Raw genomic sequence first — 57,671 nt, 5'->3', positions numbered from 1 at the left:
CCGAAGTTGGTAATTTAGGAATCTACAGTGTCACTCGCGATCTATATATTCAACAAGATGTAAGAGGGTTTAATAAAAATACTTTCTATATTATTAAGCCAAATGAATATAAATGCTGGCATCCAGCAGTCGCACATCATGATTTATTGGAGTTTATTGATGCTCTTGCAAGAGCTGAAACAGCGAATATAAAAGAAGCTCAAGCATGATGAATGGACTAGAATTTATTGTTTCAACCGACGGAAGACAATATTATATTGAATCTTTTCTGAAATCAATTATATATGGATACCATCAACTTATTGATGGCAAGTCAAAGTATAGCCGTAGTGGTATTCATCAGAAAATAAAGATAATTCAAGATAGTCCTAAGGCACATAACGAAATTGAGGATTTCTTGTGTCGAGATCTGATTACAAAATATGTAAAACCTAATCTAGGATTATTTGGTCTTGAGAATTTTGTAGTTGATAACGGCGTTAATGAAACTAAGGAAAATGTAACTATTGGTCACCTAGATATAAAATTCCAAGTTCCCAGCCTTCAAAACAATCATTATTATGCTTTTGAAGCAAAAAGGGTTGATAAAAATGCTGCCAGTCAGAAATATTATATAGTAGGTGGTATAGAGCGCTTTACCAAAAGAGTTTATTATCCTGAAACTGATACAGTAATTGCGGGTATGGTTGCTTTTGTGGAGATAGATCAATCGAAATCTAGTAAAGGCCGAGTTGAAATTCCGGTCATCAAAGATTCTATTAACAGACGCATTGATTCGCACAAACCTATCACTACTGTACATAATCTTATAGATTTCAAATTAACAGACGATACACACAGGTTGATCGATGGGTTTAAATTTTCTTACTTTTCAAAGCATATAAGAGACGATGATAAGCAGGAACTCACAATTTATCATCTCTTTTTAGACTATTATGATTTATTATTGGATTGAGTTCAGATAGCTAATAGTACCAAAATAACATTTGTTACTTTGCATACAATTCCTTAAACATGATTATAGTTGAACCTATTACATTTACTGTTTTGGCATATACACTCAAAGTGTTAGGTCTAGGGAATTAGTATCGAAGAAATCTATAGTTCTAATTCTGATTAGAGCTACAAGAGAATGTGCAACTTTTTCAAATTTTATATGTTGGAATAAAAATGCGTTAGTGAGAATTGTTACATGAAAAAATCTATGTTCTTGATAACTATTTTCAGGAAATTAAAATTATACTAATAAAAACTTCACAACCTTGGTTTAGGTTGTGAAGTTTCTACTTTCAAACCCACCTCTTTTGCTGCTGAACAAAAATATATCTATGTCAGCAACTAGCACTCAAGGAAAAGGAATTAGAGCTTTAATTCCTACCACAGACCAACTTCTTACTCAAGGCGATTTATTAAACTTTAAAAATGAGATTCTTTTAGAATTTAAAAGAATTTTAAAAGAAAGTACTGGTGAGCCGGGGAAGCGATGGCTAAAGTCTACTGAAGTAAAAAAAATACTCGGAATTTCTCATGGCTTTCTACAGACTTTGAGGGATAACGGAACTTTGCCTTTTACCAAAATTGGTGGCTCTATTTATTATGATTACGAAGATATCTGTAAGATGATGTCGGTTCACAAGGTTAGAAATAATGATGGTTATAACATCTCTAATTGAATCCAATGAAAAACCCAAATATTGTTTTTCCCAATTTAAGAGAGATAGAAATTTATTTTATTCAAAAAGGTTTTGAAAAGGAAGATGCCAAATCTTTTTTTACTGAATTCGAGAAAAAGAATTGGCAGAATTCTAAAGGAAAACCTTTGCTTAATTGGCGAGCCAAAGCCAATGAGAGGATGTGGCAAAAACAAAGAAATAACTCCTATCTGAGAAGTAAAGCAAACCTTTTTTTTAAGTAAAAAGAATAAAGCGATTATTACTGGACCGCCTCGTTGAAGCAGTCAGCAAGATGTACGTTTGTTACACAAACGGAATCTTGCCCTACCTTCCGAAGTCAGTCCGGGTTATAGAAAAAATCCGCCGAAGTTGGATTTTTAAATTTATGAAAGACATGAGTAAAATAAATCATAATAGAAATAGATGGCTCAATGTAAGATTAACAGAAGACGAGTATTCAATCATTCAAAAGGGGTTTGAAAAATCAACTTGTTTAAAGCTAAGTGAGTACTCTAGACATCTTTTATTGAGGGAAACAATTAAAATTAATTATAGAAATCAGTCTCTAGATGAAATGATGGAGGAGTTTATTTTCCTAAGACAAGAGCTAAATTTTGTTGGGCATAATTTCAATCAAGTGGTTAGAAAGCTTAATACTTATGGTGACTTACCGGATGCTCAAATTTGGAAAAAACTGATTGCTGCCCTGAAGAATGACATTGAGCCATGCATCCTGAAAATTAAAGGAAGTATACAAAATTATGCAGAGTTATGGTCGCAAAAATCATCAGCGGAAAGAGCTTAAGAGGGGCCTTATTATACAATGAGAATAAGGTGATGAAAAATAAAGCAGAGCTAATCGGACAAAATGCGTTTCATATGGAAATAAATCATTTGACTATGAAAGATAAAATTTATCGTTTAGAAAATTTATCATTCAGAAATCAAAGAGTAAGAACCAATGCAGTGCATATTTCTTTAAACTTTGCTATAGGAGAAAAATTATCAAAGGATAAGTTGAATATCATTGCTACAGATTATATGCGAGGTATTGGATTTGAAAGACAACCGTATCTAATTTATCAACACAAAGATGCAGGTCACGAGCATATTCATATAGTTAGTACGAATATTAGAACGGATGGTACAAGAATTAGTCTACACAATTTGGGTAAAACAAAATCTGAAATTACAAGGAAACAAATAGAAAAAGACCATCAATTAATACCAGCACAACATAGGAAAGTAAATCAGGATATAAATATAACAAAGGTTATTTACGGTAAATGTGAGACCAAGAGAGCTATTAATAATGTTCTAAAGGAAGTTCTTAAAAGTTACAAATTCACCAGTATCCCCGAGTTAAATGCTATTTTAAGAAGATTTAATGTAGTTGCAGATTTAGGTTCTAAAGATTCGAGAATGTTCTTAAAAGAAGGTTTGATTTATTGGGCTTTAGATGATAAAGGACAAAAGGTAGGTGTACCTATAAAAGCAAGTAGTATGTATGAAAAACCTACTTTAAAGTGTTTAAAACCTTTATTTCAAAGTTATTCAGAACAGCGGAAACCTCATAAAGCTTCTTTACAAAACCTTATCTACCAAACAAGATTACTTAATTGCTCACAAAAAGGTTTTGCCTTGGCTATGGCCAGTAAGAATGTAGAAGTGATTTATAGAGCTAATAAGGAAGATAGGCTATATGGGATAACTTTTGTAGACCATAATTCTAAATGTGTTTTTAATGGTAGCGATTTAGGTAAATATTATTCTGCAAACGCATTTCAGGATTATTTCAAAAGTGTCTCTTCAAAGGAGGAACAGCAAGCTCTATTCGATAGGCTTCCACGCATAAATACTCTCAATCAAAATTCTTCTGATAGTCTGGTAGAGATACTTTTAGAACCTGATTTTCAAGATGGGACTACCTTTAAAAGTCTTAAACAGAGATTTTCAAAAAAGAAGAGAATCAAATCATAAATTAAAAAATAGAAATATGGCTACCGGAGAAAATGAACAAGGTCTAAGAAAGATTTTTGATTTTTTAAGATTACTATCCATCATAGTTCTGCTTTTGCACTTTTATCAATTATGGTTTAATATCCAAAACCTACCCATTGGAGATAATAGGATTTTAGTTAGAATTTTTACCGCTATTTATTCTATACCTGTTTTTCAAAATATATGGTATCCAAAGGTTCTGTCTTTAATTCTGTTAATGATTTGCGTAATAGCAGAGAAAAAGGCTAAAAATATTTTCCACAAAATGGAGACGCTTATGGTATTAATAGTTTTTAGCTTTATTTTATATTTCGGAGCTATATTAATCGTCCAACCATTTACTGTTGCGGTATTCTCATATATTTTAATCTCAGCAGTTGGTTATTTAGGTTTGCTTTATTCTGGCATTCAATTGATGAAAATAGCTAAAGACAAGTTTTTAAAAGATATTTTTAACAAAGAGAATGAGACGTTTCCCCAAGAAGAAAGAAAATTAGAGAATGAATACTCCATCAATCTGCCATCACAATATAGATATGCAAAAAGAAATCATCGTAGTTGGATAAATATTATTAATCCCTTTAGAGGGACTCTAATACTTGGTACTCCAGGAGCGGGTAAATCTTACTTCATCATCAGGCATATCATAACCCAACATATCGAAAAAGGGTTTAGTATGTTTCTCTATGATTTTAAGTATGATGACCTCAGTAAAATTGCCTTCAATAGCTTACTGAAATCAAAAAAAACTAATCGAAGTAAGTTTTACATCATAAACTTTGAGGATTTATCCAGAACGCATAGGTGTAATCCTCTTGATCCAAATAATCTAAATGAAATATCTGATTCTATAGAAGCCTCTAGAACTATTATGCTTGGACTTAACAGAGAATGGATTAAAAAACAAGGTGATTTTTTTGTTGAGTCTTCAATAAATTTCTTAACTGCAATAATATGGTATCTCAAAAAATATAATAACGGAATTTATTGTACGCTTCCTCATGCTATAGAGCTGATGCAGTTAGATTATAAAATTTTATTTCCTTTACTTATTAAACAGGAAGATATAGAGGTGTTAATAAGTCCATTTGTTTCAGCTTGGAAAAATGAAGCATACGATCAATTAGAAGGGCAAATAGCAAGTACTAAAATAAGTTTAGCTAGGTTAGCTTCGCCAAGTTTATACTATGTATTGACAGGTGATGATTTCACCTTAGACTTGAATAACAAGGAGGACCCTAAAATTATTTGTATGGGTAATAATCCACAGAAACAACAAGTGTATGGTGCTGTATTGAGTTTATATGTTTCTAGAATGTTGAAGTTAATTAATCAGAAAGGTAAGATAAAAAGCAGTTTAATATTTGATGAATTTCCAACTATTTATGTAAACAACATTGATACTTTATTAGCCACAGCAAGATCAAATAAGGTAGCTACAACAATGGCTATACAGGATTTTAGCCAGCTTAAAAAAGACTATGGAAAAGAACAAGCTGATGTTATCCTGAATATTGTAGGCAATGTCATATCTGGACAGGTAAGTGGAGATAGTGCTAAATTTCTAGCAGAGCGTTTTGGTAAAATTAATCAAATTAAGCAGAGCACAACGCTTAGTAAAAATGACAGAACAATAAGTGATTCTACAAATTTAGATTACGCCATCCCTGCTTCAAAAATTGCTTCACTTTCATCTGGTGAATTTGTTGGGATAGTTTCGGACGAACCTAATACCAAAATAGAACTTAAACTTTTTCATAATGAGATTTTAAATAACCATAAGAAGATAGCTGATGAAGAGTCTAGATATAAGCCTATTCCTATTATTAGAGAAGTAAACACTGAATTGATTAATCAGAATTTCTATCAAGTAAAACAAGACATTAAAGAAATTGTAGCATTAGAATTAAGTTCTTATAATTCAGAAAGTCACTTAAATTCTGATTTAGAAGAGTTGAAAATTTAGACTTATAATAATGGTAATATCTGAATAGGTATAGCGTTATAATTTTCTAACCTATTAAACATTATTTATCTATGACTAAGGCAAATTTTCAAGATAAACAACTCGTCATTGATATTCTTTCTAAATCTTTTGATAAGAATAAAAGTGTCAATTTTATTGTAAAACAAGATAAGAAGCGCTCTCAGAGATTAAAAGCGCTCATGTCTTATTCTTTTGATATGTGTTGTCATTATGGAGATGTTTACCTTTCTGATGATAGAAAAGGTTGCGCTTTAATTCTTTATCCTGATACTAAGCAAACCTCATTAAAATCAATTCTTTTAGATATCAAGCTTATTATCAATTGTATTGGAATAGAAAATATACCAAAGGCAATGAGAAGAGAAAGTGCTATTAAAAAAGTTCAACCAAGCTTACCAGTTTATTATTTATGGTTTGTTGGGGTAGAACCAAGTCATCAAGATAAAGGTATAGGATCTGCTTTAATGGCAGAATTATTAGAAGATAGTGATAATAAAAAGCTTCCTATATATTTAGAAACTTCAACTGTAAAAAATCTTCCTTGGTACAAGAAGTTTGGCTTTAATACATATCATGAGCTTGATTTAAGCTATAAATTATTTTTCTTGAAACGTGATGTTGGAGTAACTAATTAGTTATGAGAGCTTTTGGAACAGAAATGCACATGGTAACATTCGTTTTCATAGTTCTGGAAACGATTATGTTTTTACATCAATTACAATATTATTTATATAGGCCTCAGGATAAACAACGCTCTTGGTTTTTGATATTGTTATTCCTACTTATTGTATACAATATTACTGGCGGCTTTTTCCCCGATCCTAATATCCCAATACCTATAGTGTTACAGAATATATTAGCTTATGCGGGAGGATTTGCAGTAGCGTCTTATGTCCCTTACTACTTTTACAAAGGTTTTGAGCTTAATGAGATTCGCTTTCATGCTATTTATGGAGTTCCTTTATTTTTGTTATTACCCTTTTTTGTGTTTTTTGTTGTTTTTTATGCTATTAATCAGAACCTAAATCAAGCTATAGAATATGGCGTCGTTATTCCATTTTTTTATTCATTCGTCATACTATGGGCTATTTTTAAAGCTATCTGGAAAAAGTATCGTGATCGAAAATATCAAAGTAGTATAATTGAAATTATAGCGTTGTATTGCGCTATTCTTCCCTGGGTTTCAATGACTATTATTTCCTATTATAATGTTAATCAATTAACAGAGGTTATTATAACCAATGGAGGATTTATATTTATTTCCATTTTATTCTTTACACGTTATATTTCAAAGGCAAGAAAGGAATATGAGCTGATTTTATTAGCTCAAAATACTTCAAATACAAACTTTGATGATGTTTATAAAACTTATCAATTAACTGCTAGAGAAGCAGAAATTGTTTCATTGATAAGGGTGGGTTTTAAATACAAGGATATAGCACAGAAGCTCTTTATTTCTGAGCGTACTGTAACAACACATGTTCAGAATATCTATCTTAAAATTGGTGTATCTAGTAAAGTAGAACTCATTCGTAAATTAGAGCAACCAGCTGTAATTTTAGCTATTACAGGCTAAATACGTTGTTTTACGTAGATGTTTTAGTAGCTTTTGCGTATGGTATCTAACTCTTTTAATAGGGATTTTTGTGGCAGTAGGAAAGTTGTTTGATAGCAATCTTCATTAAACTGTTACTTATGAAAGTATTTACTAATCGCCTATATGAGGCACTGGAAAGACAAATACATCAAGTTAATTGCCAAGCAATAACAGAATGTGAAAAGCTGAAGTATCATATTATATCTTGTAAAAAAGCTCTCTGTATTTTGAAGCGTTTTATTACCGACTATTATTTTCATTCTATTGATGAGGAAGTAGAGTTTTTTAAAAAGGTTAAGCCTCAATTTTATAGTCAATTTATTTACCATATGTGTGTCTACAAGTTTTTCATAAAAAAGCCAATAGGGTGTGAAAAAGTGTTAGAGCAGTATATATCATTAGAATTAGATAAACTCAAGAATTTTTATGATCAAAACCAGAATTTTTGTTTTTATTACAGAACTGGCGATACTCATTTAGATCAACTGTATTTTACTCGATGTGGGTGTGATATTTATGCAGAGCTAGACGATTATCAGGTTGACGATTTATTTTCTACCTCTCATGATTATAGATTATCTAAACTGATAGCCTATGAGCAGTTTCAACAATTTCTTATTCATCAAAAAAATAATGTACATAAAGTGATTATTACGGATAATAAATCGCCTATTGTTTGGACAGGTAATCAATCTGAGTTAATAGAGCTTATTTATGCCTTAGCAGAAAGCGGAGTCCTAAATAATGGAAATATAGAAATTAAAGCTGCTGTAGAGTTTTTTCAGAATACCTTTCAAATTGACTTAAAGTACTATTACAACAAGTTTCGCGACATCACTAACCGTAAAAAGGAAAGAGCTGTATTCTTAGATAAACTTAAATTGAGTTTGGATAGAAGAATCGAAAGTAGATTTGAGTAAAACTCATTATGATTTTTGCTAAAAATATTAGTATTTTTGAAGTCCTAAAAATCTTCATTATGCCAGTGTTGGAAGGAAATCCATTTATCAATTGGAAGAAAGTACAAGTAAACTACAAAGGAAAGCTTTACGAATTCTATGTAAAAGCGTTTGAATGTAATATTGCTTTTAAGGGAATTGGTTATCATTTAAAATTTAAAGACTCTTACATCAGCATTGCTAATATTAACTCTAAATGGGTTAGGCTAGATGAAAATAATGATTTTGCAGCAACTGTTGGTCATGTAATTGACGAACGGATTAATGAAGTTTGGAGAAAGTTTTTGGGAAATAGCAAGCAAGAAAGAAGAGAGAATAAGAGTAAGTCAAGTATAGGGAACTGGGGGATTGGTTTAAAAGATAAATAGTTCATGCTGCTTACAATTAATAAATCTATCACAACTTAGGGTTAAGTTGTGAATTTGCCATTTTCTTTCCTTTCAAATTTGCCTTCATCACAGCAATGGAGCTGTGTTTTAAATGAAGGTTTATGTTTTCTTCTATTTCATGGTACGAGTACCTAGTTGTCATCTCAGGTATTTGTTTTATTTACTATCTGAGTATTCTACTCTGGATTTATCAAAATGACTTATTACATTTTCTTGGTTTACGTAAATATCAAGATGATGCTCCAGTAAGTAAAATGGACTCCCACCATTCTGTACTTGGTCAAGTTAAATTATCCTCAACTTCTTCGGTGAGTCCAGAAGAGTTACAATTTGTAAATGAGGAATCTCAGTCTATTAATCACCTTTCAAATTCTGCTGCTCATGAAGATTAAAATTATCAAGAAGAGATTAAACTTACTCCTCATCATTACGGCGTTGATACTAATTAGTAATACTGTAATTGCGCAAGATGGAAATGCAGGTATTAATGAAGCTACAAATAAAGTTAGAAGCTACTTTATTACAGGTACAAATCTTATGTATGCAATTGGTTCTATAGTAGGGCTAGTAGGTGCCATTAAGGTTTTTCAAAAATGGAATAATGGTGACGATGATACATCAAAAGTTGCTTCATCATGGTTTGCAAGTTGTGTTTTCCTTGTCATCGTAGCTACTGTTTTACAATCATTTTTTGGAGTTTAATTATGGCAACAGTTTATCATATAAATAAGGGTATTAATAAACCTATAGAATTTAAGGGGCTTAAAGCACAATACATAGTTTATTTGGGAATTGGGTTGGTCTTTCTTTTACTACTATTTGCAATATTATATATCCTCAAGGTGCATTTAGCCTTATGTATAGCTATTGTAGGACTTTTGTGCATGGCTTTGATTACGATGGTTTACAGGCTAAGCCGTGAGTTTGGGCAGTATGGCATATTAAAGTTTATTGCTAAGCGCAAGATCCCCCAATTTCTTTCATCAAGTTCCAGAAATGTTTTTCTGCAACTTAAAAGTAAAGGAGGGGAAAATGGCTAAAGAACAAAAATTAAGTTCATTATTCCCTATTTATAAGGTAGAAAATGAGATTATTATTTCCAAAAACGGTGATTTAACAATTGCCTTTGAAGTACAATTACCAGAAATCTTTAGTCTTTCTAATCATGAATTTGAAGTTTTTCATGAAAGTTGGGTTAAAGCCATTAAGGTTTTGCCTAAAAATAGTTGTTTCCATAAACAAGACTGGTTTACTAAAGGTCAATTCACATCTTCCATCAATAATCAATCATTTCTATCTGAGGCTAGTGACAAGTTCTTTAAAGGAAGAAATTATCTTAAACATACTTGTTTTGTGTTTTTAACCAAGAGAGCTTATAATACAAGAATATCAGATTCATCAAATTCAAGTCTATTTATTAAATCTCCAATAGCTCCTTCTTTATTAAAACCATCTTTTTTAACTAGTTTTTATGATAGTGCTAATCAATTCGAGCAAATCTTAATTGATGGTGGTCTTATAAACTTAAGAAGATTAACAACAGAGGAACTTATTGGTACTCAAAAAGAGGCAGGTCTTTTAGAACGGTTTTTATTCTTGAAAACAAAAAATGATAGAGTTGTAAAGGATATACATCTAAAAGACGAGATTAAAATAGGAGAGAATTATGGTCAACTATTTAGCTTATCTGATGCAGAAAATCTACCTGCTTTGTGTGCTTCACGCATTAATTTTGATAGTTATAGTACAGATAGGACTAAATTCAGTATTGGATTTTCGCTTCCTTTAGGTCTCTTATTACCCTGTAATCATATCTATAACCAATATGTCTTTATTGGAGATTCATCTAAAACTATAAAGCAGCTTGAGGCTAAAAGACTTCGATTACAATCTCTGTCTGCCTATTCAAGAGAAAATTTAATTAGCAGAAATGCAACTCAAGATTTTTTGAATGAAGCAATTGCAGAACAGCGTTTACCAGTAAAAGCTCATTTTAATGTTTTCGCATGGACAGATAATAAAGATGATATCCGTGGTTTGAGAACTAAAGTTTCTGCGGCACTTGCAAAAATGGATGCTACACCAAAATTAGAAACAGATGGTGCTCCTCAGATTTGGTGGGCAGGTTTACCTGGAAATGCCGCTAGTTTTCCTTTAAACGATACCTTCGATACGTTTACCGAGCAGGCAGTATGTTTTTTTAATGCCGAAACCAATTATAAATCTTCTGAAACTAGTATTGGAATAAGATTAGGTGATAGATTAACTGGTAAGCCTGTACTGGTAGATATTTCTGATGAGCCTATAAAAAATGGTATTTGCACAAATAGGAATAAGTTCATTTTGGGTCCATCAGGTTCGGGCAAATCTTTTTTTACCAATCACATGATAAGAAGCTACTATGATCAAGGAACGCATGTTTTATTGGTAGATGTTGGTCATAGTTATAAAGGTTTGTGTGAGCTGGTAGATGGATATTACTTTACATATGAAGAGACTAAACCTATTAGTTTTAATCCATTTTACATTAAAGAGAGTGAGCATTTAGATACAGAAAAGAAGGAAAGTCTAAAAAGTTTGATTCTTGCTTTATGGAAAAAGCAAGACGAAGTATTAGAGCGACCTGAATATGTAGCTATTTCAAATGCTTTACAAGGCTATTATGAAAAACTTCGTTCCAATAAAGAGATATTCCCTTGTTTCAATAGCTTCTATGATTATTTAAAAAGCGACTTTTCTTTAGAGCTTAAAAAGGAAAAACTCAAGGAGAAATATTTTGATTTAGATAATCTACTTTATGTCTTAAAACCTTTTTATAAAGATGGTGAGTTTGGTTTTTTACTAAATGCGAAGGATAATCTAGATTTATTAAATAAGCGGTTTATAGTATTTGAGTTGGATAATATAAAAGACCATCCAATTCTTTTTCCTGTTGTAACCCTCATTATCATGGAAACCTTTATCAGTAAAATGAGAAAGTTAAAAGGTATCCGTAAAATGATACTGATAGAAGAAGCCTGGAAAGCTATCGCTAAAGAAGGGATGGCTGAATACATCAAGTACCTATTCAAAACTGTAAGGAAATTTTATGGAGAGGCTATCGTAGTTACTCAAGAGGTGGAAGATATCATTAGCTCACCCATAGTCAAAGAAACGATTATTAATAATTCTGATTGTAAAATTCTCTTAGACCAATCTAAGTATCAGAATAAGTTTGATGATATACAAAATCTCCTTGGATTAACAGAGAAAGAAAAAGTCCAGATACTTTCAATAAATAAATCTAATGACCCCAAGCTCAAGTACAAGGAAGTCTTTATAAGTCTGGGGGGCCAGCTTAGCAAGGTTTACAGAACTGAAGTAAGTCCTGAAGAGTATTTCACTTATACAACAGAAGAAAAGGAAAAGATAAAAGTTCAGGAACTCAGTCTTATTCATGGTGGTATGCAACAAGGTATTACTGCATTACTTAAAGAAAACGATTAACAAGAAGCTTATGAAAAAATTTATGTTTTTAATGCCAGCTAGCATGATAGTGCTAATGGTTTCATTACCTACGCAAGAGGCTAATGCGCAAATAGCTGTTTTAGAGGTCATCAAAGCTGGGGTAAAGAAGGTGATTAAAGCTGTTGACCTTAAAATACAGCGGATGCAAAACGAAACACTTTGGTTGCAAAATGCTCAGAAGGTTATGGAGAACCAATTATCTAAACTAAAACTTACCGAAATAGCTAATTGGTCAGAAAAACAAAGGTCTCTTTACGAAAATTATTATACAGACTTATGGAAGGTAAAAGCAGCTATTTCTTACTATCAACAGATTAAGGATATCGTTAATAAGCAGGTTTTTTGAGTTGAAGAATATAAAAGAGCTTGGGCCTTAGCTCAAAAGGATACAAGCTTTAAACCTCATGAACTTCAATATATGTACAACGTTTATACTGGTATTTTAAAAGAGAGTGCTAAAAATATTGATCATTTACTGCTAATTATCAACTCCTTTAAAACTCAGATGACATATGCTGAAAGGTTAGAGTTAATTAATGAAGCTGCTAATAGAATCAATCAGAATTATAGCGATTTGAAGCGTTTTAATAATCAGAATATCTTAATGAGCCTACAAAGGGCAAAAAGACAACAAGATATTTTAAGAGTTCAGAATCTTTACGGCATAGACTTACCTAATTAATATGAAACATTTGATCATAGTTGTACTAGGAAGTTTACTCTTCTATCAACTAAAGGCCCAATCTTTTAATGAGTTTTTTAAACAAAAAGAAACTCAAAGAGAATATCTCTTACAGCAAATTATAGCCTTAAAAACATATGGTAATTATTTAAGAAGAGGATATGATATCGCCCATGACGGATTAGGTTTTATAAAACAATTTAAAAATGGCGAGTTCATTTTACATCAAGATTATTATGAGTCTTTACGAACTATAAATCCGGTATTGGCAAAAAATCATAAGGTAAAAGAAATTACAGATTCTCATCATAAAATTTCACTCCACTTTTCTAGAATTAACAACGATAGCCTAAGTGGTCAGGAGTGGCCATACATTAACAATGTAATGTCAATTGTACTAAAAGAGAGTACGCGTTCTTTAAGCGATTTAAAAATGATAGTCACCTCAGGTAATCTGCAAGCAAATGATAACCAAAGACTAAAAATGATTAATAAGCTTTATAAAGAAATGAATGAGCGACTAAATTTTTGTAAGTCATTTGTCTCGGATGTAAAAATTTTCCAGAATCTGCGAAAGCAAGAAGAAGTCACACTTAACAATTCTTTAAGATTATTTAACCTAACTAAATAAATCCCTATGAAGAAATTATTGATAGCTGCTTTCATCCTCGGAATAGGGATGGGTAGCAAAGCACAATCTCATGAAACAGAACAATTGCTTTTAAATTTTGAAAAGCTCAAGCAATTAAAAAACATGTTAGAGGATATGAAACAAGGATATCGTATTGTGAGTAAAGGCTATAACGCTATTAAAGGATTAAGTGAGGGCAACTTTAATTTACATGAAGCTTTCTTTAATAATTTATTAGCAGTAAATCCTCTAATCCGAAATTATTGGCGAGTAGGGGAAATTATAAATCATCAAAAAAGTTTAATCAAAGAGTACAAATTGGCTTTAAAAGCGTTTTCAAAAAGTGGAACATTTAATGTCAAGGAGCTGGATTATCATCGAAATGTGTATCAGAATTTACTTACAGGAAGTACAAAAAGTTTAGATGAGTTAATCACTGTTATTACAGCTAGTAAATTGAGTATGAATGATAGTGAACGTCTAGCTATTATTGATAGAATATATGCAGATTCAGTTGATAAACTTCAATTCTTAAGGTCTTTTAACAGAAATTCCTCTATGTTGATGATGCAGAGGATACAATCTCAGAACGACATAACCCACATTCAAAAGCTTCACTCAATAAAATAAATTTATATGCGAAATTTTAAATATTTAACCATCTTTTTGATGGTGTCAGGAATAATATTGCCTGAAATTTCTTTTGCACAAACCATTTCAGGAGGTAGCACAGGGCTTCAACAAGTACTTGATAGCGTTTATATTGAAATGTTACCCTTATGTAGCAAACTCATAGATGTAGCAAGAGGTATAGCAGGTTTTGCTGCATTATGGTACATAGGTTCCAGAGTTTGGAAGCATATAGCAGCGGCTGAGCCTATTGATTTTTATCCTCTCTTAAGACCCTTTGCTTTAGGTTTAGCAATCATGCTTTTTCCATCAGTTATTGACTTAATGAATGGGATATTAAATCCTATTGTTTCTACTACGAATAGCATGGTGACTGATTCAAATAAAGCTATAGCTGTACTATTACATAAGAAAGCAGAAGCCACTAAAAATTCAAGGTCTTGGCAAATGTACGTAGGGGAAGACGGTAGCGGAGATAGAGAGAAGTGGTATAAATATACCAATTCTGGCAATGGTAATTCAAAAGATGAGGGGCTTCTTGAAGGGTTAGGTAATGATATGAGGTTCTGGATGGATAAGCAATCCTATAATTTTAGAAACACAATTAAACAATGGATGAGCGAAGTACTACAACTTCTATATGAGGCAGCAGCCTTGTGTATCAACACTATCAGAACATTTTATCTTATTGTGTTGGCAATCTTGGGACCTTTAGTATTTGGATTTTCTGTATTTGATGGCTTTCAACATACTTTAACAGTATGGATAGCAAGATATGTTAATGTATTTCTTTGGCTTCCAGTAGCCAATATATTTAGCTCTATTCTAGGTAAAATACAGGAGAATATGTTACAGCTAGATATTTCTCAAGTACAAAGCAGTGGAGATACATTCTTTAGTCCAACAGATACAGCATACCTTATTTTTATGCTAATAGGTATAGTAGGGTACTTTACTGTTCCAGGAGTAGCAAACTATATCGTTCATGCTGGAGGAGGAAACTCTTTATTAAGCCGTGTAAACTCGATGATGAGCAAGTCTGGCGGTACAGTAGTTTCTACAACTAAATCAGGTATGGGAATGGCAGCTGATGCTTTAGGTAATCAGTGGCAGAAAGTTTCTAAAAGTCATTCAGCCTTCGGAGCAAACTCAAATTATTTTAACTCTGATAAGGATAATAACTCTCCGCGAAAAAATCGCTTATCAGGCAATTAACTCTAAAACCCCAAGTATTATGTTTCAACAACTCAAAAATATTGATACGGCTTTTAGGCACATAAAACTATTCAGTATCGTTTTAATGGCAATATGTTTAGTCATTACGATTTTTGCATTATTCAAAAGCTATCAAATGCTTTCTAATGCGAATGATAAGATTTACATCTTAAGTAATGGTAAAATATTAGAAGCTTTTTCAGCAAGTAGGAAAGAAAATATTCCTGTGGAGGCAAAAGACCATATAGCTACTTTTCATCATTATTTCTTTTCTCTTGACCCTGATGATGAAGTAATTCAAGCGAATATAAGTAAGGCACTCTATCTGGCAGACCAAACCGCAAAAGCTCAATATGATAATCTAAAAGAAGAAGGCTATTACAATAATTTGATTTCAGCCAATATAAGTCAGAGGATTTCTATAGATAGTATTCAGGTTGATATTAATCAAATTCCTTATTACTTCAGGTGTTTTGCTACACAGGAACTCATCAGATCTTCTTCAACAGCCAAGCGCAGTTTGGTTAGTGAAGGCTTCTTACGTGGAGTAAGTCGCTCTGATAATAATCCTCACGGTTTTTTAATCGAAAAATGGAAAATCATAACTAATCAAGATGTACAATAAAAAACTTAATAAGCACAAGCTCAAAAGCTGCCTTGAAATCAAACATAGACTGTTAGCACAATATATTAACCATAAATGCCATGCATTTACTGATAACCAAAAGAAAGTGTTTTTAATAGTCTTGTCTATCATTTCAACTGCTTTCAATATCTATCTCATTTTAAACACTATTATTTAAATCACAACAGTATGAAAACAAAAAGATTAGCAGGAACGCCCAAGCAGAGGCGATTATACCTAATAATGCCATTACTTATCTTACCATTTCTTACCATGGCCTTTTGGGCTTTAGGCGGAGGTAAAGTTAAACAAGCTCCAATAGAAGAGGAAATAAAAGGGCTTAAACTTGAATTACCAGCTGCAAAATTTGATGAGCATCAAAAGACAGATAAGTTTAGTGTTTATGAAGCTACAGCCTCTTCCTTAATGAGCGAAGAAAAGGATAATCCCTTTAACGAATTTGCTGGCGATAGCCCAGAGGAAGAAATAAGCAATAAGCTAAATAAATTAAACTCTTTACTTCAAGAGGAAGAAATGAGTCATGCTTATCAAAGTAGAATAGCTTCTCCAAGACCCACTAGCGAAGTAAATAAGGTAGAGCATATGATGAGTATGTTAAATCAAAAACAGGAAGACCCAGAGATAGAACAGCTTGATGGTATACTTGAAAAAATCATGGATATCCAACATCCCGGAAGAACTAAGGAAAAACTTGAAAACAAACAATTGTCAGGTAGTTATGCCGTAAGAACTAAACAAGATTTATCTGATGATAACAATCAAGCCAATGCTATTAAGGCAGTCATTCATCAGAATCAAGAAATTGTATCTGGGGCTGTAATTAAGTTGAGATTACTTGACACAGTCTACATTAATGGAATAGTTATTCCCCAAAACCATTTTATATATGGTTTAGCTCAAATTAATAGCGAGCGTATGTTGATTAATATCAAAAGCCTTCGTTACAAAAATTCTATTCTCCCAGTTTCACTGTCAGCTTTTGATTTAGATGGAATAGAAGGTTTGTTTGTTCCTGGTACAATATCTCGTGACGCCTCAAAGCAAGGAGTAGATGATGCCATACAAAGTATGCAAATCATGACTATGGATCCTTCGCTAAGCGCACAAGCTGCTGGAGCAGGAGTACAGGCTATAAAAGGGCTGTTCAGTAAAAAAGTTAAACAAATTCGTGTTCAAATAAAAGCAGGTTACCAACTGCTATTAAAAGATAACAACCAAAGAACTATCTAATATGAAAATTATCATCATAACCATTATGAGTTTGCTCTCACTGCTGAAAGTAAGCTTAGCTGTTCCAACAATTTACATCAGTCAAAGTAAATACACATGCTTAGAATTTGAACAAGAAATTAAAAGTATTCATCCAATTGGAGAGCTGGTTGAATTTGAAGTGATTAACAAAAAATTAATTAAAGTAAAAGCGGTCTCTACAAACTTTAAGCCTACTGTTTTAGAAGTATCCACAGTTGATGGATTAGTTTTTTCTTGGCGACTTGAATATTCTTTTGGAAGAGCGGGTAAGAAAATCAAAGTTTCATCTATTGAAGCAAGTAAGAAATTACTCATACAAAAAGATGTTAATGCCGCTAAAGTTTTAAAAGCCAAGATAAAACCATTAAAAAGTGTATCCATTGACAAAGTTAAGTCTACAGTTTCTAAAGTTTTAATTTCCGGAGACAGCTTATTTTTTAAGATAAACATCAATAATCAATCTAAAATAGATTATGAAATAGATTTTATCAGGTTTTATATCAAAGATTTAAAAGCCACAAGAAGAACTGTTACGCAAGAGCAAGATATTCATCCAGTTCAAGCAATGGGGTTGGAGAATAATAAAATAGTAAGTAAAAAGGATAAGCATCTAGTATTTGTCAATCTGAAATTCCCTATACAAAAAGGCAGAGCATTATTTATTGAGATATATGAAAAGAATGGTTCAAGACATATATATCATAAACTCTACAATCGAGACCTTAAAAAGGTAAAAACAATAAACTCAATTTTTAACTACTAATTTCTTTATGATGAACACACAAAATTTAGATTATCTGAAATCAAATCTAAAGTATTTTGGATTTGGAGAACGTTTAAACGAGTCTCTTGAGAGCGAAATAAAAGCTCAAAAAAATGAATTTAAGTTAACTTGTGAAATCCCTCATTTTAATAATAAAATGAATTTCACACTACACTTTAAAAAGTCAGGTTCTTCTGATATGTATTTCTTTAATAAGTACGATGCTGTTCTTACTAATGGAAAACCAGAGCTTGATAAGGAACAAGTGTTTTATATCAACAAAGGGATCGGAATTACAGCTAAAGAGGCTTTTAATTTACTTGAAGGCCGTTCTGTTAAAAAGGAATTGATAGGTAAAGATGGTGAAAAATATGAAGCTTGGATAAAAGTAGATTTCAATTCTCCTGATGAAAAAAGCGGCTTTAAACTACAGCAGTTTAGTGAAAAGTATGGTTATAATTTAGAAAAGGCAATTTCTAATTATCCGATAAAAGAATTAAGCGATCCTGAACAGAAGCGTAACTTATTAAGTTCTTTAGAGAAAGGGAATTTACAACAAGTCGTAATTGACAAGGACAATAAGGAAACTAAGTTTTACATAGAAGCTGTTCCACAGTATAAAAACATCAATATCTATGATAGTAAACAACGTAGCGTTAAAAGACAGAACGTTGAGAAAGATAACAATGATGTTGTTTTAAAGGAAGAAAAGGCTTTAAAGCAAGCTTCTAAAGATTTAGGAGAACCCAAACAAAGTAACTCAAGAAAAAAAAAGATGAGTCTATAATTTAAGAAAAGCCCTTAGGGGCTTTTTGCATTTAATTACATTAAAAGTCAATTTAGTTCGTTTTAGAATAACATCATCATTTTTAGCTATGAAAAAGCAATTCATTTTTTTACTCAGCATAATATTCTTGTTAGGTTGTGATTCAAATTCTATATCAAAAGAAGATGCATTGAAGTTATTATCCCAGCAGGAGAATTATCCAAAACAAATAGATTATGAAATCTACTTAGCAGACCCTATTGATGCTAACAAATTAATAGATGTAGGTTTGGAGAAAGATGGATATGTTAAAATCGATATGTCACAAAACATTTTAGAATTAGGTAGTCCATTAATCAGTTTTACAGAAAAAGCAAAACCCTATTTAATTAAACAAACTGAGAACGATTTAAAGCAAAAAGTTCAAAGAGTTAAAATTGGTAGAGAGGTGATTAATGAAATACATCATTACGAAAAAGTAAAAAGCGAAAAAAGTATAAAAGTAGATTATCAAATAACTTTTAGAGAGACTACACCTTTTACCCTTTTGTCAAAGAGAAAAAGCAAAATTATAAACAAGTCAACTATTATTTCTATTCCATAATCCCTTTTTGTAATCTTAAAAAGTTCCTGATGCTATGTTGCTCTTGTAAAATAAGCGAGAATCAAACACATTCATTCCGTTATACTACATTCAGAAGTGTTTAATATCATTGTATTTTAAGAGGTGATAGACTTTTTCAAATCATCACCATAAACCCTTTTCCTATCCTCAAAAAGTTTATGCCTTACGAGTGTCAACGAAGCTATTTTGCTGATAGATGAAATTTGCGTTCCGTTACAGATGCGAATAAACACATTCATTCCGTTGCTCTGCATTCATAAGTTTATAACCATTGAATGATAAAGACAATTTAAATAATAGAGAGCCACGTAAAGCCAAACCATAAACCCTTTTCGTAACCTCAAAAGCTTTATGCCCTTTGGGTGCTGCGTTCCGCTCTCTAGCGGAAAAAGGCAGTTTGTTTTTCGTTATAGAAAGTGAATAAACCTATTCATTTCGTTACCCTACATTCATCAGTTTATCTAGAATATCTAAATATAAAGATGTTTCTAAATCATCATGGATGAGTTCTTATTGGCTTTTTTGCTGAGGCAAATTTAAACCTCTTCGGCAGGCAAGGCCATGCCCTTCGGGTTTGGACAAAAAATCTCCACACCTACGCTTTGCTTCGGGTAGTATTTTTTGCCACAAAGTCTTGACCTACCAGCCCCACGCTCAATTGTATTGCCTCTATCAAAAAGCCAATGGAGGCGTAAGCCGAAATCGGTAATTAACAAATTTTTTAACTATTTAATATTTATCATCATGAATGCAGTAGAAAAAACAAACGGAGCTGTACAAAGTAGCACTCAAAAAAAGGAAGAGTCAAAAACATCAACCTTAAGACCTAACGAGCCAAGAACCCCACAGGAAGGCATTGTTAAGGTAGAGAAAGAAGTAAAACCAGAGAAATTCATGCCCAATTTAGAGCATACGCTAAAAGTGGTTGAAAGTCTACACAGAAGAAGTCTTCAAAGAAACAATTTATTAATCAGGATTCAGCAATTAGACGCGTTTGAGATTAACCTAATGGAAGAAGGTGATGAATTGGAAAATAATCATTTTCAAGGCTGCCAGTTAATTATTTGTGATGATAAGGGTAGGAAGTTCATAACCCAAACTTCAGGGCTTATCCATTTAGTAGCTGGTTTTATTCGTAGTGCTTGCATGGAAAAGCTAGCCGAAATTGAAGCCAATATTGTTTTTCCAAAATCTTAATGCATGCCACCCGGCTTTATAGCCGGGTGGTTTATTTCCTTAAAAATTAACATCATGACAGCATTATTTATAGAATTCACAAATCAAATTTTCTGGGAGGGCTATGCTGAACAATTAGCAGAAAATGACCCTAAAAGATATACCCTAGAACTAAACGATTTTTTAAACACCTACAATTATCATGAATAAAGAAATCTTGTATCTCGTAGTTAGAGCAGAAGTAAACTCTAATCTCGGGAATATTCCTGAAATCATACAGGAATTAGAAAAAGAAGCGGTAATAGTCTTATCTGATACGACTAATATCCAAGTATTAAACACACACATTTTATTTACCCGGTTTAACAGCCCAAAACATGACAACAATGGCACATCAAATTAATTATAATGAGCAGACACAAAAGCATAGCTTTTTTAGTGTAAGAGAAAAGGCTTGGCATGGCTTAGGTCAAATAGTAGAAGATTATCCAACAAGTGCAGAAGCTTTAAAATTTGCCGGGCTTGATTTTGAAGTATCTAAATTACCTAATTTACATAGGTTGCCTAATGGAGACGAGCTTTTATCTGATAATTCCTTTTTTACCTTTAGGACTGATAATAATCAGATTTTAGGGGATAAATTAGGTAGTGATTATCAGGTGGTCCAAAATGAAGATGCCTTTTTGTTTTTTGATGCTATTGTAAATCAACAAGAAGGTATTTTGTATGAAACAGCCGGAGCATTAGGCAAAGGAGAACGTATTTTTATCACTGCAAAATTACCCGATTTTATTAGGGTTGGTTATGATGATTTGATAGAGAAATACTTATTCCTTACAACTAGCCATGACGGAAGCGGGAGTATAACCGCAGCTTTTACACCTATACGGATAGTTTGTAACAATACCTTAAATGCAGCGCTTAGAAATCAAAGTAACTGCTTAAAAATAAAGCATACTAATAATGCTAAGGAGAGATTACAGCAAGCACATCAATTAATGGGAATTAGTAATCTTTATGCTAAAGAGTTAGAAGAGGCTTTTAATGTATGGACAAAAGTGCGAATCACAGATAAGGAAGTTTTGAAGTTGGTGCAGCAAGTAATGGCACCTACTAAAGAAGTCTTAGAAAATGTTCTACATAACCGGGAGGATGAGAACTCGACACACTTTAAAAATATTTGCAACAATATTTTAGAGTATGCATTTGGTAGCCATACACAGCAAACCAGTACCACAAAAGGTACTTTATTTGGTGCTTATAATGCTATTACCGGATACTACCAAAATGTTAAAAGCTATAAAAATGAAGAACAAAAACTTAAGTCTATACAGTTTGGTACAGGTTTGCAAAGAAGTCAAAAAGCTTTTGATTTATGCTTGAAAGTTGCCAAAAACAAACAGGAATTCATGTTTAACTAAGAAAAGGGCGAAAGCCCTTTTTTGCGTTTAAGCCTCCAAATTTTTCCTTCATTGATGAGGATATTGATAAAAGAGAAAAATTTGGAGGCTTTTATATAAGAGGATATTAATTATTAGGGATGTTATGAAATGTTAATTTCTTGGATAAATAAGAACTAGATTCTATTAATATCGAAACTAATATTCTATCCATTTTCGGTGATAAATTAGGAAGTTGAGACGAAAAGCTAAAAATACTTATTGTACCAGTTCTATCGGTTTTCCTTACAACATTTTCTTTGACGTATTTTAACAGTGTTTCGTATTGATTCATGGTAAATTAATATATCCTGTGAAAATAGGTAAGATAAAAGGCTTTTGCAATTTAATACTAAAAATTTAACCGCTCACAATATTTAACAGCTTCTGGACAATTAATAATCAAACCTGAATTTTGCTTCTTTGAAGTAAACCAAACTAACCGATATTCTTTTTGACTTTCATACTTTTTGTGTTTAAGAAAAAGTTCAAACTCTTGAGTTAGAGATTGAAGCTCCACATGAAATGCTGGATTAGCATAATATTCTGGTCGTTTAATTTGATGTGCTAATGTTTCATAATTTTTCAATTTAAAAACTCTATTTTCCTGATAATTACACCGGCCTTCTGAACCAGCTTCACAAAAAGGGAGTTTTTTTGCTATTTCCAAAGCAAAAGAAGTTGGGTTTACAATTTTAATCGCCCCGACAGCTTTAAAGTCTTTTTTATTTTGTTCGGTTAAACTTGTTGTAGTAGAAAGTATAAAACTATTTAGTCCAGCTTCATATTGTAATCCGTGTGTATTCCCTTTGTTATCTTCAAACCAGCATAAAGCTTTACCTTCGTTTTTATCGCCTTGGACTTCATTTTCATACTCTCTAAATTGAGAAAAACAACTAATAAAGATCTCTCCTTTATTAAAAAAATTATTTAGCCATTCTGTTTTATCTAAAAGTCTAAATATAGGGTCTCTTTTAATTTTCCAATCAATTGCTGGAACATAGCTATTTCTGGTAAAATAGAGCATAAATTATATTTTAGAGTATGGACCTCTTATAATAACTTCATTTTCGATATTATATTCCACTGAAAAATAAGATTCATTTTGAAGATGAAATTCAATAAGTTCATCTATTTTTATTTCAGCCTCTTTTAACTTTTCCAACAATTCAGCCTCTATTTCTTTTTTTTCATCAATTCGATTATCCACTGATGTCTTATTAGCATTAACTTCACTCTGTTTTTGAAGAATCCTAAGTTTCATATCTGATGATTTTTCTCTTTTTTTTAAATCTTCCAATTCCTTTTCAAGTTTATAAAATTCAATTTTTTGACTTTCAAGACTTTCTTTACTATGCAACAGAGCTTGTGCTAATGATTCAATTTCCATATATGCTTACTTAAGATTATTAACTTTTTAATAAATAACTACTTATAGATAATAGCTTTAATTAACCTGTAGTACCCCATTAACAACCAATTATAATTTCCCATTATACTCTGTAAGCTTCCCAGTTACACAAATACGTTTATGGTTGTATAAGGTTTCTGGTGCTTGAGGGAATTTAGCTTCATCACTTTTAAATACCACTAAGGTTAAGGGTGCATTGGGGAAATTACCGCCAAAGTTTAAGAAAGTTAATTTTTCTAGGGCTTTGGTACTGTAAACGGAGTCGCAAATGGTTACAAGTTTGTTTAGGTATTGTTGGGCTTCTTTTATAGAGATTTTAGTGGGCTGTTCTTTAGGTGTTTCTTGTGCGTTTATATTAAGAGTTAATGCACATAAATCAATAAATAATATAGTGTAGAAATATTTCATAGTGTAAATGTGAATTATGTTGTAATAATAAAGATATTTTTCTTAAATATGAAAGGAGTTGTTTTTGGATTTATCAATATTATTTATTAGTTGTTATAAATTACATGTACCATAAAAAACTTAAAAATGATTAAATACCTAATATAACTATTAGGCCTTATCTTTTTTTTACCTTAATGGAGTATATACCCTAAAAAGATGTATAATATAATTTTAATTTGCACTGCACATTTGGAAAACGGAAAATGTAATTCTGATGAATTATTTGACATCCTGAAAAATATAAGACCGGAAGTGATTTTCGATGAATTGACCAGCGAATATTCTGATATGTTTTACAGTGATTTATTTGACACCTATTTTATAAATAGCGTTTTGCGTAATCTTAAAGCCCCAACAGTGCCTCTTGAAGTAAAAAGTATTAAAAAATATAAGCAAAATTATGATGTTGAAATAATTCCAGTTGATATTGATACAAGACAAAAATTAGCTGAATATCAAAATGAGCTTAATTTTATCTTTCATAAATTATTTACCCATAAGGACTATATAACTTTTGATGAAGAGAGAGAAACATTAATAGCAAATGAAGGCTTTGAATATCTCAATAGCGATAAATTTCTTGATTTATCAGATAAAATGGACGCTTTAGAAAATACTATTGTAGCATCTGAAATTGAGAATGAAAGGCTTCTTAATATTTATAACTTATTTAGAATTGAGCAAAAAGAGAAACGAGAAAACGCAATGCTTCAAAATATTTATATATACAGTCAAAAAAATCAATATAATCAGGCCGTGTTTCTTGTTGGCGCCAATCATAAAAAGTCTATCATGCAGAAAATTATAGATTATGAAGAACTGTCAGAGATTAAATTGAACTGGAGAATGTACGGTAGTAAACAGAAATGAGATAAGCGATAAGTTTTGTATGGCTCCAGCCGGTTTAGCTTAAAAAAATAAGCTTTGGACTGAATTACATTCCATATTTTGAGGTTTCTATAATTATACTTACATTGACAGAACATTTACCAAACAAACGTTCTTCTTTTAACGTAATAAGAGTAATTTTGCGGGCGCAAATAAAAAAGCATTAATGGCAGCGGCAGAACAGATAAAGAGTTTAATTAAATCTTTTGGAGATGGTGATGAAGACCGTTTTTATGCCACAGCTATGCAAATTGCTGCCGCAGAGGCTCGTCGTGGACATGCCACACTTGCAGACGATTTAAAAAAAATGATAGATAAGGCGAAGCTTAGTAAGCATAAGCAGTCTACTATAATAAAACAATTACCTGTAAATGTAGCCCAAAAAGAGCTGAATGATTTATTGGAGCTGATACATCCTGATGTCAAATTGAAAGATATGGTATTATCGCCTATCGTTCAAAATGCTTTACAGAGGGTATTGGATGAGCAAGGTAAAATAGATTTATTGGAAAGCCATGGATTGAAAGCTCGTAAAAAATTGCTATTTACAGGGGCTCCTGGTTGTGGAAAGACAATGAGTGCCCATGTGCTTGCCGGAGAATTAGGTTTACCATTATTCGTTATCCGTTTAGATGGTTTAATTAGCAGATATATGGGTGATTCTATTGCTAAACTACGTCTGATATTTGATACGATGCATAATTTTAGGGCGGTATATCTTTTTGACGAATTCGACAGCATAGGTACTACACGTTCTGCCGGTAACGAAGTTGGTGAGATTAAACGCGTATTGAACAGTTTTTTACTACAGATAGAGAAAGACGACTCTCGTAGTTTAATTATTGCGGCTACCAATATGCCGGAAAGTTTAGATAGTGCTTTGTTCCGTAGGTTTGATGACATCATTAGCTATCCCTTACCTACAATGGAAGACATTTTGAGTCTGTTAAATTTAGAGTTAAGCAATTTTAATCTAAAACAACAAACCGACTTAACAGAGCTCGCCAAACGGGCGGTAGGTTTGAGCTTCGCAGATATACATAGGATATGCAGTGATATGATTAAAGATTTGCTGGTATATGGGGAAGACAAGATTTCTAAAGAGAAAATTTTTGGCTATATTGAAGCCAGAAAAACACCTTTTTAATTTAGTCATCTAAGCCTATGGCCAAACAATTACAAGAGCATCTCTTTTTAAGAGATAGATTTGCAACTACCCATCCTTATACTTCTCTTAATTCTGGCGGTCCTAAGGTAAAAGCTAGAAGTATCATTAATAAACAACAACATGGAGATTTTATAAGAGTCCGATTTGAGGAAGCAATTTCTGATTTTCATGAAGGCAGAGACGAGACAGATTTCGTTTATCTGGTTTTTAAATCTGCTATAAACTTTCAGCTAGATATCGATAAGTTTGATGACAAGGGTTCATTTAGGATTGCGTATGTTAAATATATTGAGAGTATTGATGAAGGAGGCTTACCAATAACTTATTATGAAACCGCTATATATTTAGACAAGAAGGCAATCTCTAAATTTTTAGAAAAGCTTAAAAATTTTCCTGAAAAGTCTACTTGGCAAAGTATAAGAAAAGGCATTCCTGTTCCTGAAAACAATTCACTAATCTCCAATATTGATGATATCAGAGCAGCTACTTTAGAAAGTTTTTGGCAAGAACCTGAAATTCCTTTTCCAAATGCTAACGAGAATATATGGTGGGAAGTTTGGCTGGACAGAAGTGCTACACAAGACCAAAATGAGGAAGAATTATTTGCAGCACTCTCTAAAAATAAAATTCTTATTGGGCAACAATGGCTCAACTTTCCTGAGCACAAAGTTGGTTTAATGAAAGCTACTGCCGAAGATTTAGGTAAAACTTTATTGTACAGCGATAGATTGGCAGAATTAAGAAAACCTAGAGAAACCGCTGAGTTTTTTACCTATCTGTCTAAACAAGATAAAGACGAATTTTTAAAAGATTTGAGTTTAAGAGTGGAAGACTTCACAGATTTTAGTGATATTTCTGTATGTCTTCTAGATACCGGACTAAATTTAGGTAACCCAGCTATCCGAAATTTAGTGCCGGAAAGAAATTTAGACACAGTGATTCCTGAAGCAGGCAAAGCAGACACTGCTCCTCGTTCGGGACACGGAACACCCATGGCGGGTTTAGTGTTATATGGAGATCTTTCGGATGCTTTAGCGCATAATGATAAAATTCAAATCTTTCATCACTTGGAAAGCATAAAATTAATCAGCAGCAACCATCCGCATGACCCACAAAATTATGGCTATGTCACAAAAGAAGCACTGGGAAGGGCGGTTTTAATTAACCCTACTCATAAAAGGATAGTTTGCCTTTCTATTACCGAAGAAAACGCCGATCACCATGGTACACCGACACTATGGTCTGCCGCAATAGATCAACTATCGTTTGCTGATGAAGAAGGGTTTAATGAAAATACCTTGTTTTTAATATCTTCCGGTAATTTGTTAGATGAAGAAAGAATTAATTATCCCTTAGCTAACGACGACTGCAGCATTAACTCTCCTGCTCAGGCTTTCAACGCGATAACGATAGGTGCCTATACATTAAAAGATCGAATTGATTTTGAATTACATCCAGAATCAGAGCTCCTGGCTAAACGAGGAAGCATGGCACCATGTAACACTACCTCTTTAAGCTGGAAAAAATCGTGGTGTCGTAAACCAGATTTGGTAATGGAAGGTGGCAACCAGGCTTTACAATTTGGAGGTGTTTTGACACCAGATTCCTTACAATTGCTGAGTACAGCTAAAGGAATAACTATGGATTGGCTGACAACTTTTGGAGATACCAGTGGGGCAACCGCACTGGCAAGCAGATTTGCCGCTATTCTTTATGTTCAATATCCTCAGCTTTGGCCAGAAACCATCAGGGCCTTAATGATACATTCTGCGGATTGGACTGAACAAATGTTAACTTCCTTTGGTAGCGAAAAAAAACATATTAACTTACTAAATAAGGAGGAAAAACATAAGCTTTTGCAAACAGTTGGATACGGTGTACCACAACTTGAAGGTGCCATTTACAGCGCAAACAACTCATTGACATTAATTGCAGAAAAAATAATAAAACCTCTTAAATGGGAAGGAAGAGTAAAAACTGATGAGTTTCATTTGTTTGAACTTCCATGGCCCAAAGAAGCTTTAGAGGGATTATTTAATACACCTGTTAAACTAAAGATTACACTTTCTTATTTTATTGAGCCAAATCCAGGTAACAAGAGATATACTCTTGCTGCTAATTATGTATCTCATGGGCTACGCTTTAAAATTATTGATAATAACGAATCACGAAAAGCTTTTATGGGAAGAATAAGTAAAGCTACGCAAGGAGAAGATTATGATAAGGAAGGTGGAGAGAAAAACTGGCTATTAGGTGATGAAACCAGAAACAAGGGATCTTTACATAAAGATATTTGGGAAGGTGCTGCCGTTGATTTGGCTTCACGAAATGTAATTGCTATTTACCCAGTAGGTGGTTGGTGGAAAAACAGAACGAAGTTGAAACGTTTTGAGAGTAGTGTTAGGTATAGTCTAATTGTATCTATCGAAACCCCTGCTATTGATGTTGATATTTATACACCTGTTTTAAATCAGATTAATATTGATGTCCCTATTGAACTAGAGTAAATTTCAATATTATGTATAGGAAAATACTGAATTACCCGTGGATTAAGAGAAATCAAAGTTTTATTCTTTTAGCTCCGACCATGGCTGGGGGGGTATGGCAAATACTAGAATTGGGATATATAGGTACACCTTATATCCGTTTTTTTTCTGTTTCACAACTTATATCTGATGGATTACTATTAAGTTTTTTACTTTTTTGGCCCTTAGTAATTTTTCATATGATGAGATTTGCTATTCTTCAAGAAGATGAAGCTAAAGAAGACACGAAAGGGATTTTAAGTAAGCTTAGAATTTGGGTATCTCTAATAATTGTGTTCATTTTTATAATTTTCTTTAGTAAGGCCTATTGGAATACATTCAAAGATTTGTCTTTAGAAACTATCACCCTGCTAGATATTATCGGAATCGAGGTGTATATTGTTGTAATGTTATCATTAATTCCAATGGTAATTAAAGCTGTTGTAAAATTAATTTGGCCTTCATTCAAGTTCGATATAAATAAGCTCATAAACTATTTACAGTTGCCAATAACTCTTATAGCTTTTGGTTTATTAGGTTCACTTATCTATATAATACCACTTTTTCACAGGTCATTTTTCAAGTCATCAGATTTTGGAAACATGAAATATTTAGACTGTGCTGTTAAAACAGAAAATAAAGATCTTAAGTCCTATCATCTTTTGTATTTTAATGATAAGTATATTTTTATTCAGATAACACTTAAATCAGGCGAAAAAATGACAGAAGTTAAAAAGTTCGAAACGTTCCTAACTAATCCTTGTGGACGATAATAGATAATATTTTTGAATAGCTTGTACTTGCACTAATCATTTAAATCTACTATATATATCTATAATTTATGCTATACCATTATACTTCTATAAATACATTAGCTCTAATTCTAAAAAATAAAAAAATCAGATTTAATAGACTGGATCTAGTTGATGATGTTTCAGAATTGGACGGTATACCATCTTACTTTTCGTCTTGTGTATTTGTTTCCTGTTGGACCGGGAATATAGAAGAAAGTATCCCGTTATGGCGAATGTATACCCCAAATATGAAAGGAGTAAGAATTTCTTTAAAAAAGGATATGTTCCAAAAAAAAGAAGTAAAAAAATTTATTGGTGAAAGTTTTGGATGGGAACACCACTATGGACCTCTTAGTGCAGAAGAAGCCTACACGAATGGTAAATATATGGTCGCAAATATATTTGAAAACCCCAAATCATTTTTTAAAAAGGTGATTTATGAAGATGAATTCGCTAAATTTAATCATGCATGCTTTAGTGAAGAACCAAAAGGAATAGAAATTTCCTTAGTTGATTTAGGAATGTATAAACACTCTAGATGGTCTTTTCAGGAAGAATCTAGATTTATACTTTACACAAATCCTCTTTTACCCTTATCACATCCACTTGTTATGGGTTCGAAATCTAAACAATTGGAATTAGCTTATTATTGCCTTCATAATAATATACCAAATACGTCAACCTTCATTGATGTTGATTTAGAAGATACCGTTTTGCAAAATATCTCTGTTACATTGGGACCACTTTGTGATGAATCCGATGAAATATTGGTCAACTGCCTATTAGCAAAATACGCTAAGAATGGAATTGTAAATAGAAGTGAATTAACGGGCGCAATTAGACTTAAACAATAAGATGGGTAAAAAGGAAGAATTTTATTATTTAGCAAACCCGTTTTCAATTGACTTAATAACATCTTTATCTAAAGCAATTAAAACATTTGATCAACGAGACGGATATCAATCGGGCAGAAATAACCATCACTTATTAAGTCCTAAAGAAAAGTATATATCATATGTTTCTAAGGTTCATTCAAACCTTATTGAAGTCAATAATCAAATATCTTATTTAAAAATCTTTATTCGACGCTATCCTTTTAAGCAATATTACACAAAAAACGGTATTACAGAGGTAGAATATATACAATATCATATGGAGGTGCTTTTTCATAAAATACATACAGTATTAGAAATAATGAAACTGTTACTCAACAAGGTTTATGACTTGAAGATTTCCGATAGAGATTGTAATTGGATTACCTTGTGTAAACATGTTGATAAAAAAGAGCTATCTATGAAACATCTAAATTCATTTTACAAAACTTTTGAATTAATTATCGAATCACGCCACCTTAGTTCTCATAGAGGTATATTTTTTGATGAGCAAAAAAATAAAATAGAAATAGATCTAGGATTTAGTCTTTATAAATTTGAACATAATGGATATAAAGTTGATGATGAGACAAAGAAAATATTTCCTCTTAGATTTATAGAATATGAGATAAAACAATACAAAAAATCGAAAGTAATTTTGGTAGAAAAGGTTGTTGAATATAAAGAAATGATTTTAAAAGAGTTTCTAAGGTCTTTATATCCAGAATTTATTAAGCAACAAAAGTTAAAAGGGTAACAGTAGAAGCTTATATTGTGAAAGTTTGTAAAGAAAGCTTGTATAGGGAATGTATGTATAACCTTAATTATTTCTGATTTTCAGTTTTACTAAAGCTTAAAAAAAAATGATTGTCCTGCAGATATTTTAATAACATATCTGGATTTTTCTGGACACTATCCATATCTAAAAAAGTAGTCAAATCTGTTAATTCAAATAAATCTGCACAGCCTGCTTCTGAGAAAAGTTTATATAGTTCTGAATGCTCTTTAATGGCTAATTTGCTTATGCCTTTTAAGGTGTCTAGGTCTAGAAATTTCTTATCGAGTTTCTTTAATTTGGTAATTGAAGCTAGTTTTTCGCCTTCTGGTGTGCCATCATTGGTAAGAAAAAGAAAGGTTTTGATAATGATTTTATGATCAATCAGATCTACAACAAGATAACCTAATTTTTTTTCGTTATAGTCAAACGTTATAAGATGACCAGACTTGGTATGTATAGCATTGGGTTTGCCGTTAAAAAATAATGATATTGTGAAAAGGATTAAACCGTTTTGCATACTTAGTCTCTCGGCCATCCTTAACAAGGCATGCTGTTGGATATAAACAGGTAAGGCATCTTGGCTATCTGTAATGCCGAGTTTAGCAGGAATGGCAAATGCATATTTCATTTGACCTGCTGCATTTTGCCAACCGACTTGAAAAATTGTTCTTTGATGATGATCTCCCTCTGAAGTTTTTGTATACAGTATTAATATTTTATAGGGGAGAATAAGGTTTAACTTTTTTTATTTGATATTATTTCTATATATAGGCGAACAGGCGGTAAATATTGCTTTTTATACTTATACTATCAACTTCGCTTTTATCAATAATTCTTTTTCCCATTTCTCGATTTTATCTTTTACATTTTGAAAGTTAAATGGTTTACTGATATAGTCATCCATACCAGCAAGAAGGGCTTTTTCTTGATCATCATGCATAGCGTTAGCGGTTGCAGCTATAATTATAGGTCTCTCAGCATCAGAATACTTTTCTAATATTTTTCTTGTAACCTCGTAACCATCCATTTCAGGCATCATCACATCCATAAAAATCAGATGGTATTTTTTTTGGTCTAAAGCTTTTAAGACCTGAGTGCCTTTCTCTGCAAGGTCTGCTCTATAACCAAGTTTTTCTAGGGTCTTTATTAATAATTTTTGATTGATAGGAGTATCTTCTGCAATTAATATATTTATGGGTAAAGCTGTTTTTATAAAATCAATATTTTTTAAAATGGGTAGTATAGGTTCAGCTTTTTTTATAAATGTATCTGATACTGCTTTCAGCATTTGATTGTGTTTGATTGGCTTATTTAATAAAGCCGAAAACAGGTATTTATGTTGAATTGCATAGTTATAATCAGGCCCTGAGGAACTGAAAAGAATAACTGGTAGGTTAGGGTACAAATTTTTAATAATTTTGGTTACTTCAATACCATCTTTACAGGGCATATTCATATCTATAATTACCAAATCATACTTTTCTGTTGCTAGAGATTGCAAAGCTTCTTCATAATTTTCAAAAGTTTTAGCACTTAACCCCCAATTTATACATTCGGATTTAAGTATTTTTAAATTGTTTTTATTGTCATCAAGTATCAGAATACGTTTGTTCTTTAATGGAGTTAAATCAATAAAGTTATGGGTATTAAATTGTTTTACTTCTCTGTTTACTTCTGCTTTAATAGTGAAAATAAATGAAGATCCTTTATCGACCTCACTTTCTATCCGCATGGTTCCACCCATTAAAACCGTTAAGCGTTGACAAATGGCTAGTCCGAGACCTGTACCTCCATATTTTCTGGTGGTTGAAGAATCTACTTGTGAAAAACTCTCAAAAAGTCGATGATATTTGTCCTCAGGTATTCCTATTCCGGTATCTTTAACAGCAAACTCTAAAGTGTATAATCCGTTTTCGTTTACTCCTAAGTTTCTTACATTTATTTGTATTTCGCCTTTTTCTGTAAACTTTATCCCGTTACTTACCAGATTAATCATAATTTGTCTGAGTCTGGTAATGTCGCCAATTATTTCTAAGGGTACGTCGGGTTCAATATAATAGAGGAGGTCAAGTCCTTTATCGTTAGCATTTACCGAGAGTAAATCGTAGGTTTCTTCAATAACATTATTGATGTAAAATGGCTTATGCTCTAGCTCGACTTTACCTGATTCAATTTTAGAAAAATCAAGAATGTCATTAATGATTGAAATAAGAGTTTCTCCACTCATGCGAATAGTCTCTACAAAATCTGTTTGCTCTCTACTTAAATTGGTGTTTTCTAGTAAACTAGCCATTCCTATAACACCATTCATAGGTGTTCTTATTTCATGACTCATACTTGAAAGGAAATCTGATTTAGCTTTATTTTGTTCATCGGCAATTCTTCTTTTTTCTGCTAATTCTTCAGAAAGGTCTTGTAATTGCTGTTTTGCTAAATACTGGAAGGTAAAATCAGTAAATACCCACATTCGCCCCTTTATGTTTTCTGAAATGGCAGGTACGCAAGATACACTAAGTACAGATGTTATGGGATCACCAAATATCCACTTCCAATCGTCTTTTTTTTGACCGGGCGAGCTAAACAATAGAAGACCTTCTTTATTGATTTCATCTTTGTTTATGGCAGTATTTTTTAGCTTTTGCATTGCTTCTGAGATTACTATTGGGCTATTTTTTTCTTTTGAGATACCCAAAATTTCTGATGCCATGCTATTCACCCAACCATTTTTGCCAACATCATCTACAAAAACGATACCCTGTGGAATTGTTTCGAGAATGGTATTAAAACGTGTGCTTAACTCTTCAATTAATAGATACTTTTGAATAATGAAAGCAGTTTCTTTGAGTCCGGTAAGTGCATAATTTAAAAAAATCTTAAACGCTTTATCTCTCTTGAACCTTTCATCAACCAGTAAAAGAACTCCTCCTATGAAGTCAGTTTCTTTTAGCGGTATGAAAACGACAACTTCTGATGTTTGTTTTTGTACTAAATTCTCAACGTCTAAAACAATTTTATTTTTTTTAATAAGTTTTACAACCGTCTTAACATCGGTTAAATTATTGATAAGATTTTCTGATGTGCTATATTCAATACGAGCAGTTATTTCATCTTCAATTCTAATAAATGATACAGCTTTAGCATGTGCATACTTTTTTAATAGATTTGTTGATTCATCTAAAATAACTCTAAAATCTTTTTTTTTCTTTATCGGATATAGGCCTGCTAAAAAATTAACTGCTTCAAAAGTCCAATCAATATGTTTCTGCTTATTCAAAATGGCTAAATAAATTGTTTTATTTCATTGATGATTTCTTGTGGTGCACTCATATGCGGAAAATGACCGAAAGCATTTACTACTTTAAGTTTACTATTTTTAATATTCTTATGAAGATATTCGGCTACACTTAAAGGTACGGCAATGTCTTCTTTTGCTTGTAGGAGTAGGGTTGGTTTATTTAGTTTTTGTAATTCCTTACGATAATCAGACTGAAAGATTACCCTAGCTACTGATTGTGCGATATCTGGTCTGATAGCTTTCAATGTGGCTGCGAAGCTTTCTGCCAATTGAGGATTTTCTGGATTAGCCATAGCAGCAACTGAAAATCCACTTACCCATGCGAAATAGTTATTTGTCATGGTTTCGTATATTTCATTTAAGCCTTGTTGTTCAAATCCTCCAACATAATCAGTATCGTTCAAGTATCTAGGAGAAGCCCCTATCATGATTAATTTAGAGAAAAATTCTGGTCTTTTTATAGCAGTAAGTAAACCAATCATCCCACTTACAGAATGGCCTACTAGTATAGCATCTTTTACATTATATGCTTCACAAATAGCTATAAGATCTTCTGCGTAGGCTTGGAGCGAAGTATATTTATTTGGGCTAAAAGATTCTAGATCGGCTTTTCCGCCTCCAACATTATCAAAAAGAATAATTCTGTAATTTGATATGAATGCTTTTATAACTTGATCCCATGCGCTTTGGTCTGTTCCAAATCCGTGAGCAAATATCATAGTGGCACCTTCTAAATTACCTAATTGTCTAACGTTATTTTTTTTTGCAGGTTTCATTATAAAGAATATTGATAGAAAAGTTAGAAAGAAGCTGAAAATTCTCTACTAGCTTAATCATATAGACTAGATACAATACAAATTAGTTTTTTAAGTACATATTACGTTTTTAACTAAACGAGAAATTCGTTTAATCGCGTATATATAAAAATAATTGATGATATTTTAATAATGGAGATGATTGAATTTTTTATTGAAAAGTGAGTAACTTTTATCATAATACAACACTAAATGAACAACAGTCATTAACTAATTTATAGAAAACTATATATCATAGCAAAAATAAAATGCTCGGAATACTTCACAATTTTTTTCAGAAGAAAAAAGTTAATATAGCGCATATTATGCTTAAACTATGTCGTGAGTATATTGGTGATATCAACTTTTGTGATACTCCTAAAATTTAAATGACATTATTTATAATTCAATTTAGATAAAAAAGCTGCTTCTAAGAAGCAGCTTTTACCAACAAATGAGATATTATAAATATGAGCATCGTAAATGTGAGAATATAAAAAGATTTATATTACACTATTTAGGCTTATTTTATAATTATCTTTACATGAATGTATTTAAAAAAAGAAGGCTGCCCGATTTGTTTTCAAGACAGCCTTAGCGTAAACCAATTTGATTAGAAAGATTTTCTAATTATGATGAGATAGTAAAAGTCGAAAATTAATTGATACTTGTTTTAAAGTATCTATACTATCTTTTCAACTAAATTGACTTTAAATGTTATATGCCAAACCATATAATTTTTGCATCTGTACTGTCAAAATTTAAGTTTATAATAGCTCTTCCTTTATTGTCTAACAGTACGGCGGTATTAGCTCCCAATCTTTAAGTTGGTAAAAAGGTTGTTTGATTATGATAATTTAACATGGAGAAAGATTTTTTAAAAAAAATAGTTTTGAAACGTAGTTTTTAAGTAGAGTTTCTAATAATTAAATTTGTCTTCAACATTGTAGTTACAGCCTTCCAATCCTCTACATTTCTATTAATTTGCTCTATAAGCATCTTGATTGCAACTTTACCAATCTCTGATACAGGTTGTGCCACAGTAGTAAGCGAAGGTTCTATTAAAGCCGAAGCATAATCACCACTAAATCCAACTATAGCTATATCTTCTGGTATTTTTAAGCCATGTGTTTTTATAATTTGTATTGCTTCAATGGCAGCTGGATCATTGATAGCAAATATTGCATCTGGCGGATTAGGTAAATTTAATAAATGGGTAACATATATTTTTACTTTATTAGGAGAGAGGTCATAACTTATTATTAAGTCTTCATCTATTGGGATGTTATTGTCTTTTAAAGCATCAATATAACCATTTAACCTTTTTTTGCTTATTGATAATGAGTTTGGGCCTGCTAAATGTGCAATTCTTTTTTTTCCAGTCTGAATTAAATGTTGCACAGCTTTATAAGCTCCGTCGTAATCATCAACTATCACTTTCGGAACAATCATTTCTTCACATACCCTATTAAAAAATACAATGGGTATTCCTTTTCTTTGAAAAACTTTGAGATGGTCATAATTTAAAGTTTCTTTTGTTATAGAAACAATAAGTCCATCTATTTGACTACTTAACATAACCTTTGCATTTAAAACTTCAGTTTCATATGATTCATTAGATTGACTTATAATCATGGTATATCCAGCCAGAGCAGCTTCCTTCTGTGCTGCAATAACTATGTTGGGAAAATAAGAGCTTAAAAATTCGGGTACCATGATTCCGATGATATTACTCTTATTTGTAATCAAACTTATGGCAGACATGTTTTTTTGATAATCCCATTTTTCTGCTAAGTCTAAAATTTGTTTTCTGGTTTTTTCATTAACATTAGGATGTCCCGTTAAGGCTCTTGAAACTGTTGATTTAGATATATTAAGCTCCTTAGCGATATCAAAAATCGTTATTTGATGTTTTTTCATATCTTAAATTAATTCAATTTGAATCAAAGGCTCAAAATAAATAATATTTACCATTTTTGGGAGGCCTCCCAAAAATTGGGAGGCCTCCCAAAAAAAAATATGAATTTTAAAAGTATTCAAAAAATATATGCAATATATATTAGCACTTCCAATTAATACCTAAAAGGTAATTTTTGATTTTTAAAGAGTATTTTTTTTCTATTGAATTTTATTAAAAATTAACCAATTGTTATAAATAATATGAAGTAAAAAATTACAAAACAAAATGTGAGGAGGGTTAATACCCTATGAACAGAAAATTTTAACCTAATAAACCCTATTAAATTATGAAAAAAAAGCAACTTGTTGCTACTATTAGACTCGTAAAACTGATTTCTTTTATCCCAATTGCAACTACAGTTTTATCGTCTAATACATTGTATGCAAATGCAACTTCTAAGGAAAGTAATTTTTATAAGACAAAAATTCAAAATTCAAAAAAATCGTCTTATTTACTTAATTCTAACAAAGTACAATTTACTGTAACAGGAACTGTTACAGATTCTGATGGTTTACCTTTAGCTGGTGCAGCAGTATCTATAAAAAAAGGTAATCTCACTACCTTAACTGATATCAATGGTAAATTTACTATTAAAGCACAACCTGATGATGTATTAGTTGTGAGTTATTTGGGCAGTATAACACAAGAAGTACCTATTAATAAGCGTACGAATATCAATATTATAATGGCTAATTCTGAAAAGTCATTAGATGAAGTTGTTGTGGTAGGTTATGGAACACAGCGTAAGAGAGATGTAACCGGAGCTATTTCTAGTATCTCAGAAGATAAAATAAAAGCTTTCCCTGTCATAAGTGCTGATCAAGCCTTACAAGGTAGAGCAGCAGGTGTACAAGTGGTGCAAACTAGTGGTGCACCAGGGGGGGCAGTTCAAGTTAGAATTAGAGGTACAAATTCAACAGCTGGAGGTGGTGCTAATCAACCTTTATATGTAGTTGATGGAGTACCCTTATTTTATGATGAACGTCAAAACGCACTTAATTTTGGTAACGAAGGTTCTACAGGCGGTCCAGCGTCAAATGCTGCAAGTCCATTAACAACAATTAGCCCTAATGATATTGAATCTATTGAAGTTTTAAAGGACGCTTCTGCAACAGCTATATATGGGTCTAGAGCAGCAAATGGTGTCGTTTTGATAACAACCAAAATGGGCAAATCAGGTAAATCTGTTGTTACTTTTAATGCTAATTACGGTGTACAGTCTTTAAGAGAAAAAATTCCAATGCTAAATGCACAAGAGAGAATTGCATTTGCTCAAGAACATCGTCGTAATGCTGGTACTAGGGGAAATGAGGTTATAGATGTTTTTACTGTTAATCCTTATACATTTGGAAGAGGAACAGATTGGCAAGATGAAGTATTTCGTAGTGCACAAATGTCTAACTATAATTTAGGATTTAGTGGAGGTAAAGATAATTTAACCTATAGTATATCTGGAGATTATTTTAATCAAGAAGGTATTATATTAAACACTTTCTCAAAAAGAGCAGGTACTCGTGTTAATTTGGATTTTAAAGTAAACGAAAAACTAAAATTTGGCACACGTTCTACTTTAAATTACCAATGGGAAAACGTTGCCAGAACTGATGAATATTTTCAGGGTATAGTGATGAATTTATTGGGTACTTCACCTGTTACCCCAGTTTTTGATGCTAATGGAAATTATGCAGGTAGACCAAATACTCTAATAAATTTTAACTTTTATAATTCCGGAAATAACAATACGGTAGCTAACTTGATGGAATCAACACGTAGAGTTGATAGATATAGAGCATTAAGTAATGTATTTGGAGAGTATGATATCACTTCTAAATTAAAATTTAAAAGTAGTTTTGGTATAGATTATTTATTTACCAACTTACGTACAGTTGATCCGGTCTTTTTTAGAGGTGTAGATACAAATACACCAATGAATGTATTCCAAGCCAGTCCTAAAACTTTTAATTGGATTACCGAACAAACATTAAGTTTTACAGAAAAAATTAAAAAACATTCTTTCAATGTTTTGGCAGGTTTTTCTGCACAAAATATTAGCAGGCAAACATTTTCTGCTAATGCTACAGGTTCTATAAATAATGCTTTAGATCAATTGGGTAACCAAACAAGTTCAGGTACAATTTCAGGAGGTGCAAATGAACAAGGTTTAGTATCTCAATTCTTAAGATTAAATTATGATTTTGGAGGAAAATATTTATTGACTGCAACAGCAAGAAGAGATGGATCTAGTAGATTTGGAGAAAAAAATAAATATGGACTTTTCCCTTCTGCATCTGTTGGTTGGCGTATTTCGGAAGAGAATTTCCTAAAAGACATTCAACAAATAAGTGATTTAAAATTAAGAGCTAGTTATGGAAGTGTTGGAAGCCAGGAAATAGGTAACTTCTTATTCGCTGCATTAGCTAGTCCAACACAAGCAGTATTTGGAAACGCATATCGTCCTGGTGTTGCTCCAAATCGTTTCCAAAATGAAGATATACGTTGGGAGGTTACCAATACCTTAGATTTAGGTTTAGATTTAGGTTTATTTAATGGACGTTTAAATTTCACAGTTGATTATTATTCAAAATTAACTAAAGGGTTATTAGGTCTTGCGCCACTTTCTGTAATTTCTGGAGTTGGTAATGGCTATACGTCTAATATTGGATCTATTAGTAACAAGGGGATAGAGTTTGCAGCTAATGTTCAAGTAATTAATAATAAAAATTTTAAATGGAACGTAGATTTTAATATTTCTACTAATGTGAATGAAGTTAAAAGCCTAGGAGATCAGCCTTTTATAAACGGTGCGCCTACTTCTAGAACTCCATTTATAAACCGTACTCAACCCGGTCAGCCTATAGGTGCATTTTATGTTTTACGTAATAATGGAATGTACACAACTTGGGCAGAGGCTAGTGCTGCACTTCCTTATACAATCACAGCTCAGCCTTATTTTACTCCAGGAGATTATAGAATTGTTGATACTAATGGCGATAATAGGATCACGGACGATGATCGACAATTTGTTGGTTCTCCATTTCCTGATTATTTTGGAGGATTTAATACCAGTTTGTCATATAAAAATTGGACATTTAGCGTATTTGCGCCATTTCAAGTAGGTAATTTAATCTGGAATCAACCATTTTTACATAATTCAACATTTGAAGTAAACGCTACACGTTTTATTTACAATAATCGATACATACCAAGTAATCCAACTCAACAAACACTTATTCCTGTACCAAGAGCAAACAACCCATTAACACCATCAGAATTATATCTTCAAGATGGTTCATTTTTAAGAATCCGATCTTTAACTCTTGCGTATGATTTCTCATCCAAAGAATTAAGTTTCCTTCCTAAACAGAGCAGACTTAGAGTTTTTGCGCAAGGAAATAATTTGTTTGTTTTTCATAACTATAAAGGTTGGGATCCTGAGGTTAGTAGTTTTGGTTCAAATGTTATCACCAATGGTATTGATGCAGGGGCATATCCACAGGCAAAATCCTTTAATTTTGGTTTAAATGTTAGTTTTTAATAAAAAGAGATATGAAAAATATATTCAAATATAGTTTAGCACTTTTATTTAGCACAAGTTTCTTCTTTCTAGGAACTGGATGTAAAAAAATTTTAAATCCAGAACCAATAGGTGAGCAGACATTAGATGTAAACTTTACAACATTTAACGGGTCTTTATCTGCTGTAAATGGAATTTATGCTCAGCTTACTAATGGCGAATTGTATAGGAATGGTAATGCTTTAATGAGCATTGATTACGCAAGTGATGATGTTCAAGATGCCCCAAAAACTGTATCATCAGCTTATAATTTAGTTGATTATTTTGAATTACCAGCTGATAATATTATTTCATTCCGTTTATGGGATAATTTCTATAGAGTTATTTATAGATCGAATGTTGTTATTGAAAGAATACCTGGAGTAAACTTTCCAACAGCTTTTATTAATAATGGAACAGGTAGACCTTTTAAAGATCAGTTTTTAGGAGAAGCACATTTTTTAAGAGCTTTTGCTTATTTTAACTTAGTTAGAATTTTTGGTGGTGTACCTTTACACACTAAAGAAATTAAAAGTGCTACTGAGGTAAATATACCTCGTTCAAGTGTCGAAGAAGTATATGCACAAATCGAAAAGGACCTTAATGAAGCCGTTGCTAAATTACCATTATCTTATAACAATACTGGTGATGGAAATGAAAGAGGTAGGGTAACAAGATGGTCAGCTTTAGCAATGCTTGCTGATGTATATCTAACTCAAAGAAAGTTTGAACTAGCTAAAACAACAGCTTTAGATGTAATCAATAATGGTGCAGCAAATGGTATTTCTCTTAATACAAATTATAGAGATAATTTCTTCGCATTAAATGGTGGCCAAGAGAATACCAGAGAGTCACTTTTTGAAATTCAGTTTAGCAATACAAATTTTGCTGCTAACCAAACTGCACCACAAGGTAATAATTTTGCTAATCTTATGGGACCGGTGAATGATATAGTTGGTGGTGTAGCATCTTTGGCTCGTTATCATCCTACAGATAATAATAGCTTAGTTCCTAATGAATCTGGCTTTTCTGGAGGGCTTATACAAGAATATCAGACTGGTGATTTAAGACTTAACGATAATTTTATTTTAGCTCAAGGCGGACAAGGTTCGAATATTTATTTAACAAAGAAATTCTATGAGCCTGGAAGAGGAACTTCTGGTGCTGGAAATTACCCAGTTTACCGTTTAGCAGAAGTTTATTTAATTTATGCTGAAGCCACGACTGAGTTAGGGGAACCTGATGCCTTATCTATAAACTTAGTAAATCAATTACGTCGTAGAGCCTTCGGATTACCACTTACTACGCCATCTGTAACAGTTGATGTGCCTTCAAATGTTTCTCAATCAGCTTTTAGGGATATCATAAGATCAGAATCTAGAAAAGAGTTTGCAATGGAGAATAAGCGTTGGTTTAACTTATTAAGATATGGATTTGATTACATGCAAGATGTCTTAGTAAATAAACAAAAGAAAACCTTGTTTAATAGAAATAAAATGTTATTTCCTATTGCTCAAATAGAATTAATAAACAATCCACTTTTAGTTCAAAACCCGCTTTAAGTGTAAGATATAACAGTAAAAATTAAATATTATGAAAAAATTCATAAAAGTTGCTTTTGCGATAGTATTATTTTCATTTACCCTTTATTCTTGTAAAAAAGCAGAAGAGGGTTATGTAGGAGATTATCCAGATAAAGCTAAACTTATTTTTGTTAACGCTGCAGCAAATGGTTCACCAATACCTCAACAGGCTCGTAGAGAAATTGCTATTGCTCCTATTTATAATGGTATTAACTTTAATCTTTTTCCAATAAAATACCCTTGGAGTAATGGTTATAAAGTTTTTGATCCAGGAACATTATCCCTAAGGTTAGATACTGCTTTTCAGCCAGGTAACGACCCCGCGGGACCATCTGCTCCTGTTGGAACTTACAACTTAAATTTAGAGGCGGATAGTTATTATTCAATTTACGCAGTGGGTACAACTCATAACGTTGATACGTTTTTTGTGAAAGATAATATTGACTTCCCAACTCCCGGAAAAACTAAAATTTTGTTTCTCAATTTATCACCAGACGCTGGTCCTATAGATATTGTTAATAATGCTACTGGGGCTATTATGGTTTCAAATATGACTTATAAGCAACGTAGAGCTTACATAGAGGTTGATCCAGGTACTTATAGTATGCGTATGAATGTGGCAGGTACAACAACCCAAATTAGAAACGTAAAAACAGGTATGATCATTTCACCAAATAGCGTGTACACCGTTTTTGTTACTGGTTTAAGAACTGCACCTTCACCTGGTAATACTCCTGCTAGTCAATTGATTCAAATCAATTATCACGCAAATAGATGGACACCTTAAAAAAATAATAGTTGGTTCATAATAGTTTAAGTGAAAATTAAGCTAAAAGCCTTCCTTCGGGAAGGCTTTATTTACTACAAATAGCTGTAAAAATTAGTTGTTTAATGGCTTTAAAAGCTAGAAAAGAAAAAAACATAAGGTTGCTGCATGTACTATAGATATTATTTAAGCCTATTCGTTTCCTGCCTTTTTTCTTTAAATGTTTTTGCACAAAACATCAAATTAGAAAACGATGCCTACAAAATTTACAGTAAGGATAAAACCATTATTATTACAAAAAAGGCCGGCAATATAAGCCGAGTATTAAATCCTCAAATTGATTTTTATTTTTCCGATTTAGCTGTAACGACGAATTACGAGAACGCTAAAGAAATACCTTATCCGGTATTGGGCTGGAAGAAAAATGAAAAGGATAGTGGTTTAACCAATCCAAAAGATATAGCCAGAAAGAGCCTTTTAGAAATTCAAGCTATTAAACTGCTTCCTTCTGCTATTGAAATTAAATATAAATCCAACGCTTTAGCAGTTGTTTCCTGCTTGGTTACTTTGCCAAACGGCAATGAATCACCAATTATCGAGTTAAACATTCAATCTAAAAGGAGGGGCTACTATGCTGCTACCTTTAAGGGTTTGCCTCAACATCACCCAGATTCGCTATCATTTTTATATCAACCCTTACTGTGGTCGTGGAAACGATTTCCTCAAGAGGTTTATTATACACCAGAGTCATACTGCACAACAGCAGCCAGCTTTGTTAATACAGGTTCGTTTACAGAGGGTATAGCGCCCGATGTTTCTGAAATACCTTACCGCTATGCCACACTAGGCAACTCTCGATTTGCCATAAATCTTAGAAACGATAATGGCAAAGCTCAGCCATCCATTATGTTTCCGGTTTTAGGTAGTGATAGTTCATTGTTAAAGAAGGGGCAAAAATTAAAATTCAAAATGAGGTATTTTATTTATGATGGCACTTGGCAACAAGCCTTGCCAGCATTATATAATGATGTACTTCACTATAAGTTAGAACGTCAAAATGCTTTGGTGAGTTTAAATCAAACTATCAATAATATGCTGGATTTTGCCATGAATGATTTATATGGCGGATGGATACCAGAATTAAAGGGATCTGATTATCAGTTTGATGTGCCAGGTTCTGTAAAGAACGTATCGGCTATGCATGCCTTAGCTTTGGCTATGCTTACAGGCGATAAACAAATTTATACCCGACGAGCATTACCCATGATGGAGTACATGATGTCGAGAGAAAAATATTTATTTTCTATAAAAGATGGCGTTCAGCCTCAAAATCCTTCCCATTTTTTAACTGGTCCTTGTGCCGAAATTGGAGAATTGTCAGGTTTACATATTTTAACTAACGGACAAACCAGTGCTTTTTATGAAGAATTGAAAAGGATTTTTGGCAAACCAAGAAAGCTCAACCTTAATACCGAGACCGGTGGAGGAAGTTGGCAAGATTACCTTGCAAAATATCGTGTAAGCAAAGATAAAAACGATTTGCTAAAAGCTGAAGCTGGTGCTAATGATTACTTAAAGCAGGTTTACGACCAATATTCATCTACTTTTAAAGATGATCCAGGTTTGAAAGATAAACAAGCAGCTTTTTCTACTGATTTTGGCTATCGTATTTATGATTTAACCGAACTTTTTGAACAAACTCAAAATAAAAGATTTTTAGATGCAGCAGTAACCGGAGCTAGGCAATTATTACTGTGGACAAGGAGTAACCCTATGGCTCCAGATTCCAATATTTTGGTGAATCAAGGAGGAAAGGTAAATAGCGTATTTCCGGGCAAACGTTTAGGGAATACCGACTATGGTTTTACTACCATGGATATGACTAGCTATATACAAGAGCAAAAAGTTCCTGCTTGGCATACCTCCTTAGCAGGCCTACTACCCGAGCAGCCTTCAACATATATGTATGGGCCCGTAATGCTATCACACCATGCTGCATGGTTATTAAGGTTAGGTTCTTTAGCAAAAGATTCTTTACTGATCAATGCTGGCAGAAATGCGATCCTAGGGCGTTATTCAAACTTTCCGGGTTATTATTTTACCTCACTTCATACCAACGTATATCAGCAATATGATTACCCTTTGCATCCCTATATTGATATAAAATATAATGCTACTTTTTACAATCATATTTGGCCACACCTAGCGTTGCTAACTGATTTTTTAGTTACCGATTTTCACACCCGATCATTAGGTAAAATAAATTTCTCTTCTGTTTACGCTCCTGGATATGCTTTTTTAACCAGTAAAGTTTATGGCCACAAACAAGGAGATTTCTTCTCTGATAAGGATGTAAATATTTGGATGCCTCGTAATGCCATACAATCTGCTAGTGTAGCATTTAACTATTTATGTGGTATCAAGGATAATGATTTTTGGATTGCCCTTGCCAATACTTCAAATCAAGGAATAAATGAAAAAATTAGATTAAATCCTTCCATTATTCCTTGGAATACCGATGAAGTTTATCAGGTGGAAATTCACCAAACCGATGGAAGTATTTCTAAAGCGGTATTTGTAAATGGCGAATTATCGATTAAACTAAAGCCTCAAGGCCTAACTGCTTTTAAAATTAAAGGCTTAAAGGTTGATGTGCCTTTTAAGAACTTAAATAATTTCAATAAATCAATTCCTGAAAATAGATTCTCCAGAGAGGTGGATTCATCCTCTGTTTGGGGCACTACAACAGCGATGATTATTCAGACATTTTCCGGCTTTGCAGATTTCTATCTTTTTTCTGATCGTACAGAAAAAAATTGGGCAAGTGCTACGCTTTATTATAAAAAAGGTAATAGCCAGTGGAATACAATATCTGATATCTCCTATCCTTTTGAATTTGATGTTAACCTTACGGATCCCGCTCAGGAAATATACTATAAGCTAAAAATCAAAGATATCAATGGAGTTGAACATGAATCAGTGGTGAAACGAATTAATTATTAAAAATGAACTCAATTATTGACACGGTTGTCATAGTCGTTTTTTCGGCCTTTGTGCTAGGTATAGGGATGATGTTTGCTCGTACGGGAACAAACTTAAAGTCTTTTTTTGCGGGTGGAGAAGCTGTACCTTGGCCAATAGGCGGTCTTTCCCTTTTTATGTCATTTTTCTCCGCCGGTACTTTTGTTGCATGGGGATCTATTGCTTATCAGTATGGTTTTGTATCCATTACCATTCAATGGACCATGGCCGTGGGCGCCATGGTTACTGCATTTTTCCTGGCTCCCAAATGGAAAAAAACAGGGAATTTAACAGCCGCCGAATTTATTAAGCAACGTTTGGGAATAACCGCTCAAAAAACTTATGTAAATATCTTCTTGGCCGTATCCATATTTAGTAAAGGTGTGGTTTTATATCCGGTAGCTAAGCTGGTTTGTGCCTCTTTGGGCTTTCCCTTAATGCCTACAACGGTGGTTTTAGGTTTCCTAATGATATCCTACACAGCGGTTGGGGGTTTGTGGGCAGTGATGGTTACCGACATTTTGCAATTTGTTGTGCTTTTAGCAGCAGTACTTATTGTTTTGCCTTTAACCAATGAGGCAGCAGGTGGCTGGAGTTCCTTTGTACAAAATGCTCCCGAAAATTTCTTTAACGTATTTAATGGCGAGTTTAATGCTTGGTTTATAGTGGCCTTTAGTATTTACCATATATTTTTTATTGGTGGAAACTGGACTTTTGTGCAACGTTATACCAGTGTAGATACACCAGTTTCAGCAAAAAAAGTAGCCTTATTATTTGGAGCACTATATATCATAAGTCCGGTTATTTGGATGCTCCCACCTATGATGTTTAAAGTGATTGACCCTTCCATCATGGACGCCGAAAATGCTTACCTATATGTGTGTAAAATGGTGCTTCCGCCGGGTTTAATGGGCTTAATGCTTACAGGAATGTATTTTTCCACATCTGCAACCGCAAATACCACACTCAATGTAGCATCCGCAGTGTTTACCAATGATATTTATAAAAGCTTAATTAATCCCGCTGCTACGGATAAACAATTGATGAGGGTAGCAAGATTATCATCTTGGGCATTTGGCATAGGGATGATTTTAATCGCCTTAATTATTCCTGCCATCGGCGGTATGGTTGAGGTGGTGTTAAGCATTGCTTCCATTACTGCCGGGCCATTACTGGCACCTCCAATTTGGGCTTTGTTTTCTAAAAAATTGAGTGGAAAAGTTACGCTACAAATCACCATTTCAACACTGCTTCTCAATTTATTCTTAAAGTTAATTTTCCCTATGATAGCTGGATTTAGCTTTAATAGGGCTGAGCAAATGATTATGGGAATAGGAATTCCTTTTCTGTTATTGTTGATTAACGAGTTGTTAATCAAAAAACCATCATCAGATTATTTAAGCTATTTAGAGACAAAGACCGCACAAAATAACGAATCTGAGCCTACACAAGAAGAAGTTAAAGAAGTGAAAGTGCAAAACCGATTTGGGCTTCGGGTTATAGCTGGATCATTAGCATTTACAGCTTTATTAGTATTTATTTTATCCTTTATTACTACTGCCGGCAAAGCCCTTACTGCGGGTGTCGCAGTATTTATTCTACTAGCTGCTATTATTCCTTTGCGGGCATCAAAAAAAATTAAAATCAATGATTAAAGATTATATACCTGAGAAAAGAGTACTTAAAAATGTTGAATTACAAGCCGATTTGGTTGTAATAGGAGGAGGTTTGGCGGGCGTTTGTTGCGCAGTTACTGCGGCTCGTTTAGGCGTTAAAGTTATATTAGTACAAGACCGTCCGATTTTAGGTGGAAACTGCTCTTCTGAAGTTAGGTTATGGGTATTGGGGGCTACCTCTCATATGGGTAATAATAACCGTTGGGCAAGAGAGGGTGGTTTGCTAGATGAAATCATGTTAGAAAATGCTTATCGGAATCCAGAGGGTAATCCATTAATTTTTGATACTATTCTTTTAGAGAAAGTAGTAATAGAAAATAATATAACTCTTTTATTAAATACTGCTGTTTATGATTTAGAAAAATCAGATATAGATACTATTGAGAGTGTTACGGCCTTTTGTAGTCAAAATTCAACTACTTATAAATTATATGCACCCCTTTTTACAGATGCATCAGGCGATGGTATTGCAGGGTTTTTAGCTGGTGCAGCTTTTAGAATTGGAGCTGAAAGTAAAGAAGAGTTTGGAGAAAAATTTGCTCCAGATAAAAGTTATGGTGAGCTATTAGGACATTCAATATACTTTTACTCTAAGGATGTTGGTAGGAAAGTGAAATTTGTACCTCCTTCTTATGCTTTAACAGATATAAAGCAAATACCAAGATATAAGAAAATTAATACTAAGGATTATGGCTGTAGATTATGGTGGATAGAGTACGGTGGTAGGTTGGATACAATACATGAAACTGAAAAAATAAAATGGGAACTGTGGAAGGTAGTTTATGGGGTATGGGATTATATTAAAAACTCAGGAGAGTTCCCAGAGGCAGAAACTATGACCCTAGAGTGGGTTGGTACCATACCAGGAAAAAGAGAAAGCAGGCGTTTTGAAGGAGATTATATCTTAAAACAACAAGATATTATAGAACAAAGTATTTTTGAAGATACTGTAGCATTTGGGGGATGGTCTATTGATTTACATCCAGCAGATGGTGTTTATAGCGAAAAACCAGGATGTAACCAGTGGCATAGTAAAGGGATATTTGGGATACCCTACAGATGTTATTTTTCAAGGAATATTAATAACCTATTTTTAGCAGGCCGCATTATATCTGCTTCACATGTTGCATTTGGTTCTACAAGGGTAATGGCTACAAATGCACACGGAGCACAGGCTGTAGCTGTAGCTGCATACATAGCTAAGAAGTATCAGGTTAACCCTAGAGAGGTCGGACAAAAATATCTTTTTGAATTACAAGAAGAGTTGTTAAAAATAGGACAGCATTTACCTCATCAAAAACTAAAGGATAAAAATAATCTTGTTCATCAGGCACTTGTTATTTCTGCTTCCTCAACTTTAAGTTTATCGGAAATACCAGCTTCAGGAGTGTTTACTGATCTAAAGAACGGTGTTGCGCAAATGTTACCCTTTCATAAGGGGCAATTGCCTACTATTGAGATAGAAGTTAATGCACTTGAAGATACCTCGCTGATTATAGAATTAAGAAAAAGTTCAAAGATTTATAACCATACACCTGATGTTTCTATTAGTAGTATCACCTATCAATTAGTAGCAGGTAAGCAAAACATTTCCATTGTTTTTGATAAAGAGTGGGAAGAGGATGCCTATGGCTTTATTTTGTTTCATCAAAATCCTTTGGTTCATTTACCATTAAGTAATCAACGCATCACAGGAATATTATCTGTTTTTAATAAGATAAATCCAGCAGTTTCTAATTATGGTAAACAAACACCCACAGAAGATATAGGTGTTGATACATTTGAATTTTGGTGTCCAGAGAGAAGACCTGCAGGGAAAAATTTAGCTATGAAGTTTGGAAAACCAATTCAAATGTTTAAGATTAACAATCTTTTGAATGGCATTCAACGACCTGTTTCTACTCCAAATGCTTGGGTTGCCGCTTTTTCAGATAAAAAGCCTTCTTTAAAATTAGAATGGAAATCTCCTATAATGATAAAAGAGATTCAGCTTTCATTTGATACCGATTTTGATCATCCTTTAGAAAATGTTTTGATGCATAACCCAGAGGAAGTGATGCCTTTTTGTATCAAAAATTATAAAGTATTTGATGATGAAGATAAGCTCATCTATCAAAAAAAAGGTAACTATTTAACCCTTAACACTATCAAATTAGATCAGCCTTTAAATACCAAAAGCATCCGTTTTGAGTTAGAACATCCTTCGGATGATGTGCCGGCAGCCTTATTTGAAATTAGATGTTACACAGCTAATACATGATATTATGATTTTGACGAATAAAGTAGTAAGTTTATTTAGTTTACTTTTAATGATAGCTTCTTTAAGTTATGCAGGCGAAGTAAAAGACGGTATATACAGTATCCGTTTTAGAGCTTATGATTACGAGCGTCATAATATTTGTATAAAAGATCAGGCCTATTCAATAAAATTAGGCCTTGATACGATTATTAACTGGGCTGATACTAAATGGCAGATAAGTTTTTCAAAAGAACTTAATAAGAGTAAATCAGACTCAGAAAATTTTAAGCTTAAAGTAACTTGTTTAAGCGATAACGTAAACCAAGTTTCTGTTAGTTTAGAATGGCAACAATATAATTGGGATGCTAAAAATTTTGTTTTAATGCCAGGGGCAGTTTACAACGGTAATAAATTTTTAGCCAGAAAAATACCTTACTCACCCAGAATATTATTACCACAAGATGCAGGTCTGGATGCCCCTATAGTAATTTCTGATGTTCCAAGATTAAATCTAGAAGAAGGATTTTCAAGAATTCAAGAGCGAAGCGGAGGAATGAGTTTTCCTTGTATTGCCTTCTTAGATACTCTTAATAATAGAAGTCGATTTTTAATTGCGGAACAAGGAAATGAACTAGGTGATTATGGTTTTGAAATAGAAGAGAATAGATCTAGAGCAGTAGCTTATTTAAGAGTTAGTTCACCATTAGTAAGAGAATTACATAGGTATAGCATTGGTAATACCCATACACCTTCTTATGATAAAGGTCATGTTTTTAAAAAGGGAGAAAGTATACAAATAAAAGCACAATTATATACATTACCAGCTTCCAATATAAAGAGCTTTTATCAGAATTATTTCAATATTCATCAACAAGTTTTAAAAACTGCCCAGCCAGTTCGTTTAGATCTGCCATTATCAAAAGCTTACAGTTTGATTGAGAAAAAGTATAACCAATTCAATTGGAATGCAAATCAGCAGTTTTATGGTATTGATTCCCATACGGGAAATAAAAAATGGAAACCAGGATGGGTAGGTGGGCAAATTACAGCTTATGCTTTAACTTTTGGCGCAGATACTACAAGAAATAGGATAATCAAAGAAAATAATTGGTTTTTTCCAGCAGGTATAAGCCCTTCAGGTTTTTTTTATGAGCGATGTGAAGATGGTATAAAATGGATTAGTGGAGATCCAAGTAAATTTCATACTAAAAATTGGCATCTTATAAGAAGTAGTTCGGATGCTCTATATTATACTTTTAAGCAACTTGAATTACTAAAGAAGGATAAAAGTATTCCGCAAAATGATTTCAATAAATGGGTTAAAGGAGCAAAAACTGTTTCAGACGCATTTGTAAGAAATTGGAAAAGATATGGTCAATGGGGACAGTTTGTAGATAGTGAAAATGGTGTTATCGTTGTTGGTGGTTCTGCAAGTGCAGCCATTACACCCGCAGCCTTAGTTTATGCTTCTTCGTGGTTTGCTGATACTGTTTATCTGAATGTAGCAAAACAATCTGCTCGATATTACTATCAAGAGTTTATAAAAAAAGGAATCACAACAGGTGGTCCTGGAGATGCACTTCAAAGTCCTGATAGCGAAAGTTGTTTTGGTTTGATAGAATCTTTTATGACACTTTATGATTGCACAAAAGAGAAGGAATGGATTACCTATGCAGAGGAAACTGTAAACCAATTTAGTACTTGGGTAATGCCTTACTCATTTCAATTTCCAAAAGGAACTTTAATGCATCAATTGGGAGTATCTACGGTGGGTACAGTTTGGGCTAACGTACAAAATAAACATGCGGCACCGGGTATCTGTACTGCTTCTGGATTAGCACTTTTGAAATTATATCAGGTTACTAAGAAAGAAGAGTATTTATTGCTACTCAAGTTAATCACGCAATCAGCACTACAATATGTTTCTCATCCTGATAAACCTATTGCTAAGCAACCTTTTGGTTTTGTAGATGAACGAATAAGTACTACAGATTGGTACGAAGGAATTGGAGAAATAGAAGGTCTTTCAACATGGGCTGAAGTGGCTATTCTACTCATGGGGGCAGAATTACCTAGTGTTTTTATAGATCAAAATCGATTATATGTATTCGACCATGTAGAAGCTGAGCTCCAAACCACAGCAGGTAAAGGGGTACTAGAAATACGCAATCCAACAAATTATGAAGCTAAGGTAAAGATTTCCATAGGACAACTAAAATCTAATGAAATATTACCCTATCAAACAATAGAGTTAAAGCCTAAAGAAAAAATTAGATATCAACTCCACAAAAAGGGTTGGCTTATCAAAATGAATTAACTAATACTAATCAAATTATACTCATTTTATGAAATCTTTTTTTACTCAAATGAAACGAGTAGACCATTTAAAATGGCTTATACTCTGTTGGTGTCTTTTGACAACCATGAAAGTAAACGCAGCTACCTTTACAGTAAGTAATACTGATGATACAGGTGCGGGTTCTTTAAGGCAAGCCATTACAGATGCTAACGCAACTGTTGGGCCACACACTATTAATTTCAGTATACCATCAGGTAGTATCATTAATTTAACTAGTGGAGTTCTACCAACCATCAATGTAAATATCGTTTTTGAAGCTCCTGCTGGACGTATCACTGTAACTAGAAACAGCGTAACTAATTTCAGAATTTTCGCAATTTCTGCTTCTAGAACAGTTGTTATAAAGAATCTGGTTATTAGCAATGGTTTCTCAACATCAGAAGGCGGCGCTATTGAAAACTTAGGTAATTTAAGCATATATAATAGTATTATAGAAAATAATACTACAAGTGGCTCTGGTGTACATGCTGGTGCTATAGCTAATAGAGATAACGCTGCTTTATACCTTTATAATTGTGTTTTAAGAAATAATACTAGTTTAGGAGGTATTGGTGGGGCTATAATTTCTAGAACAGGAGCTATCTTAAGGATATATAACTCATTATTAGAAAACAACAGTTGTGGTGGTGCTTCAGGGGGTACAACCTCAAGCACTGGAGGAGGCGCTATCGACCATAGGCCAGGCAGCTTAATAACAGGCAACTTGATAGTAGGTACAATCGTCAGAAATAATACTTCTACTAATCAAGGCGGGGCTATTAATCATGTTTCAGGAACTTTAACCATATTGAACTCAACCATAAGTGGTAATAGAACAGTAAGTTCAGGAGGAAGAGGTGGAGGTATTTGTAACCAAACCGGTTCTTCTTTGATTGTTAGAAATTCTACGATTAGTGGTAATACTGCTACCGATAGTGGTGGTGGAGTTTTCTCTCAGGCTACAGTTAATAACTTAGAATTTAGTAATGTTACGATTTCAGGTAATACTTCTGCTACAAATGGCGGCGGTATTGGTGGTACTGTTACTAATGCCATTTTAAATAATTGTACTATTACTGGTAACTCTGTAACTTCTACCACTGGCGCAGGTGGTGGTGTACGTGTTAATGGGGGTAATATGGAGATTAATTATACCATTATAAAGGGTAATACTTCTAATCATGCTACTGCTGGGGCAAATGAGGCTGATCTGAATGGTAACCGTTTTTCTAGATTTGGCAGAAACATTATTGCTTCTGCAACAAACCCACCAATTGGAAGCTGGATAACAATACCTGGAACATCTACACCTTCTGTTACTACAGGTAATATTGTTACAGATGCGAATATTAGTACTATATTAAATCCTGTTTTAGCCACTAACGATGCTAGCACATTAACCCATGCTTTGTTAGTAAACAGTATTGCCATAGACCCTGCAACGGCTTCAGGATATACTTCTATTTATGATCAAAGAGGCTTTGTTAGAAATGGAGCTATTGATATTGGAGCTTTTGAATATAATGCACCAATTGCAAGTTTAACTACAAATGCTGTAACAGACATTAGAACTGCTACAGCACTGTTTAATGCTTCTTTAAATACAGGAAATTTAAGTTCAAAGGTCAGTTTTGACTACGGTCTATCAACAGATTATGGATTAGAAACCATAACTTTTACAAGTACAGGTGGAAGTGTAAGTATTTCAGCAAATACAGCGTCTTTAACGCCTAATACATTATATAATGTGAGAGCAAAAGCAGTATATGGTCTTAATGATGAGTTTATATTATATGGAGCTAACCAGACTTTTACTACACCGTCTATAAATTTAGCCCCTGTATTGACTATAGCTGATGCAGATTTGTTAATATATACCAGTTTAGCCTCTGATATTTTAATTGATAATAGTTTAACTATTACTGATGCAGACAATACTACTTTAGTAGGAGCTACAGTACAAATAACAGAAAACAGTAAAAGTGACGAAGATGAGTTCTCTTTTACGCCTGTAGCAGGTATTACCACATCTTTTAATGCAAATGCATCTGGAGGTGCTTTGTTGACACTTAGCGGAGTTGCTTCTCTTGCTGATTATCAAACCCTTTTAAGAAGCCTCAAGTATGTGAATTCTAAAGGAACTAATGCAACTTATTCGGCAAGAAGAATATTAATTAAGGTAGATGATGGTTTAAACTTTAGTTCAGATAGTAGAAGAATCGACTTGAGTTTTTCAGAAAATAGTCCGTTATTAAGAAATATAGAGAATACTCCTTTAGCATATTCTGAAGATGTAGGCCTCCAAAATATTACTGCTACTATGGCGCTTTCAGACCCAAATAGTACCGATATGACTGGTGGTACAATACAAATTGGTAATTTTATTTCAGGAGAAGATGCTTTAGCTTTTACTGACCAAAATGGTATTACAGGTTCTTTTAATACTAGTAATGGAGTACTAACGCTAACTGGTACATCTAGCATAACCAACTATGAAACTGCTTTAAGAAGTGTTAGATATGTCAATAACAGTGGAAATCCTAGTACAATTGTAAGAACTATTAGTTTTCAAGTTACAGATGGCACTTACAATAGTAATACAATAGTTAGAAATATTGCTATAACAACTATTAATGATGCACCTGTGCTAGCCGGCATTGAGAGTACAGGTTTAACTCATCAAGAGAAGAGTGTCGCTGTAAATATTTCATCAAATATTGTTTTAACAGATGTAGATAACACAACGATAACTAGTGCAACTATAACAGTATCTAATAATTATAAAAACGGACAAGATATTTTAAGTTTCGCTAACACTAATAGTATAAGTTCTAGTTGGATACCAGCAACGGGAACTTTAATTCTAACCGGTAATGCTTCATTAGCTGAATATCAAACTGCTTTAAGAAATGTGAAATATTATCAAGGGAGTAACTATGATTTTTCAGGATTGGAAAGAACAATAAGTTTTACGGTAAACGATGGGGCGCTTAATAGTAGTAGTATAAGTAGAACAATTACCCCTACTCAAAAAACTGTAATAAACTTTAATTATGCGGAGGCATTGCAAAAATCTTTATTCTTTTATGAGGTACAACGTAGTGGGGCTTTACCAAGTGTAAGAGGAAATTTACCTGGCCAAAATAGAGTTGAATGGCGTGGGGATGCTTTATTAAATGATGGCTCTGATGTAGGAAGAGATTTAACTGGTGGTTGGCATGATGCTGGCGATACATATAAGTGTGCCGCAACAATGGCTTACGCAGCTTCTTTTTTAGCATGGAGTGGGTTAGAATACAGTACTGTATATTCAACTACCAATCAAACAGGATATTTATTAGATAATTTAAAGTTTATAAATGATTACTTTATCAAATGTTTTACAAACGACCAGCCGGGAACATATGAGTTTTACTCACAGGTAACGGATGGAAACTTTGCGCATAATCACTTTGCGGCTCCAGAACTTTTAGACTTTATGTTTGCACCTGGGGCTAATAAATCTTATAAGATAGATGTTACTTGTAAAGGTTCTGATATTGCTGGACAAGTAGCAGCAACGCTAGCTTCATCTTCTATCGTATTTAGAAATGCGGGTGATACTAACTATGCAAATTTATTATTAGATAAAGCTCGTAAAATGTTTGATTTTGGAGATGCTTATCGTGGAGTTGATGGACATAGAAATGCAGTAGGAGTAGTAACTACCACAGAAAACTATTTTTATAGAAGCTCTCATTATTTTGATGAAATGATGTGGGGTGCTATTTGGTTACATAAAGCAGAGTTAGCAGCATCAACTAACGGTTACACTGATAATTATTTAAATAAAGCGAATGAATACTATAATCTTTCGCCTTCACCTGAAACGAATTACGCTCATTTTTCAGAATTATTTTTTGGTAATCTTGCCCCTGCTGCTTTCACACTTCTGGTGAAAGAAACCACAGGAACAACACAGACAACCTATAGAAGAAGGGTAGAAAGATGGTTAGACTGGTGGACAATAGGATATACTGATAAAGTAAAATATACTCCTGGTGGTTTAGCTACTAAAACAGAAGATGCAACTAGAACTGTTTTTGCTCCTTTAAGATATAGTACTAACCAAGCTTTCGTTGCAGGTATATATAGTGATTGGATGATAGATGGTACTGGCGTAGATGGAGCCACTGCTCCAAGCGCATCTCCAGCAATTAATACAACTATAAACCGTAAGAATATATATGATAGTTTTGCACAAAGTCAGATTAGATATGTTTTAGGAGATAATCCATATAACAGAAGTTATGTTATAGGAATGGGGCCAAATCCATGGAACGCTCCTCACCACAGAGCAGCTTTAGGTGGTTGGGCAGGTTTCGAACACCTAACAGTAGGTAAACCTCAATATAATGTTACCCAACCAAGGCATATTTTATATGGTGCATTAATGGGGGGGCCTGGGACAGCTGAAAATGGCAATCCATTAGATTTTTTTGATTTATCTGTAAACAATATTGCTACTTTTAGAACTAATGAGGTCGCATTAGATTTTAACGCAGGTTTACCGGGAGCATTTGCTCGGATGTACGTTAGAAATCCTGGTAATGGTTCGCAATTAGCTAATTTCCCAACACCAGAAGTCAGAGATGATGAAATTTTTACTGAGGCTCAAATCAACTCCCAATCTGCAACCTCTATTAGTATTAAAGCACAGGTAAACAATAGAACAGCTTGGCCTGCTAGAGTTACTGATAAACTTTCAACACGTTACTATTTCACATTAGACCCATCAATTAATGTTTCATCTTTAGTAGTAACACAAGGGACTGTAACTCCAAATACAAATACAGAAGGAGGAACTATATCACCAATTACTCATTTTTCTGGTGATATCTATTATGTAAAAGTTGATTTTACCGGAAGAAAAATATTTCCTGGAGGTGTAATAGGGGGTGTTTCTTTAAACAATGTATATTGGATGCGTGAAGCTAATTTTACAATTACAGGTCCTTCTGGATGGAATAACTCTAACGATTGGTCTTTCAATGGTTTGAGTCCATTGAGTACATCGGTACCTACAAAAACACAACAGATGCCGGTTTATGATAATGATGTGCTTATTTATGGTGTAGAACCAGCCTTGGTATTACCTGTTGCTTTAAAAAGTTATGAAGCAAAAGCAGAGGGTTCTCGTACTAAATTAGAATGGATAACTGTCTCAGAGACAGATAATGACTATTTTATAGTGGAACGTTCTACTGATGGTGTAAACTATACTTTATTAACAAGAGTAAAATCTGTTAATAACAATGGAAATAGCTATACGGTTTATGATAATAATCCTTTTTCAGGAAATAATTATTATAGATTAACTCAAGTAGATAAAGATGGTAAAATGGAAGAACTTGGTATTAGAACGGTTAATTTTAAGCTAGAAAGTACCATTAAACTTACAGTTTTTCCAAATCCTACTTCTGATGTAGTGAACTTTTCCATTCATAATTATGAAGGCAATGAGGTAGAACTATCTCTTTATGATATAACAGGTAGATTAATTCATTCAGAAAAAGTAAATCGTCAAAATGGATTAAAGCAGACTATGCAAATGAAAGAAAAGCCTGTTGCGGGACAATATATG

General features: G+C 33.0%; 48 protein-coding genes (2 of these 48 cut by a window edge). 41 read left to right on the top strand and 7 right to left on the bottom strand.

Annotated elements, in window-relative coordinates; all coding sequences use genetic code 11:
• The 27 genes from GJJ64_RS07215 to GJJ64_RS07095 form a co-directional block, all read left to right on the top strand.
• Window positions 1-209, top strand: partial view of an Eco57I restriction-modification methylase domain-containing protein gene (locus GJJ64_RS07215; RefSeq protein WP_154287047.1) — the 3' end only. Its footprint begins 3,187 nt before the window's first position; the window shows 209 of its 3,396 coding nt (coding positions 3,188-3,396); the start codon falls outside the window, past its left edge; it ends in the stop codon at window positions 207-209.
• Window positions 206-955: a hypothetical protein gene (locus GJJ64_RS07210; RefSeq protein WP_154287046.1), complete on the top strand. Its 750-nt coding sequence runs from the start codon at window positions 206-208 to the stop codon at window positions 953-955. The genes GJJ64_RS07215 and GJJ64_RS07210 overlap by 4 nt, the downstream gene beginning before the upstream one ends.
• A gap of 373 nt (window positions 956-1,328) precedes the next feature.
• Window positions 1,329-1,673 (top strand): helix-turn-helix domain-containing protein, encoded by a 345-nt coding sequence (locus GJJ64_RS07205; protein ID WP_154287045.1) that lies wholly within the window; start codon window positions 1,329-1,331, stop codon window positions 1,671-1,673.
• A gap of 394 nt (window positions 1,674-2,067) precedes the next feature.
• Window positions 2,068-2,478, top strand: a complete 411-nt coding sequence (locus GJJ64_RS07200; protein WP_154287887.1) for a plasmid mobilization protein — start codon at window positions 2,068-2,070, stop codon at window positions 2,476-2,478.
• On the top strand, window positions 2,445-3,653 hold the full coding sequence (locus GJJ64_RS07195) for a relaxase/mobilization nuclease domain-containing protein (protein ID WP_154287044.1): 1,209 nt from the start codon (window positions 2,445-2,447) through the stop codon (window positions 3,651-3,653). The genes GJJ64_RS07200 and GJJ64_RS07195 overlap by 34 nt, the downstream gene beginning before the upstream one ends.
• Window positions 3,592-5,640: a conjugal transfer protein MobC gene (gene mobC / locus GJJ64_RS07190; protein ID WP_229655492.1), complete on the top strand. Its 2,049-nt coding sequence runs from the start codon at window positions 3,592-3,594 to the stop codon at window positions 5,638-5,640. The genes GJJ64_RS07195 and mobC overlap by 62 nt, the downstream gene beginning before the upstream one ends.
• Window positions 5,641-5,711: 71 nt before the next feature.
• The gene (locus GJJ64_RS07185; RefSeq protein WP_154287043.1) at window positions 5,712-6,296 is read left to right on the top strand and encodes a GNAT family N-acetyltransferase; all 585 of its coding nucleotides are present in this window, start codon (window positions 5,712-5,714) and stop codon (window positions 6,294-6,296) included.
• 2 nt (window positions 6,297-6,298) lie between these two features.
• Window positions 6,299-7,237: a helix-turn-helix transcriptional regulator gene (locus GJJ64_RS07180; protein ID WP_154287042.1), complete on the top strand. Its 939-nt coding sequence runs from the start codon at window positions 6,299-6,301 to the stop codon at window positions 7,235-7,237.
• Between the two features lie 119 nt (window positions 7,238-7,356).
• Window positions 7,357-8,178, top strand: a complete 822-nt coding sequence (locus GJJ64_RS07175) for an RteC domain-containing protein (protein ID WP_154287041.1) — start codon at window positions 7,357-7,359, stop codon at window positions 8,176-8,178.
• An 8-nt stretch (window positions 8,179-8,186) separates the two neighbouring features.
• Window positions 8,187-8,585, top strand: a complete 399-nt coding sequence (locus GJJ64_RS07170; protein WP_154287040.1) for a hypothetical protein — start codon at window positions 8,187-8,189, stop codon at window positions 8,583-8,585.
• 402 nt (window positions 8,586-8,987) lie between these two features.
• On the top strand, window positions 8,988-9,308 hold the full coding sequence (locus GJJ64_RS07165; protein ID WP_154287885.1) for a DUF4134 domain-containing protein: 321 nt from the start codon (window positions 8,988-8,990) through the stop codon (window positions 9,306-9,308).
• Window positions 9,309-9,310: 2 nt separating this feature from the next.
• Window positions 9,311-9,646, top strand: coding sequence for a DUF4133 domain-containing protein (locus GJJ64_RS07160; protein WP_154287039.1), 336 nt, complete (start codon window positions 9,311-9,313; stop codon window positions 9,644-9,646).
• Window positions 9,639-12,092: a TraG family conjugative transposon ATPase gene (locus GJJ64_RS07155; RefSeq protein ID WP_154287038.1), complete on the top strand. Its 2,454-nt coding sequence runs from the start codon at window positions 9,639-9,641 to the stop codon at window positions 12,090-12,092. The genes GJJ64_RS07160 and GJJ64_RS07155 overlap by 8 nt, the downstream gene beginning before the upstream one ends.
• A 10-nt stretch (window positions 12,093-12,102) precedes the next feature.
• Window positions 12,103-12,459 (top strand): hypothetical protein, encoded by a 357-nt coding sequence (locus GJJ64_RS17025; protein ID WP_317162916.1) that lies wholly within the window; start codon window positions 12,103-12,105, stop codon window positions 12,457-12,459.
• A 72-nt stretch (window positions 12,460-12,531) separates the two neighbouring features.
• On the top strand, window positions 12,532-12,795 hold the full coding sequence (locus GJJ64_RS17020) for a hypothetical protein (protein ID WP_317162915.1): 264 nt from the start codon (window positions 12,532-12,534) through the stop codon (window positions 12,793-12,795).
• A gap of 1 nt (window position 12,796) precedes the next feature.
• A complete protein-coding gene (locus tag GJJ64_RS07145) occupies window positions 12,797-13,426 on the top strand; it encodes a hypothetical protein (RefSeq protein ID WP_154287037.1) in 630 nt (209 codons plus the stop codon).
• Window positions 13,427-13,432: 6 nt separating this feature from the next.
• Window positions 13,433-14,056 carry a TerB family tellurite resistance protein gene (locus tag GJJ64_RS07140; RefSeq protein ID WP_154287036.1) on the top strand — a complete coding sequence of 208 codons (624 nt, stop codon included), beginning with the start codon at window positions 13,433-13,435 and terminating at the stop codon, window positions 14,054-14,056.
• Window positions 14,057-14,062: 6 nt separating this feature from the next.
• Complete coding sequence (gene traJ, locus GJJ64_RS07135) at window positions 14,063-15,271, top strand: conjugative transposon protein TraJ (RefSeq protein ID WP_154287035.1); 1,209 nt, start codon at window positions 14,063-14,065, stop codon at window positions 15,269-15,271.
• A 19-nt stretch (window positions 15,272-15,290) separates the two neighbouring features.
• Window positions 15,291-15,896 (top strand): conjugative transposon protein TraK, encoded by a 606-nt coding sequence (gene traK, locus GJJ64_RS07130; protein ID WP_154287034.1) that lies wholly within the window; start codon window positions 15,291-15,293, stop codon window positions 15,894-15,896.
• Between the two features lie 189 nt (window positions 15,897-16,085).
• Window positions 16,086-17,147 (top strand): conjugative transposon protein TraM, encoded by a 1,062-nt coding sequence (gene traM, locus GJJ64_RS07125; protein ID WP_154287033.1) that lies wholly within the window; start codon window positions 16,086-16,088, stop codon window positions 17,145-17,147.
• 1 nt (window position 17,148) lies between these two features.
• Window positions 17,149-17,931, top strand: coding sequence for a DUF4138 domain-containing protein (locus GJJ64_RS07120; protein WP_154287032.1), 783 nt, complete (start codon window positions 17,149-17,151; stop codon window positions 17,929-17,931).
• Window positions 17,932-17,938: 7 nt separating this feature from the next.
• Window positions 17,939-18,718, top strand: coding sequence for a hypothetical protein (locus tag GJJ64_RS07115; RefSeq protein WP_154287031.1), 780 nt, complete (start codon window positions 17,939-17,941; stop codon window positions 18,716-18,718).
• Between the two features lie 88 nt (window positions 18,719-18,806).
• On the top strand, window positions 18,807-19,301 hold the full coding sequence (locus GJJ64_RS07110; protein ID WP_154287030.1) for a hypothetical protein: 495 nt from the start codon (window positions 18,807-18,809) through the stop codon (window positions 19,299-19,301).
• 765 nt (window positions 19,302-20,066) lie between these two features.
• Window positions 20,067-20,519 carry a hypothetical protein gene (locus GJJ64_RS07105; protein WP_154287029.1) on the top strand — a complete coding sequence of 151 codons (453 nt, stop codon included), beginning with the start codon at window positions 20,067-20,069 and terminating at the stop codon, window positions 20,517-20,519.
• Between the two features lie 54 nt (window positions 20,520-20,573).
• Window positions 20,574-20,708: a hypothetical protein gene (locus GJJ64_RS16985; RefSeq protein WP_262884803.1), complete on the top strand. Its 135-nt coding sequence runs from the start codon at window positions 20,574-20,576 to the stop codon at window positions 20,706-20,708.
• Window positions 20,701-20,901 (top strand): hypothetical protein, encoded by a 201-nt coding sequence (locus GJJ64_RS07100; RefSeq protein ID WP_154287028.1) that lies wholly within the window; start codon window positions 20,701-20,703, stop codon window positions 20,899-20,901. Before GJJ64_RS16985 ends, GJJ64_RS07100 begins: the two co-directional genes overlap by 8 nt.
• Window positions 20,885-21,919: a DUF932 domain-containing protein gene (locus GJJ64_RS07095; RefSeq protein ID WP_154287027.1), complete on the top strand. Its 1,035-nt coding sequence runs from the start codon at window positions 20,885-20,887 to the stop codon at window positions 21,917-21,919. Before GJJ64_RS07100 ends, GJJ64_RS07095 begins: the two co-directional genes overlap by 17 nt.
• A gap of 370 nt (window positions 21,920-22,289) precedes the next feature.
• On the opposite strand, the gene GJJ64_RS07090 is transcribed toward GJJ64_RS07095, so the two are convergent.
• The 3 genes from GJJ64_RS07090 to GJJ64_RS07080 form a co-directional block, all read right to left on the bottom strand.
• Window positions 22,290-22,964, bottom strand: coding sequence for a hypothetical protein (locus GJJ64_RS07090; RefSeq protein WP_154287026.1), 675 nt, complete (start codon window positions 22,962-22,964; stop codon window positions 22,290-22,292).
• Between the two features lie 3 nt (window positions 22,965-22,967).
• Window positions 22,968-23,327 (bottom strand): hypothetical protein, encoded by a 360-nt coding sequence (locus GJJ64_RS07085; protein ID WP_154287025.1) that lies wholly within the window; start codon window positions 23,325-23,327, stop codon window positions 22,968-22,970.
• A gap of 90 nt (window positions 23,328-23,417) precedes the next feature.
• Window positions 23,418-23,756: a hypothetical protein gene (locus GJJ64_RS07080; RefSeq protein WP_154287024.1), complete on the bottom strand. Its 339-nt coding sequence runs from the start codon at window positions 23,754-23,756 to the stop codon at window positions 23,418-23,420.
• Window positions 23,757-23,954: 198 nt separating this feature from the next.
• On the opposite strand from GJJ64_RS07080, the gene GJJ64_RS07075 reads away from it, so the two are divergent.
• From GJJ64_RS07075 to GJJ64_RS07050, 6 genes are all read left to right on the top strand, one after another.
• Window positions 23,955-24,668 carry a hypothetical protein gene (locus GJJ64_RS07075; protein ID WP_195759251.1) on the top strand — a complete coding sequence of 238 codons (714 nt, stop codon included), beginning with the start codon at window positions 23,955-23,957 and terminating at the stop codon, window positions 24,666-24,668.
• Window positions 24,669-24,852: 184 nt separating this feature from the next.
• The gene (locus GJJ64_RS07070; protein WP_154287022.1) at window positions 24,853-25,833 is read left to right on the top strand and encodes an AAA family ATPase; all 981 of its coding nucleotides are present in this window, start codon (window positions 24,853-24,855) and stop codon (window positions 25,831-25,833) included.
• 17 nt (window positions 25,834-25,850) lie between these two features.
• Window positions 25,851-28,361: a S8 family peptidase gene (locus tag GJJ64_RS07065; protein ID WP_154287021.1), complete on the top strand. Its 2,511-nt coding sequence runs from the start codon at window positions 25,851-25,853 to the stop codon at window positions 28,359-28,361.
• An 80-nt stretch (window positions 28,362-28,441) separates the two neighbouring features.
• Entirely contained in the window at window positions 28,442-29,152 is a 711-nt protein-coding gene (locus tag GJJ64_RS07060; RefSeq protein ID WP_195759250.1) for a hypothetical protein, read from the top strand.
• A gap of 68 nt (window positions 29,153-29,220) precedes the next feature.
• Window positions 29,221-30,027: a DUF2971 domain-containing protein gene (locus GJJ64_RS07055; protein ID WP_154287019.1), complete on the top strand. Its 807-nt coding sequence runs from the start codon at window positions 29,221-29,223 to the stop codon at window positions 30,025-30,027.
• Window position 30,028: 1 nt separating this feature from the next.
• Complete coding sequence (locus GJJ64_RS07050) at window positions 30,029-30,802, top strand: Cthe_2314 family HEPN domain-containing protein (protein WP_154287018.1); 774 nt, start codon at window positions 30,029-30,031, stop codon at window positions 30,800-30,802.
• 67 nt (window positions 30,803-30,869) lie between these two features.
• Here GJJ64_RS07050 and GJJ64_RS07045 read toward each other — a convergent pair whose 3' ends face one another.
• From GJJ64_RS07045 to GJJ64_RS07030, 4 genes are all read right to left on the bottom strand, one after another.
• Window positions 30,870-31,451: a hypothetical protein gene (locus GJJ64_RS07045; protein ID WP_154287017.1), complete on the bottom strand. Its 582-nt coding sequence runs from the start codon at window positions 31,449-31,451 to the stop codon at window positions 30,870-30,872.
• A 174-nt stretch (window positions 31,452-31,625) separates the two neighbouring features.
• A complete protein-coding gene (locus tag GJJ64_RS07040) occupies window positions 31,626-34,097 on the bottom strand; it encodes a response regulator (protein WP_154287016.1) in 2,472 nt (823 codons plus the stop codon).
• Window positions 34,098-34,102: 5 nt separating this feature from the next.
• Complete coding sequence (locus GJJ64_RS07035) at window positions 34,103-34,894, bottom strand: alpha/beta fold hydrolase (RefSeq protein WP_154287015.1); 792 nt, start codon at window positions 34,892-34,894, stop codon at window positions 34,103-34,105.
• Window positions 34,895-35,818: 924 nt separating this feature from the next.
• Window positions 35,819-36,832, bottom strand: a complete 1,014-nt coding sequence (locus tag GJJ64_RS07030; RefSeq protein ID WP_154287014.1) for a LacI family DNA-binding transcriptional regulator — start codon at window positions 36,830-36,832, stop codon at window positions 35,819-35,821.
• A gap of 326 nt (window positions 36,833-37,158) precedes the next feature.
• On the opposite strand from GJJ64_RS07030, the gene GJJ64_RS07025 reads away from it, so the two are divergent.
• The 8 genes from GJJ64_RS07025 to GJJ64_RS06990 all read left to right on the top strand — a co-directional run.
• Window positions 37,159-40,407, top strand: coding sequence for a SusC/RagA family TonB-linked outer membrane protein (locus tag GJJ64_RS07025; RefSeq protein ID WP_154287013.1), 3,249 nt, complete (start codon window positions 37,159-37,161; stop codon window positions 40,405-40,407).
• Window positions 40,408-40,418: 11 nt separating this feature from the next.
• Window positions 40,419-41,987: a RagB/SusD family nutrient uptake outer membrane protein gene (locus GJJ64_RS07020; RefSeq protein ID WP_154287012.1), complete on the top strand. Its 1,569-nt coding sequence runs from the start codon at window positions 40,419-40,421 to the stop codon at window positions 41,985-41,987.
• Window positions 41,988-42,018: 31 nt separating this feature from the next.
• Complete coding sequence (locus tag GJJ64_RS07015) at window positions 42,019-42,795, top strand: DUF4397 domain-containing protein (RefSeq protein WP_154287011.1); 777 nt, start codon at window positions 42,019-42,021, stop codon at window positions 42,793-42,795.
• 147 nt (window positions 42,796-42,942) lie between these two features.
• A complete protein-coding gene (locus GJJ64_RS07010; protein WP_154287010.1) occupies window positions 42,943-45,777 on the top strand; it encodes a hypothetical protein in 2,835 nt (944 codons plus the stop codon).
• 2 nt (window positions 45,778-45,779) lie between these two features.
• Window positions 45,780-47,450, top strand: coding sequence for a sodium:solute symporter family protein (locus GJJ64_RS07005; RefSeq protein WP_154287009.1), 1,671 nt, complete (start codon window positions 45,780-45,782; stop codon window positions 47,448-47,450).
• Complete coding sequence (locus GJJ64_RS07000; RefSeq protein ID WP_154287008.1) at window positions 47,443-49,731, top strand: FAD-dependent oxidoreductase; 2,289 nt, start codon at window positions 47,443-47,445, stop codon at window positions 49,729-49,731. The genes GJJ64_RS07005 and GJJ64_RS07000 overlap by 8 nt, the downstream gene beginning before the upstream one ends.
• A gap of 4 nt (window positions 49,732-49,735) precedes the next feature.
• On the top strand, window positions 49,736-52,027 hold the full coding sequence (locus GJJ64_RS06995) for a hypothetical protein (RefSeq protein WP_154287007.1): 2,292 nt from the start codon (window positions 49,736-49,738) through the stop codon (window positions 52,025-52,027).
• Window positions 52,028-52,133: 106 nt separating this feature from the next.
• Window positions 52,134-57,671: the 5' portion of a glycoside hydrolase family 9 protein gene (locus GJJ64_RS06990; RefSeq protein WP_195759248.1), read on the top strand. Its footprint extends 54 nt past the window's final position; only the first 5,538 of its 5,592 coding nucleotides appear in the window; its start codon is at window positions 52,134-52,136; the stop codon falls past the right edge of the window.

This window comes from Pedobacter puniceum (assembly GCF_009674685.1).
GTDB classification, from domain to species: Bacteria; Bacteroidota; Bacteroidia; order Sphingobacteriales; family Sphingobacteriaceae; genus Pseudopedobacter; species Pseudopedobacter puniceum.
This window is presented reverse-complemented; position numbering and strand designations above follow the sequence as displayed.

Bases quoted from the DNA above. Each gene is read 5' to 3' on its own strand.
- GJJ64_RS07095 (WP_154287027.1), top strand. From the start codon at position 20,885: ATGGCACATCAAATTAATTATAATGAGCAGACACAAAAGCATAGCTTT.
- GJJ64_RS07030 (WP_154287014.1), bottom strand. From the start codon at position 36,832: ATGAAAAAACATCAAATAACGATTTTTGATATCGCTAAGGAGCTTAAT.
- GJJ64_RS07145 (WP_154287037.1), top strand. From the start codon at position 12,797: ATGAAACATTTGATCATAGTTGTACTAGGAAGTTTACTCTTCTATCAA.
- GJJ64_RS07015 (WP_154287011.1), top strand. From the start codon at position 42,019: ATGAAAAAATTCATAAAAGTTGCTTTTGCGATAGTATTATTTTCATTT.
- GJJ64_RS07090 (WP_154287026.1), bottom strand. From the start codon at position 22,964: ATGCTCTATTTTACCAGAAATAGCTATGTTCCAGCAATTGATTGGAAA.
- GJJ64_RS07195 (WP_154287044.1), top strand. From the start codon at position 2,445: ATGGTCGCAAAAATCATCAGCGGAAAGAGCTTAAGAGGGGCCTTATTA.
- GJJ64_RS07070 (WP_154287022.1), top strand. From the start codon at position 24,853: ATGGCAGCGGCAGAACAGATAAAGAGTTTAATTAAATCTTTTGGAGAT.
- GJJ64_RS07035 (WP_154287015.1), bottom strand. From the start codon at position 34,894: ATGAAACCTGCAAAAAAAAATAACGTTAGACAATTAGGTAATTTAGAA.
- GJJ64_RS07100 (WP_154287028.1), top strand. From the start codon at position 20,701: ATGAATAAAGAAATCTTGTATCTCGTAGTTAGAGCAGAAGTAAACTCT.
- GJJ64_RS07055 (WP_154287019.1), top strand. From the start codon at position 29,221: ATGCTATACCATTATACTTCTATAAATACATTAGCTCTAATTCTAAAA.
- GJJ64_RS07200 (WP_154287887.1), top strand. From the start codon at position 2,068: ATGAGTAAAATAAATCATAATAGAAATAGATGGCTCAATGTAAGATTA.
- GJJ64_RS07085 (WP_154287025.1), bottom strand. From the start codon at position 23,327: ATGGAAATTGAATCATTAGCACAAGCTCTGTTGCATAGTAAAGAAAGT.
- GJJ64_RS16985 (WP_262884803.1), top strand. From the start codon at position 20,574: ATGACAGCATTATTTATAGAATTCACAAATCAAATTTTCTGGGAGGGC.
- GJJ64_RS07045 (WP_154287017.1), bottom strand. From the start codon at position 31,451: ATGAAATATGCATTTGCCATTCCTGCTAAACTCGGCATTACAGATAGC.
- GJJ64_RS07065 (WP_154287021.1), top strand. From the start codon at position 25,851: ATGGCCAAACAATTACAAGAGCATCTCTTTTTAAGAGATAGATTTGCA.
- GJJ64_RS07060 (WP_195759250.1), top strand. From the start codon at position 28,442: ATGGCTGGGGGGGTATGGCAAATACTAGAATTGGGATATATAGGTACA.
- GJJ64_RS07075 (WP_195759251.1), top strand. From the start codon at position 23,955: ATGTATAATATAATTTTAATTTGCACTGCACATTTGGAAAACGGAAAA.
- GJJ64_RS07110 (WP_154287030.1), top strand. From the start codon at position 18,807: ATGAAAAAGCAATTCATTTTTTTACTCAGCATAATATTCTTGTTAGGT.
- GJJ64_RS07050 (WP_154287018.1), top strand. From the start codon at position 30,029: ATGGGTAAAAAGGAAGAATTTTATTATTTAGCAAACCCGTTTTCAATT.
- GJJ64_RS17020 (WP_317162915.1), top strand. From the start codon at position 12,532: ATGTACAACGTTTATACTGGTATTTTAAAAGAGAGTGCTAAAAATATT.
- GJJ64_RS07005 (WP_154287009.1), top strand. From the start codon at position 45,780: ATGAACTCAATTATTGACACGGTTGTCATAGTCGTTTTTTCGGCCTTT.
- GJJ64_RS07155 (WP_154287038.1), top strand. From the start codon at position 9,639: ATGGCTAAAGAACAAAAATTAAGTTCATTATTCCCTATTTATAAGGTA.
- GJJ64_RS07175 (WP_154287041.1), top strand. From the start codon at position 7,357: ATGAAAGTATTTACTAATCGCCTATATGAGGCACTGGAAAGACAAATA.
- GJJ64_RS07115 (WP_154287031.1), top strand. From the start codon at position 17,939: ATGATGAACACACAAAATTTAGATTATCTGAAATCAAATCTAAAGTAT.
- traK (WP_154287034.1), top strand. From the start codon at position 15,291: ATGTTTCAACAACTCAAAAATATTGATACGGCTTTTAGGCACATAAAA.
- GJJ64_RS07120 (WP_154287032.1), top strand. From the start codon at position 17,149: ATGAAAATTATCATCATAACCATTATGAGTTTGCTCTCACTGCTGAAA.
- GJJ64_RS07160 (WP_154287039.1), top strand. From the start codon at position 9,311: ATGGCAACAGTTTATCATATAAATAAGGGTATTAATAAACCTATAGAA.
- GJJ64_RS17025 (WP_317162916.1), top strand. From the start codon at position 12,103: ATGAAAAAATTTATGTTTTTAATGCCAGCTAGCATGATAGTGCTAATG.
- GJJ64_RS07210 (WP_154287046.1), top strand. From the start codon at position 206: ATGATGAATGGACTAGAATTTATTGTTTCAACCGACGGAAGACAATAT.
- mobC (WP_229655492.1), top strand. From the start codon at position 3,592: ATGGGACTACCTTTAAAAGTCTTAAACAGAGATTTTCAAAAAAGAAGA.
- GJJ64_RS07105 (WP_154287029.1), top strand. From the start codon at position 20,067: ATGAATGCAGTAGAAAAAACAAACGGAGCTGTACAAAGTAGCACTCAA.
- GJJ64_RS07140 (WP_154287036.1), top strand. From the start codon at position 13,433: ATGAAGAAATTATTGATAGCTGCTTTCATCCTCGGAATAGGGATGGGT.
- GJJ64_RS07170 (WP_154287040.1), top strand. From the start codon at position 8,187: ATGATTTTTGCTAAAAATATTAGTATTTTTGAAGTCCTAAAAATCTTC.
- GJJ64_RS07165 (WP_154287885.1), top strand. From the start codon at position 8,988: ATGAAGATTAAAATTATCAAGAAGAGATTAAACTTACTCCTCATCATT.
- GJJ64_RS06995 (WP_154287007.1), top strand. From the start codon at position 49,736: ATGATTTTGACGAATAAAGTAGTAAGTTTATTTAGTTTACTTTTAATG.
- GJJ64_RS07020 (WP_154287012.1), top strand. From the start codon at position 40,419: ATGAAAAATATATTCAAATATAGTTTAGCACTTTTATTTAGCACAAGT.
- traJ (WP_154287035.1), top strand. From the start codon at position 14,063: ATGCGAAATTTTAAATATTTAACCATCTTTTTGATGGTGTCAGGAATA.
- traM (WP_154287033.1), top strand. From the start codon at position 16,086: ATGAAAACAAAAAGATTAGCAGGAACGCCCAAGCAGAGGCGATTATAC.
- GJJ64_RS07180 (WP_154287042.1), top strand. From the start codon at position 6,299: ATGAGAGCTTTTGGAACAGAAATGCACATGGTAACATTCGTTTTCATA.
- GJJ64_RS07185 (WP_154287043.1), top strand. From the start codon at position 5,712: ATGACTAAGGCAAATTTTCAAGATAAACAACTCGTCATTGATATTCTT.
- GJJ64_RS07080 (WP_154287024.1), bottom strand. From the start codon at position 23,756: ATGAAATATTTCTACACTATATTATTTATTGATTTATGTGCATTAACT.
- GJJ64_RS07000 (WP_154287008.1), top strand. From the start codon at position 47,443: ATGATTAAAGATTATATACCTGAGAAAAGAGTACTTAAAAATGTTGAA.
- GJJ64_RS07025 (WP_154287013.1), top strand. From the start codon at position 37,159: ATGAAAAAAAAGCAACTTGTTGCTACTATTAGACTCGTAAAACTGATT.
- GJJ64_RS07205 (WP_154287045.1), top strand. From the start codon at position 1,329: ATGTCAGCAACTAGCACTCAAGGAAAAGGAATTAGAGCTTTAATTCCT.
- GJJ64_RS07010 (WP_154287010.1), top strand. From the start codon at position 42,943: ATGTACTATAGATATTATTTAAGCCTATTCGTTTCCTGCCTTTTTTCT.